At 70.5% G+C, this 57,671-nt stretch carries 45 protein-coding genes (1 of these 45 running past the window's edge); 22 read left to right on the top strand and 23 right to left on the bottom strand.

The window, feature by feature from the left end; all coding sequences use genetic code 11:
- From DEJ24_RS06910 to DEJ24_RS06895, 4 genes are all read left to right on the top strand, one after another.
- A protein-coding gene (locus tag DEJ24_RS06910) for a bifunctional [glutamine synthetase] adenylyltransferase/[glutamine synthetase]-adenylyl-L-tyrosine phosphorylase (RefSeq protein ID WP_111077878.1) crosses the window boundary here: on the top strand, positions 1–995 show its 3' portion. 2,008 nt of this gene lie to the left of the window's left edge; only the last 995 of its 3,003 coding nucleotides appear in the window; its start codon lies beyond the left edge, outside the window; its stop codon occupies positions 993–995.
- 525 nt (positions 996–1,520) lie between these two features.
- The gene (locus DEJ24_RS06905; RefSeq protein ID WP_111077877.1) at positions 1,521–3,110 is read left to right on the top strand and encodes a glycosyltransferase family 2 protein; all 1,590 of its coding nucleotides are present in this window, start codon (positions 1,521–1,523) and stop codon (positions 3,108–3,110) included.
- Positions 3,103–4,674, top strand: coding sequence for a glycoside hydrolase family 26 protein (locus DEJ24_RS06900; protein ID WP_111077876.1), 1,572 nt, complete (start codon positions 3,103–3,105; stop codon positions 4,672–4,674). Before DEJ24_RS06905 ends, DEJ24_RS06900 begins: the two co-directional genes overlap by 8 nt.
- The gene (locus DEJ24_RS06895) at positions 4,671–6,089 is read left to right on the top strand and encodes a UDP-glucose/GDP-mannose dehydrogenase family protein (RefSeq protein WP_111077875.1); all 1,419 of its coding nucleotides are present in this window, start codon (positions 4,671–4,673) and stop codon (positions 6,087–6,089) included. Before DEJ24_RS06900 ends, DEJ24_RS06895 begins: the two co-directional genes overlap by 4 nt.
- A 293-nt stretch (positions 6,090–6,382) precedes the next feature.
- Here the strand turns inward: DEJ24_RS06895 and glnA are convergent, their stop codons facing one another.
- Positions 6,383–7,807 carry a type I glutamate--ammonia ligase gene (gene glnA, locus DEJ24_RS06890; RefSeq protein ID WP_110902453.1) on the bottom strand — a complete coding sequence of 475 codons (1,425 nt, stop codon included), beginning with the start codon at positions 7,805–7,807 and terminating at the stop codon, positions 6,383–6,385.
- Positions 7,808–7,949: 142 nt separating this feature from the next.
- On the opposite strand from glnA, the gene DEJ24_RS06885 reads away from it, so the two are divergent.
- Positions 7,950–8,387 (top strand): RDD family protein, encoded by a 438-nt coding sequence (locus tag DEJ24_RS06885; protein WP_111077874.1) that lies wholly within the window; start codon positions 7,950–7,952, stop codon positions 8,385–8,387.
- Positions 8,388–8,685: 298 nt separating this feature from the next.
- Here DEJ24_RS06885 and DEJ24_RS06880 read toward each other — a convergent pair whose 3' ends face one another.
- Positions 8,686–9,399, bottom strand: a complete 714-nt coding sequence (locus DEJ24_RS06880; protein ID WP_111077873.1) for a DUF4191 domain-containing protein — start codon at positions 9,397–9,399, stop codon at positions 8,686–8,688.
- Between the two features lie 127 nt (positions 9,400–9,526).
- Here DEJ24_RS06880 and DEJ24_RS06875 point away from each other — a divergent pair, with 127 nt between their 5' ends.
- On the top strand, positions 9,527–10,315 hold the full coding sequence (locus tag DEJ24_RS06875; RefSeq protein ID WP_111077872.1) for a hypothetical protein: 789 nt from the start codon (positions 9,527–9,529) through the stop codon (positions 10,313–10,315).
- A 129-nt stretch (positions 10,316–10,444) separates the two neighbouring features.
- Here the strand turns inward: DEJ24_RS06875 and sucB are convergent, their stop codons facing one another.
- The 3 genes from sucB to DEJ24_RS06860 form a co-directional block, all read right to left on the bottom strand.
- Positions 10,445–11,980 (bottom strand): 2-oxoglutarate dehydrogenase, E2 component, dihydrolipoamide succinyltransferase, encoded by a 1,536-nt coding sequence (gene sucB, locus DEJ24_RS06870; protein ID WP_111077871.1) that lies wholly within the window; start codon positions 11,978–11,980, stop codon positions 10,445–10,447.
- A 67-nt stretch (positions 11,981–12,047) separates the two neighbouring features.
- Complete coding sequence (gene lpdA, locus DEJ24_RS06865) at positions 12,048–13,421, bottom strand: dihydrolipoyl dehydrogenase (RefSeq protein ID WP_111077870.1); 1,374 nt, start codon at positions 13,419–13,421, stop codon at positions 12,048–12,050.
- A gap of 171 nt (positions 13,422–13,592) precedes the next feature.
- Positions 13,593–15,098, bottom strand: a complete 1,506-nt coding sequence (locus DEJ24_RS06860) for a leucyl aminopeptidase (RefSeq protein WP_111077869.1) — start codon at positions 15,096–15,098, stop codon at positions 13,593–13,595.
- 151 nt (positions 15,099–15,249) lie between these two features.
- Between DEJ24_RS06860 and DEJ24_RS06855 the strand changes: the two genes are divergently transcribed.
- From DEJ24_RS06855 to DEJ24_RS06835, 5 genes are all read left to right on the top strand, one after another.
- Positions 15,250–16,167 carry a proteasome assembly chaperone family protein gene (locus DEJ24_RS06855; protein ID WP_111077868.1) on the top strand — a complete coding sequence of 306 codons (918 nt, stop codon included), beginning with the start codon at positions 15,250–15,252 and terminating at the stop codon, positions 16,165–16,167.
- 54 nt (positions 16,168–16,221) lie between these two features.
- On the top strand, positions 16,222–17,541 hold the full coding sequence (locus tag DEJ24_RS06850; protein ID WP_111077867.1) for a nitrate/nitrite transporter: 1,320 nt from the start codon (positions 16,222–16,224) through the stop codon (positions 17,539–17,541).
- Positions 17,542–17,712: 171 nt separating this feature from the next.
- Positions 17,713–19,026: an RNA polymerase sigma factor gene (locus DEJ24_RS06845; protein WP_111077866.1), complete on the top strand. Its 1,314-nt coding sequence runs from the start codon at positions 17,713–17,715 to the stop codon at positions 19,024–19,026.
- 8 nt (positions 19,027–19,034) lie between these two features.
- A complete protein-coding gene (locus DEJ24_RS06840) occupies positions 19,035–20,297 on the top strand; it encodes a MurT ligase domain-containing protein (RefSeq protein WP_111077865.1) in 1,263 nt (420 codons plus the stop codon).
- A complete protein-coding gene (locus tag DEJ24_RS06835) occupies positions 20,294–21,067 on the top strand; it encodes a type 1 glutamine amidotransferase (RefSeq protein WP_111077864.1) in 774 nt (257 codons plus the stop codon). The genes DEJ24_RS06840 and DEJ24_RS06835 overlap by 4 nt, the downstream gene beginning before the upstream one ends.
- Positions 21,068–21,220: 153 nt before the next feature.
- Here the strand turns inward: DEJ24_RS06835 and DEJ24_RS06830 are convergent, their stop codons facing one another.
- Both DEJ24_RS06830 and DEJ24_RS06825 read right to left on the bottom strand, forming a co-directional pair.
- A complete protein-coding gene (locus DEJ24_RS06830) occupies positions 21,221–21,445 on the bottom strand; it encodes a hypothetical protein (protein WP_110902441.1) in 225 nt (74 codons plus the stop codon).
- A 48-nt stretch (positions 21,446–21,493) separates the two neighbouring features.
- Positions 21,494–22,663, bottom strand: coding sequence for an acyltransferase (locus DEJ24_RS06825; RefSeq protein WP_111077863.1), 1,170 nt, complete (start codon positions 22,661–22,663; stop codon positions 21,494–21,496).
- A gap of 39 nt (positions 22,664–22,702) precedes the next feature.
- On the opposite strand from DEJ24_RS06825, the gene DEJ24_RS06820 reads away from it, so the two are divergent.
- Positions 22,703–24,910 carry a type IIA DNA topoisomerase subunit B gene (locus tag DEJ24_RS06820; protein WP_111077862.1) on the top strand — a complete coding sequence of 736 codons (2,208 nt, stop codon included), beginning with the start codon at positions 22,703–22,705 and terminating at the stop codon, positions 24,908–24,910.
- A gap of 118 nt (positions 24,911–25,028) precedes the next feature.
- On the opposite strand, the gene DEJ24_RS06815 is transcribed toward DEJ24_RS06820, so the two are convergent.
- Positions 25,029–27,515, bottom strand: a complete 2,487-nt coding sequence (locus tag DEJ24_RS06815) for a DNA topoisomerase (ATP-hydrolyzing) subunit A (RefSeq protein WP_111077861.1) — start codon at positions 27,513–27,515, stop codon at positions 25,029–25,031.
- A gap of 43 nt (positions 27,516–27,558) precedes the next feature.
- On the opposite strand from DEJ24_RS06815, the gene DEJ24_RS06810 reads away from it, so the two are divergent.
- Positions 27,559–28,710 carry an alkaline phosphatase family protein gene (locus DEJ24_RS06810; protein WP_220034440.1) on the top strand — a complete coding sequence of 384 codons (1,152 nt, stop codon included), beginning with the start codon at positions 27,559–27,561 and terminating at the stop codon, positions 28,708–28,710.
- A gap of 157 nt (positions 28,711–28,867) precedes the next feature.
- Here DEJ24_RS06810 and sepH read toward each other — a convergent pair whose 3' ends face one another.
- Positions 28,868–29,887, bottom strand: coding sequence for a septation protein SepH (sepH, locus tag DEJ24_RS06805; RefSeq protein WP_181432765.1), 1,020 nt, complete (start codon positions 29,885–29,887; stop codon positions 28,868–28,870).
- A gap of 262 nt (positions 29,888–30,149) precedes the next feature.
- Here sepH and DEJ24_RS06800 point away from each other — a divergent pair, with 262 nt between their 5' ends.
- Positions 30,150–30,449, top strand: a complete 300-nt coding sequence (locus tag DEJ24_RS06800; protein ID WP_110825450.1) for a DUF4193 domain-containing protein — start codon at positions 30,150–30,152, stop codon at positions 30,447–30,449.
- Positions 30,450–30,533: 84 nt separating this feature from the next.
- On the opposite strand, the gene DEJ24_RS06795 is transcribed toward DEJ24_RS06800, so the two are convergent.
- Positions 30,534–30,998: a DUF3093 domain-containing protein gene (locus tag DEJ24_RS06795; protein WP_111077858.1), complete on the bottom strand. Its 465-nt coding sequence runs from the start codon at positions 30,996–30,998 to the stop codon at positions 30,534–30,536.
- 76 nt (positions 30,999–31,074) lie between these two features.
- Here DEJ24_RS06795 and dut point away from each other — a divergent pair, with 76 nt between their 5' ends.
- The 5 genes from dut to dxs all read left to right on the top strand — a co-directional run bounded on the left by dut (position 31,075) and on the right by dxs (position 38,240).
- Positions 31,075–31,629 carry a dUTP diphosphatase gene (gene dut, locus DEJ24_RS17195; RefSeq protein ID WP_375334542.1) on the top strand — a complete coding sequence of 185 codons (555 nt, stop codon included), beginning with the start codon at positions 31,075–31,077 and terminating at the stop codon, positions 31,627–31,629.
- Positions 31,626–32,345, top strand: coding sequence for a DUF3710 domain-containing protein (locus DEJ24_RS06785; protein ID WP_110902434.1), 720 nt, complete (start codon positions 31,626–31,628; stop codon positions 32,343–32,345). The genes dut and DEJ24_RS06785 overlap by 4 nt, the downstream gene beginning before the upstream one ends.
- Before the next feature lie 41 nt (positions 32,346–32,386).
- Positions 32,387–33,172, top strand: coding sequence for a DUF3159 domain-containing protein (locus DEJ24_RS06780; protein WP_258374750.1), 786 nt, complete (start codon positions 32,387–32,389; stop codon positions 33,170–33,172).
- A gap of 129 nt (positions 33,173–33,301) precedes the next feature.
- On the top strand, positions 33,302–36,139 hold the full coding sequence (locus DEJ24_RS06775) for an aconitate hydratase (RefSeq protein ID WP_111077857.1): 2,838 nt from the start codon (positions 33,302–33,304) through the stop codon (positions 36,137–36,139).
- Positions 36,140–36,311: 172 nt separating this feature from the next.
- On the top strand, positions 36,312–38,240 hold the full coding sequence (gene dxs, locus DEJ24_RS06770) for a 1-deoxy-D-xylulose-5-phosphate synthase (RefSeq protein WP_111077856.1): 1,929 nt from the start codon (positions 36,312–36,314) through the stop codon (positions 38,238–38,240).
- Between the two features lie 146 nt (positions 38,241–38,386).
- Here dxs and DEJ24_RS06765 read toward each other — a convergent pair whose 3' ends face one another.
- The 4 genes from DEJ24_RS06765 to DEJ24_RS06750 form a co-directional block, all read right to left on the bottom strand.
- Positions 38,387–40,525 carry a 3-hydroxyacyl-CoA dehydrogenase NAD-binding domain-containing protein gene (locus tag DEJ24_RS06765; protein WP_111077855.1) on the bottom strand — a complete coding sequence of 713 codons (2,139 nt, stop codon included), beginning with the start codon at positions 40,523–40,525 and terminating at the stop codon, positions 38,387–38,389.
- A gap of 2 nt (positions 40,526–40,527) precedes the next feature.
- Positions 40,528–41,739, bottom strand: a complete 1,212-nt coding sequence (locus DEJ24_RS06760; RefSeq protein ID WP_111077854.1) for a thiolase family protein — start codon at positions 41,737–41,739, stop codon at positions 40,528–40,530.
- 126 nt (positions 41,740–41,865) lie between these two features.
- A complete protein-coding gene (locus DEJ24_RS06755) occupies positions 41,866–43,242 on the bottom strand; it encodes an HRDC domain-containing protein (RefSeq protein WP_111077853.1) in 1,377 nt (458 codons plus the stop codon).
- Positions 43,235–43,831, bottom strand: coding sequence for a DUF3000 domain-containing protein (locus DEJ24_RS06750; protein WP_110902428.1), 597 nt, complete (start codon positions 43,829–43,831; stop codon positions 43,235–43,237). Before DEJ24_RS06750 ends, DEJ24_RS06755 begins: the two co-directional genes overlap by 8 nt.
- 99 nt (positions 43,832–43,930) lie before the next feature.
- On the opposite strand from DEJ24_RS06750, the gene DEJ24_RS06745 reads away from it, so the two are divergent.
- Positions 43,931–45,124: a S9 family peptidase gene (locus DEJ24_RS06745; RefSeq protein ID WP_111077852.1), complete on the top strand. Its 1,194-nt coding sequence runs from the start codon at positions 43,931–43,933 to the stop codon at positions 45,122–45,124.
- Between the two features lie 87 nt (positions 45,125–45,211).
- Positions 45,212–45,553 carry a ribonuclease E inhibitor RraB gene (locus tag DEJ24_RS06740; protein ID WP_111077851.1) on the top strand — a complete coding sequence of 114 codons (342 nt, stop codon included), beginning with the start codon at positions 45,212–45,214 and terminating at the stop codon, positions 45,551–45,553.
- Here the strand turns inward: DEJ24_RS06740 and DEJ24_RS06735 are convergent.
- The 9 genes from DEJ24_RS06735 to DEJ24_RS06695 form a co-directional block, all read right to left on the bottom strand.
- Positions 45,550–46,041 (bottom strand): hypothetical protein, encoded by a 492-nt coding sequence (locus tag DEJ24_RS06735; protein ID WP_111077850.1) that lies wholly within the window; start codon positions 46,039–46,041, stop codon positions 45,550–45,552. The genes DEJ24_RS06740 and DEJ24_RS06735 overlap by 4 nt on opposite strands.
- A 134-nt stretch (positions 46,042–46,175) precedes the next feature.
- Positions 46,176–46,985, bottom strand: coding sequence for a hypothetical protein (locus tag DEJ24_RS06730; RefSeq protein ID WP_111077849.1), 810 nt, complete (start codon positions 46,983–46,985; stop codon positions 46,176–46,178).
- Between the two features lie 48 nt (positions 46,986–47,033).
- Positions 47,034–47,429 (bottom strand): DUF6188 family protein, encoded by a 396-nt coding sequence (locus DEJ24_RS06725; RefSeq protein ID WP_111077848.1) that lies wholly within the window; start codon positions 47,427–47,429, stop codon positions 47,034–47,036.
- Between the two features lie 38 nt (positions 47,430–47,467).
- A complete protein-coding gene (locus DEJ24_RS06720; protein WP_111077847.1) occupies positions 47,468–47,878 on the bottom strand; it encodes a DUF6188 family protein in 411 nt (136 codons plus the stop codon).
- Positions 47,875–48,711 (bottom strand): hypothetical protein, encoded by an 837-nt coding sequence (locus tag DEJ24_RS06715; RefSeq protein ID WP_111077846.1) that lies wholly within the window; start codon positions 48,709–48,711, stop codon positions 47,875–47,877. Before DEJ24_RS06715 ends, DEJ24_RS06720 begins: the two co-directional genes overlap by 4 nt.
- A gap of 177 nt (positions 48,712–48,888) precedes the next feature.
- Complete coding sequence (locus DEJ24_RS06710; RefSeq protein WP_111077845.1) at positions 48,889–49,260, bottom strand: hypothetical protein; 372 nt, start codon at positions 49,258–49,260, stop codon at positions 48,889–48,891.
- A 1-nt stretch (position 49,261) separates the two neighbouring features.
- On the bottom strand, positions 49,262–54,646 hold the full coding sequence (locus tag DEJ24_RS06705) for a DUF6531 domain-containing protein (protein WP_111077844.1): 5,385 nt from the start codon (positions 54,644–54,646) through the stop codon (positions 49,262–49,264).
- 269 nt (positions 54,647–54,915) lie between these two features.
- On the bottom strand, positions 54,916–55,365 hold the full coding sequence (locus DEJ24_RS06700) for a SufE family protein (protein ID WP_111077843.1): 450 nt from the start codon (positions 55,363–55,365) through the stop codon (positions 54,916–54,918).
- A complete protein-coding gene (locus DEJ24_RS06695) occupies positions 55,362–56,273 on the bottom strand; it encodes a sulfurtransferase (protein WP_111077842.1) in 912 nt (303 codons plus the stop codon). The genes DEJ24_RS06700 and DEJ24_RS06695 overlap by 4 nt, the downstream gene beginning before the upstream one ends.
- Positions 56,274–56,439: 166 nt before the next feature.
- On the opposite strand from DEJ24_RS06695, the gene zapE reads away from it, so the two are divergent.
- Positions 56,440–57,525, top strand: coding sequence for a cell division protein ZapE (gene zapE / locus DEJ24_RS06690; RefSeq protein WP_258374505.1), 1,086 nt, complete (start codon positions 56,440–56,442; stop codon positions 57,523–57,525).
- Positions 57,526–57,671 lie beyond the last annotated feature (146 nt).

The raw sequence follows: 57,671 nt of genomic DNA, 5'->3' as shown, positions 1-57,671 counted from the left end.
TCCGGCGGCGCGAGACGCTCCGGCTCGGCATGGCCGCAGTGCTCGGGCACCTGGACGTCGACGGCCTGGGTCCGGCACTCAGCGACGTCACCGAGGCCACGCTGAGCGGTGCGCTCGACCTGGCACGACGGGACGCCCCGCAGGGTCTCGAGTTCGGGGTGATCGCGATGGGACGCTACGGCGGCCGTGAACTCGGGTTCGGCTCGGACGCCGACGTCCTCTTCGTCTACCGCTCGTCGACGGTGCCGAACGAGGTCGCCTCGCGCGCGTCGCAGGTCATCGTGCGTGAGCTGAACCGCCTGACCGAGGACGCCCTGCACCCCTTCGACCTCGACATCGACCTGCGGCCCGAGGGGAAGAACGGCCCCGTGGTGCGCTCGTTCGACTCGTACGCGGCCTACTACGCCCGCTGGTCCCTGACGTGGGAGGCGCAGGCGCTCCTGCGGGCCCGTGGCGCTGTGGGGGACGCCCAGCTGCTCCGTGACTTCGAGCACCTGGCCGACCGGACCCGGTACCCCGCCGCGATCGAGGACCGGGAGGTCCGGGAGGTCCGGCGCATCAAGGCCCGGGTCGAGTCCGAACGACTGCCCCGCGGCGCCGATCCTGCGCGTCACCTGAAGCTCGGTCGCGGGTCGTTGAGCGACGTCGAGTGGTTCGTGCAGCTCCTCCAGCTGCAGCACGGGCACGAGCAGCCGTCACTCCGCACCACGTCGACGCTCGAGGCGCTGCAGGCGGCCACGGACGCCGGCTGGGTCGCGCCGGAGGACGCCGAGCGCCTGGCCGCCGCGTGGCGGTTCGCGTCCCGGACCCGGAGCGCGCTCGTGCTGTGGTCGGGACGGACGACGGACGTGCTGCCGGTCGAGCGGACGCAGCTGGAGGGCATCGCGCGCCTGTTGGAGTACCCGCCGGGGTCGGCGTCGCAACTCGAGGAGGACTACCTCGCCGTGACCCGGCGCTCCCGGCAGGTCTTCGAGCGCGAGTTCTACGGCGCCTGAGCGTCGTCTCGAACGGAGGCGCCGGCACCGCGACACGCCCGGGGTGTTGCGAATCGAAGCAAGATGACGAGTTGTCAAAGACAATTTTCGTCCCGACCCGTCCGTACCCCGTTGCACTGTGCACCGTACCCCGATCGGTACCGATGCTGAATCGCTGTCAGCGCGCGACCAGGGTTTCGGAACACCGGAGCAGCGGAGACAGCGCCAGCCGACGACGACCAGCTCAACTGCCTTCTGATCCGGGGTTCTCTGTGGACCGAGGATGAGCCTCCCGGCCGTGTCGGACTCTCTGCACACCGACGGCCGCCGTCGGACCGGTCCACGCAACTGCTGTCAGCACCAGTGGGGACAAGGGTCGGTCCGACGTGCTGCGGACCACTCTGTCCCCCGATCGACCCCGCGGTCACCCCCACCCGAGGGGCACGTTGCAGGGGCTGTCTGCGATCTGTCTGAATGAGGACACCCGAACCGACCCCGATTTCCCGATGACGCGGAATCTCCCTTCGAACGTTGCAGCAGGGATCGATGTTCACCTTCATCCTCCAGATCCGGCAGATGGTCGACGGCCACCCCGAGTTCTACCTGTTCACCGTGTACTCACTGGTGATCTGGTTGCTCTGGTTGCTCAAAGTCGTCCTCTCCGCCCGGTACCGCCCCTTCACCGGCACGTACACCGGGACGACGAGCGTCGTCGTCCCCGTGGTGGACGAGCCGCTCGACCTGTTCCGTGACGTGATCGGCCGCATGGTCGAACAGCGTCCCGGCGAGATCATCGTCGTCATCAACGGCGCTCGGAACGAGGCGCTCGAAGCGGTGTGCGACGAGTTCGCCCCCCTCGTGCGCTGGACCCACACGCCGATCCCCGGCAAGCGCAACGCGGTCAAGGTCGGCACCGAGATGTCGAACGGCGACATCACCGTGCTCGTCGACTCGGACACGGTGTGGACGCCCGGCACGCTCGTCGAGCTGCTCAAGCCGTTCGCGGACGAGTCCGTGGGTGGCGTGACCACCCGCCAGCGCATCCTCGAGCCGACGCGCTCCTGGATCACCCGCTGGGCGGACTGGCTCGAGAACTCCCGTGCGCTGTACTCGATGCCGGCGCAGAGCGTCCTCGGACAGATCGGCTGCCTGCCCGGCCGCACGATCGCGTTCCGCCGGAGCATCCTGGTCCGCGTCATGGACAGGTTCATGCACGAGGAGTTCATGGGGGTCTTCCTCGAGGTCTCCGACGACCGGACCCTGACGAACCTGACGCTCAAGGAGGGGTACCGGACCGTCTACCAGTACACGTCGCTCGTGTACACGGACGCTCCGCTGCAGGTGAAGAAGCTGTTCAAGCAGCAGCTCCGCTGGGCCCGTGGGTCGCAGTACAACACGCTGCGGATGCTGCCGTGGATGCTCGGCCACGCGCCGATCCTGGCCGTGTTCTTCCTGACCGACATCATCCTGCCGTTCATGCTCTTCGGCGTGATCGCCGGCTGGATCTACCGGGCGCTCACCGGGCAGGGGCAGAACCTCTACGAGGGCATCCTGCACCAGTACGGGTTCTCCACCGGCTTCGTCTACGTCGCCGGACTCATGGTGGTCTCGAGCGTGCTGAGCATGGCCATCCGGCAGATGCGGCACCTGGCCGAGAAGCCGTCGGACTTCTTCCGCCTGCCGATGTTCATCATCGTCTCGACGTTCTTCCTCATGCCGATCCGGCTCATCGGGTTCTTCCGCCTGGCGCACGCCAGCGGCTGGGGGACCCGGGCCGGTGCCTACGCCGGTGGGCCGATGGAGGAGGACCCGGCGCAGCCGCAGCTCTCGGGCACGACCGTGCCGATGAGCCCGGTGGACCGCGGACTGACCGACACGTCCGAGCGGCCGAGCGAGCAGGCCGCCGTTGACCACGCGTTCGACGAGCTCTTCGGACCCGACGCGACCACGGCCGCCACCGCGACCGTGCTCACCACCCGACGCGACGTCGCGACAGCGACAGCGACCACGACCTCGACCGCCCGTGCACCGCACCGCGCGGCGAAGCCCGCACGTCGCCGACTCAACCCGTACGCATCGATCCCGTACTGCATCGGGATCGCGGTCTTCGCTCTGGAGGCGTTCCTCATTGTCTGATCTCGACCGCACCGACGGCACCTGGTGGGCGCCTTCCACCAAGCACGCCAAGCGCACCGCCCTCGGCATGGCGGCGATCGTCGCCGTCCTCGCCCTGATCACCTGGTCCGTGTGGATCTCGCCCTCCGGGCCCGTCTCCACCGCCGTCAGCCGGGCGCTCGGCGTCCCGACCCAGCAGGAACCGGCAGCCGACGTCGACGCCCTGCAGGCGAAGCTCGCCGCCGCGCAGCAGCAGATCTGGAAGCTCGAGGGGAAGCTGCAGAGCACCTCGGCGCAGTCCGGCTCCCGCAGCGACCAGGTCACCCAGCTCAAGGCACAGATCGCAGACCTGCGGTCGCAGCTCGGGCACGCCCGGTCCGGTACGGCCTCCGGCCACGGACACGGCGCCGGTTCGGGAGGCTCGTCCTCCTCCGGTACGTCGATCACGGCGGGCAAGGGGGCCGGCTCGGGCGGGTCCTCGTCCGGCGGGTCGGGCCACGGCGGGTCGGGTCACGGCGGGTCGGGCCAGGGCGGCGGTCCGACCGTCGTCCCCGGCACCGACGGCCCCTCGACCGACCCGGACCCGGCGACCCCGGTCGACGTGCCGACGAAGACCGAGGTCCTCGCCCAGCAGTCCCGCTGGTACGGCCTGTACACGGCGCAGTCGCCCTTCAACTGGGCCGAGTACGACGAGGTGTCCCAGCAGGTCGGCAAGTCGACGAACATGGTCGGCTACTTCCAGGGCTTCGACCAGGACTTCAACGCGGGTGCCGTGCAGCGATCGTGGACCAACGGCCGCGTGCCGCTGCTCACCTGGGAGACCCGGCCGGCGACCACCGGCAACGACCAGAAGTACGTTGCCGGGTACGCGAACGCCGACATCACCGGGGGAGCGTTCGACGACTACCTGACGAAGTACGCCGACGCGCTCAAGGCGAACGGACAGCCCGTGGTGATCCGTCTCGACCACGAGATGAACGGCAGTTGGTACAACTGGTCCGACGGCGCCGCCCAGCAGAACGCGCCGGGCTCGTTCGTCGCGATGTGGAAGCACGTGCACGACGTGTTCGAGCGTGCGGGTGCGAACGACTACGTCATCTGGAACTGGGCTCCGACCCGCATCGACGCCCTGGGCAACCCGAAGTACCAGACCGTCGACTACATGCAGGCGTACTACCCGGGCGACGACTACGTGGACTGGGTCGGCATGAGCGGGTACTACCGCAAGGCCGCCGAGTCGCCGACCTTCGCCACCACCTTCGGTGCGACGCTCGACCAGATCCGGCAGATCGCGCCCGAGAAGCGCATCCTGCTCAGCGAGATCGGCGCGACCGAGACCGGCTCCGCCGTGTCGAACGGGCAGAAGTCGCAGTGGGTCGACTCGCTGTTCGACGCCCTCGCGGACCCTGCCAACTCGGACGTCATCGGCTTCGCGTACTTCAGCGAGACCGCCACCACGATCGTCGACGGTGCCCGCACCACCAACGACTGGCGACTCAACTCCCGTGCCGACAGCCTGGCGGCGTTCGTCGCCGGCATCGCCCGCACCGACATCGACTACGACCTGCAGGAGGTCAAGAAGTGACCGCATCGAAGAAGTCCGCCGACACCCGACCCGCACCGGTCATCAGCGTCATCGGCACCGGGTACCTCGGTGCCACGCATGCCGCCGCCATGGCCGAGATGGGCTTCGAGACCATCGGCGTGGACGTCGACCCCGCGAAGCTCGCCGCACTCTCCGCCGGCCAGGTGCCGTTCTACGAGCCCGGACTCCCCGAGCTCATCACGAAGCACGTCGCCAGTGGGAAGCTCCGGTTCACGGCCTCGATCGCCGAAGCGGTCGCTGCGGCGGACGTGCACTTCGTCTGTGTCGGGACCCCGCAGAAGGCCGGGTCGCACGCGGCGAACCTGTCCTTCGTGGAGAACGCCACCCGCGGTGTCGCCGAGAACCTGACCCACCCGGGACTCATCGTCGGCAAGTCGACCGTCCCGGTCGGCACCGCCGCACGGCTCCGCGGGATCGTCAGTGAGTTCACGCCCGCCGGCATCGACGCAGAGCTCATCTGGAACCCCGAGTTCCTCCGGGAGGGCAAGGCCGTCGAGGACACGCTGCACCCGGACCGCCTGGTGTGGGGCGGCGCGTCGGACGCTGCCGACGCCGTGATCCGCGAGGTCTACGCCGCCCCGATCAGCGAGGGCACCCCGGTCATCACCACCGACCTCGCCACCGCCGAGCTCGTCAAGGTCAGCGCGAACGCCTTCCTCGCCACGAAGATCTCGTTCATCAACGCGATCTCCGAGATGTGTGCGATCGCCGGGGCCGACGTGACGACCCTCGCCGATGCACTCGGCCACGACGCCCGTATCGGCCGGAAGTTCCTCAACGCCGGGCTCGGCTTCGGCGGCGGATGCCTGCCGAAGGACATCCGAGCCCTCATGCACCGGGCGAACGAGATCGGTGCGGGCCGGGTCGTCGGCCTCATGCAGCAGGTCGACGAGATCAACATGGGCCAGCGCCAGCGGGTCATCGACATGGCGATCGAGTCCACCGGGGGATCGGTCCTCAACCGTCGCATCGCCGTGGTCGGGGCAGCGTTCAAGCCACTGACCGACGACGTCCGTGACTCCCCGGCGCTCAACGTCGCCGCCGCGCTGCACCTCCGTGGCGCGCAGGTGACGCTCTGGGACCCGGAGGCGATGGAGACCGCACGCCGGTCGTTCCCGACGCTCACCTACGCCGCGTCGATGACCGAGGCGATCGAGGGCGCTGACCTCGTCCTCGTCCTCACGGAGTGGGACGAGGTCGTCGAGGCCGACCCGGTCGCCCTCGCGGCCGTCGTCGGACAGCGCGTCGTGATCGACGCGCGCAACTGTCTCCCGACCGGCCGCTGGGTCGGGGCGGGGTGGACCGTCCGCTCCCTAGGACGGCCCACCCCCGTCACGGGTGCTCCCGCGAGCGTCGCCGCGGGCACGGTCGACGCGCTGGCCACCAGCCGCTGATCGTCCCCGGAGCGGGGCCCCTGCCGTCGGCACGGGCCCCGCTCTCGTGCGTCGGCCGCCGCGCCGGGGCCGCGGTACAGTGCGCGAAAGCGACAGATCTGCACCGGATTCCGGCGGCGATCTGTCGCTTTCGCGTCCCGACCTGCGTGTCCAGCCTGGAGGCCCGGTGTCGGTCCGCCGGGCCGCCGCCGGGCCTCCAGGCCGTCGCCCAGGCGGATCGCCAGATGCACGGGCGGCACACGAAGGGCCCCGCACCTGACGGTGCGGGGCCCTCCGTGGTGGAGCGTGGAGCGTCAGACGCCGAAGTACAGCTCGTACTCGAACGGGTGCGGACGCTGTGCCATCGGGAGGATCTCCTTCTCGCGCTTGTAGTCGATCCAGGTCTGGATCAGGTCCTCGGTGAAGACGTTGCCCTTGAGGAGGAACTCGTGGTCCGCCTCGAGCGCGTCCAGCGCGGCGCCGAGCGATGCCGGCACCTGCGGGATGTTCTTCGCCTCCTCCGGGGGGAGCTCGTACAGGTCCTTGTCGACCGGCTCGTGCGGCTCGATGCGGTTCTGGATGCCGTCGAGGCCGGCCATCAGCTGCACCGCGAAGGCCAGGTACGGGTTGCCGGAGGCGTCGGGCGCGCGGAACTCGATGCGCTTGGCCTTCGGGTTCGTGCCGGTGATCGGAATGCGGATCGACGCCGACCGGTTGCCCGCCGAGTAGACGAGGTTCACCGGTGCCTCGAAGCCCGGGATCAGACGGTGGTACGAGTTGATCGTCGGGTTCGTGAACGCCAGGACGGCCGGGGCGTGCTTGAGCAGGCCACCGATGTACCAGCGGGCCAGGTCGGACAGGCCGCCGTAGCCGTTCTCGTCGTAGAACAGCGGGGTGCCGTCGGACCACAGCGACTGGTGCGTGTGCATGCCCGAGCCGTTGTCGCCGAAGAGCGGCTTCGGCATGAAGGTCGCGACCTTGCCCCACTGCTCGGCCGTGTTCTTCACGATGTACTTGAACTTCAGGATGTCGTCCGCCGCGTGGACCAGCGTGTCGAACTTGTAGTTGATCTCCTGCTGGCCGCCGGTACCCACCTCGTGGTGCGCACGCTCGAGCTCGAGGCCCGCGTCGATGAGCTTGAGGGAGATGTCGTCGCGGAGGTCCGCGGTCTTGTCGACCGGCGACACCGGGAAGTAGCCGCCCTTGTACGGGGTCTTGTTGGCGAGGTTGCCGCCCTCTTCTTCGCGACCGGTGTTCCAGGCGCCCTCTTCGGAGTCGACCGAGAAGAACGCCTCGTTCTGCGTCACGGAGTAGCGGACGTCGTCGAAGATGTAGAACTCGGCCTCAGGGGCGAAGAACGCGGTGTCCGCGATGCCCGTCGAGGCGAGGTACTTCTCGGCCTTCTTCGCGACCTGGCGCGGGTCACGGCCGTAGATCTCGCCGTTGCGCGGGTTGTAGATGTCGAACACCATGATCAGCGTGCGCTCCGCACGGAACGGGTCCACGTACGCCGTCGTCACGTCGGGGATGAGCTGCATGTCCGACTCGTGGATCGACGCGAAGCCGCGGATCGAGGAGCCGTCGAAGAGCTGACCGACGGCGAAGAAGTCCTCGTCGACCGTTGATGCGGGGATGTTGAAGTGCTGCTGGACCCCGGGGAGGTCCGTGAACCGGATGTCGAGGAACTTGACGTCCGTGTCCTTGATGAAGGCAAGCACCTCGGAGGAATCGCTGAACATACGAGTCGGTCTCCTGTGGGGTTGGGTGGTGTCGAGGGAACCAGGAGGCACCCTCCGACGAGGCTATTGACATGGAGTTTCCCGGACGTGACTGGGTTGTTTCCAGCGTGTTACGTGCCGGGGGAACGCCTACGCTGGGCACATGGCCCGCTCCACTCTGCCCTCCTCGCCCGCTCCCGGTCCAGAGCGCACCGAATGGCCGGGCAAGATCCTCGGACTGCCGGAGTCCGGACCACGCAGCATGGGGTCGTTCGGACGTCGGTTCCTGGGCCTCGTCATCGACTGGGCACTCGCGTCGCTGATCTCGCTGGTGATCGGGACCTACGGCGCGGCGGGCAACTTCGTGACGCTCGGCATCTTCGCGGCACTGCAGGTCGTCTTCATCGCGCTGCTGTCCGGGTCCTTCGGCCACGTCTGCGTCGGGCTGCGGGTCGTCCCGGTCCGCGGCGGCTACGTCGGCGTGTGGCGGCCGATCGTCCGGACGGTCCTGCTCTGCATCGTCGTCCCGGTCCTCATCCACGCGAAGGACGGGCGGGCGTTGCACGACGCGGTCGCCGGGACGGTGCTCGTCCGCCGCTGAGGCCTGGTCGACCCGGCCGGGTCCGGTCGGAACCCGTCGGACCGGGCCCGGTCGACCCGGTCGGGCCCCGCCGGACCCCGTCGTCTCGGAGCATGGTGTTCCGCTGCCGGGCAGCCTGCTGCCCGTCCGCCGAAGTCGCACGACCTGCCGCTGCTCGTCCCCCGAGGTCGCACGGCCTGCCGCCTCAGTGCCCGCAGATCGGCACCTCGTGCGACCTCGACGCGACCACCACGCCGCAACGACACGACGCCCCCGACCCGAAGGGTCGAAGGCGTCGCGGCACGCGGGGGGCGACGTGTCAGCGCGGCCGCCCGGCACGGACCCGCGTCGGGTCGATGCCCTTCGGGATCGCCGCGGCCGGACCGTGTGTGAGGGAGTCGAGACGGTTCGACACCGCCAGGACCTCGTTGCGGTTCAGCGCCTTCTTGTACTTGTTCATCGCACGCGGCAGCTTGTGGAGCGTGACCTGGCCGTCCGCGTCACCGACGTTGACGACGTGGATCGGGACGTTCGGCACGATACGAGCCACCTTGCGACGCTCTTCCTCGACCTGACGATTCAGGTTCGTGACCGGGCCCTCGGTGATGAGGACGACACCCGGCGTCCCGACGGCGCGGTAGACCGCCGCCTGAGACCGACCGTGGACGGCGACGGGCATCTCGCTCGAGCGCCACTGCCGTCGCAGGGAGTTCGACAGGACGGCGCCGACGGCACCGGGCTGGCCTTCGATCTGCGAGTAAGCGGCCCGTTCGGCAAGACGGCCGAGCACGATCAGGAACAGCAGCACACCGAGCAGGACGCCGGCGATGATCCAGAGCGTCATCGCGAGCCAGTTCTGACCCGGGATGAGCAGCGCCGCGAGGACGCCGACCACGACCGGTCCGAGGAACGCGAGGGCGAACCACCAGACGGAGCTGGGGTCGGCCCGACGGGTCATGGTGAAGACCTGGTACATCTGCTTGAGACGACCGGGCTCCTTCGCCGGGGAGCTTGAGGAACTGCTGCGTGCCATGCCGACAAGGATACGGCCTGGCACGTCGATCGTGGACCGTCCGTCGCCAGGCTGTGGGCGAACAGCGTTGTCCACAGGTCCCTGCTCCGGCCGGGAGGCCCGCCCCGCCCCCGCCATGATGGTCGCCATGGAACCGTGGGAACAGATCGACCTCTGTTGGCGAGCCCCGGAGCCCGCCGACGACTTCGCCGAGTGGCTCGCCGACCGGAGCACCGTGACGCACGACCACCTGGTTGGGGTGGCGGAGATCGGGCGCGACGAGACCGGGGCCCTGGTCGCGCGGGCATCGGCGCCGACGGGGCTCGCACTGCCCGCGGCACTGGACCGGATCGGGTCACCGACGGCTGGTGTCGCCGTGACGCTGACGCTCCCGCTGCTCGAGCTCGCCCTCCTGGCCGACGCCGGCGCGGTCCTGCTCGGTCGTGCCGGCGTCGACGACGTCCTGGTCGACGACGCCGGTGCCGTCGTGCTGGTCGACCGCCCTCCCGGTACCACCGATCGCTCCGGGCCCGGCGTCGTCTCGGGTGTCGAGGCGCTGGTCCTCGCCGTGCGTGCCGTCTGGGAACGCGTCGATCCGCGCGAGGTCTGCCACGACGAGGTCGACCAGGCATGCTCGGCTGCCCGCCGGGATGGCGGAGCGGCGCTCCACGCGCTCGACCGCGTGGTCCGTGCCGCGGCCCCGCCGAGGCCGGTGCGCTGGGATCCACCGCCGATGACCTTCGCGTTCGATGTGGATCCGAGAGCGCCAGGGCCTGCGGCACCACACTCGGCCGTCGGGCGACTCCTGGAGTCGGGGCGTGGACTCCTGCGGTCCGGGCTGCCCGTCGGATCGCACCGGTTCGGCGTGCGCGAACTGGCCACCGGACTGGTCGTCCTGGTCGGTGTCGTCGTGGTCGGGGCGTGGGGCGCGAGATGAACGTCGACTGGTGCGGGAACGACGGCGGCCCCGCCTCCCACCGGGGAGACGGGGCCGCCGTCGAACTCGCCAGCTACCGAACGACCGGTAGCTCGGGGCTCAGGAGCCCGAAACTCACTAGCCCAGGGCTCAGTAGCCCAAGTTGGGACCGAAGTTGCCCTCTTCCAGACGGTTCTTCACGGCCACCAGGTACCGAGACGCGTCGGCGCCGTCGATGATCCGGTGGTCGTAGGAGAGCGCCAGGTAGACGAACGAGCGGATGGCGATGGCTTCCTGCCCGTCGACCTTCACGACCGCCGGGCGCTTCGTCACGATGCCCGTGCCGAGGATCGCCGACTGCGGCAGGAAGACCACCGGGGTGTCGAACAGTGCGCCGCGCGAACCGGTGTTCGTCAGCGTGAACGTGCCACCGGCGAGCTCGTCGGGCTTGAGCTGGTTGTTGCGCGTGCGCTCCGCCAGGTCCGCGATCGACTTCGAGAACTGGGCGAGGTCGAGCGACGCCGCGTCCTTGATCACCGGGGTGAGCAGACCACGCTCGGTGTCCACCGCGATCGAGACGTTCTCGGTCTCCGGGTAGACGATCTCGTCGCCGTCGACCGTCGAGTTGATCTTCGGGTGGGCCTTGAGTGCCTCGGACGCCGCCAGGGCGAAGAAGGGCATGAAGGAGAGCTTCGCACCGGTCTTCTCGAGGAACTCCGCCTTGTGGGCGTCGCGGAACTGCGCGACCTTGGTCACGTCGACCTCGACGACGCTGGTGAGCTGTGCGGTCGAGGTCATCGACTGCACGGCACGCTCGGCGACGACCTTGCGCAGGCGGGTCATCTTCTCGCGCGTCCCGCGGAGCGGCGAGACCTCCGCGACGAACGGCCCGGACTGTGCCGGAGCCGCCGAGCCCGAGGCGGCCGGTGCCGGGGCGGCCGCAGCAGCGGAAGCCGCGGCGAGCACGTCCTCCTTGCGGATGCGCCCACCGACGCCGGTGCCGGTCACGGTGGAGAGATCGACACCCTGCTCGTTCGCGAGCTTGCGCACCAGCGGGGTGACGTACCCCGAGGCCGCGCCGTTGGCGCTGGGGTTCGGGACCTCCGCGGACGGGGTCGACGACGGCGCCGCGGCTGCGGGGGCCGCAGCCGGAGCGGGTGCTGCCTTGGCGGGGGCCGGGACGGCTGCGGGCGGGGCAGCTGCGGGCGGCGGGACCGGGGCAGCCTGCGGCACCGGCGAGGCGGCCGGCGGTGCCGACGGCGCCTGCGGAGCCGCGGGCTGGGTCTGGCCGGACGGGGTCGGCTCGGGCTCGGCGGGCTCCGGGGCCTTCGCCTCGGTGTCCTGCTCCGTGCTCGGTGCGGTCTCGGGCTCGGTGTCCTCGGCGACAGCCTCGGTCTGGCTGTCGGTGGACTCGGACCCACCCTGGTCGGAGGAGTCGCCGCCGCCGGCTCCGTCGCCGATCTTGACGAGGGCGGTGCCGACCTCGACGGTCTCGTCCTCCTGGACGAGGATCTCCTCGATGACGCCGGCGATCGGCGACGGGATCTCGGTGTCGACCTTGTCGGTGGAGACCTCGAGCAGCGGCTCGTCGACCTCGATCCGGTCACCGACGTTCTTCAGCCATCGGGTGACCGTACCCTCGGTGACGCTCTCCCCGAGCGCCGGGAGGTTGACGGATTCGCTCATCGGGTGGACTCCTTCTCGCAGGCGTGGTTCTGGGTTGTGGTGTTCGTGGTGCGCACGACGGTGCTGCTCACAGCGCGTGGAGCGGCTTGCCCGCGAGGTGCAGGAAGGCTTCGCCGAGGGCTTCGTTCTGCGTCGGGTGCGCGTGCACGAGCGGCGCGATGTCCTCCGGGTGTGCTTCCCAGTTGACGGCGAGCTGTGCTTCTCCGATGAGCTCGCCGACGCGGGCGCCGATCATGCTGACGCCGACGACGGGCCCGTCGATGACCCGCACGACCTTGACCGCGCCGGACGTCCCGATGATGTGGCTCCTGCCGTTGCCGGCGAGGTTGTACTCGTACGTGTCGACCTTGTCGGCGCCGAACCGTTCTTCGGCCTTCGACTGCGAGAGACCGACCGAGGCGACCTCGGGGTCCGAGTAGGTGACCTTCGGGATGTTGTCGTCCGAGATGACGACCGGGTTGAGACCGGCGATCTCCTCGGCGACGAAGATGCCCTGCTGGAAGCCGCGGTGGGCGAGCTGCAGACCGGGGACGATGTCTCCGACGGCGTACACGTTCGGCAGGTTGGTGGCGAGGCGCTCGTTCGTCGTGACGAACCCGCGGTCCATGGCGACTCCGACCTCGTCGTAGCCGACGTTCTGCGTGAGCGGGCCACGGCCGACGGCGACCAGGAGGACGTCGCCGTCGTAGGTCTTGCCGTTCTCGAGCGTCACGACGACGCCGTTCTCGTGCTGGTCGACGTGGTCGAACCGGACACCCAGGGAGAACTCGATGCCGCGCTTGCGGAACGCGCGCTCGAGCTGCTTGGACATCGACTCGTCCTCGGCCGGGATCAGGTGGGGCAGGCCCTCGACGATCGTGACCTCGGCCCCGAACGACTTCCACACGCTGGCGAACTCGACGCCGATGACGCCACCACCCAGGATGACGACCTTGTTCGGGACGTAGTCCATGCGGAGGGCGGTCTCGGAGGTGATGACCCGGCCGCCGATCTCGAGCCCGGGCAGCGACTTCGAGTACGAACCGGTGGCGAGCACGACGTTGCGACCGGTGACGGTCTGGTCGCCGACCTGCACCGTGTTCTGCGAGGTCAGACGGCCCCAGCCCTCGACGACGGTGATCCCGCGCGCCTTGACGAGGCCCTGGAGGCCCTTGTACTTCGAGTTGATGACGCCCTGCTGGTACTCGATGACCTTCGGCACGTCCACGCCGGCGAACTCGGCGACGACGCCGTACTTCTCGGCGTAGCGGGCGGCGTCGGCGACCTCGGCCGAGTGCAGCAGTGCCTTCGTCGGGATGCAGCCGCGGTGCAGGCACGTCCCTCCGAGCTTGTCGCCCTCGATGAGCGCGACGCTCATCCCGAGTTCAGCGGCTCGGAGCGCTGCGGCGTAGCCGCCGCTGCCGCCACCGAGGACCACGACGTCGTAAGTCTGTTCCGTCACCTGGTGCAACTCCCTCGTGCGTGTCGGGGGCGGCTTCGTGTCTCTTGGACGCCGTCCCGGTGGACACCGCGCGGCGGCGTCCGGCGGTCGGACCGTCTGTACCGGTCCCGTCCCGTCAGTTCCGGCGGGGGAGCGCGCGCGGACGCGGCGGCCCCGCCGGGGACCAACCTACTACTTGGACTGCAGGTCTTCTGCGAGTGCGACCAGGGTGCGGACCATCACACCGGTCGCGCCCTTGCCGAGCCAGCCGTACCCCGCACCGCGGTTCTCCGACGGTCCGGCGATGTCGAGGTGCGCCCACGGGATCGTGGTGCCCTCGGCGGTCTGCCCGACGAAGCGCTCGAGGAACTTCGCGGCGAGCAGCATCCCGCCCGCGGTCTGTCCGACGGTGGCGTTCACCATGTCGGCGACGTCGCTGCTGAGACGGCCGTCGAGTTCCTCCGGCATCGGCATCGGCCAGATCGGCTCCGCGACCGCGTCGGCGAGCGCACGGACCTGTGCGACCAGCTCGTCGCTGCCCATCAGGCCGGTCGTGCGGTCTCCGAGGGCGACCATCTGCGCTCCGGTGAGGGTGGCGATGTCGACGATCGCGTCGGGCTGCTCGAGCGACGCCGCGGCCATGCCGTCTCCGAGGACGAGTCGGCCCTCGGCATCGGTGTTGGTGACCTCGACGGTCTTGCCGTTCTTCAACGTCAGGACGTCACCCGGGCGGATGGCCGACCCGGACGGCATGTTCTCGGCGAGGCAGAGCCAGGCGGTGACCTTGGTGTCGAGGCCCAGACGAGCGGCCGCGACCGTCGCTGCGAGGACCGTCGCCGCACCGGTCATGTCGGTCTTCATGCCGAGCATGGACGCTGCCGGCTTGAGCGACAGCCCGCCGGAGTCGAACGTGATGCCCTTGCCGACGAGTGCGAGGTGCTTGGTCGCGCCGGCCGGCTCGTACCGGACGACGACGAGTCGCGGCGGACGGACCGACCCCTGTCCGACGCCCGCGATCCCGCCGAAGCCCTGTTCGGCGAGAGCGGTCTCGTCGAGGACCTCGACGGTGAGGGGCAGTCCCTCGGCGATCGATCCCGCGACGTCGGCGACGTCGGACGGACCGAGGTCCCCGGCGGCGGTGTTGACCAGGTCGCGGACCAGGGCCGCGGCGTCGGCGACGATCGCCGGGCGCACGGTGGCGTCGGCCGTGACCGAGGCCGGGGCGACGACCGTGATGCGCTGGTCGCCACGGGTCGGGCCCGTGGTGCCGGCACCCTTGTGTCGCGTGAACGAGTAGGCCCCGAGTGCGGCGCCTTCGAGTGCCGCGGCGACGGCGGCGTCGTCCTCCGTGGGCAGGGCCAGGGCGATGGCGGCGACGTGCGGCAGCTGGCGGACGGCGCTGCCGGCGGCGGTGCGGACGGCAGCCGGCCCGGTGGCACTCCCGAGACCGATGAGGGCGATGCCCGCGGCGGCGACGCCGACGGACGCCCCGCCCGGGATCCGGACGAGCTGGTCCTTCGCACCGGTCGCTCCGACCGCGGCGAGGTCGAGGTCGGCGAGTCCGTCGACGGGGCCTGTGGCGGACGGCACGAGGGTGGCCGGGGCGCCGTCGGTGCCCGGGCGCACGCCCAGCACGAGGACGTCGGCGTCGACGGAGGAGGGGGACGAGGAAGAGGTGGAGAGCGTCGGTCGGACCATGCGGTCAGCCTACTGACGGCCCACTGACGGCCCACCGACGGGCGATGGACGGGCCTCCCGTCGGGCGGGTGACGGGAGGCTCGGCACCTGTTCGCTGTCGGCGTCGCCGCCCGACCATGTGGCGTCGGCGGCCCCGCCTAGCATTGACCCGATGAACCACCCCGAGGACCTCTACACGCTCGACGTCTCCGCCCCGACGGTGCCTGCCGGGTTGCACCTCGTCGCTGCCCTGACGGGCTTCGCGGACGCGGGCTCGGCGGTGGCGCAGATCACGGCGTCGATCACCGGCTCGCTCGAGACCCAGCTCGTGGCCGAGTTCGACCCGGACGTCCTGCTCGACTGGCGCGCCCGTCGTCCGGTGATCACGTTCGAGCACGACCACATCACCGCCGTCGAGCCGCCGCGGCTGACGCTGCACCTCGTCCGTGACGAGCTCGGGCAGCCCTTCCTCTTCCTGTCCGGCTACGAGCCGGACTTCCAGTGGAACCGGTTCGTCCAGGCGGTCGTCGACCTGGCCGAGGACCTGCAGGTCGCCGACACGACGTGGGTCCAGGCGATCCCGATGCCGGTGCCGCACACGCGGTCGATCGGCGTCACGGTGTCCGGCACCCGTGCTGACCTCGTCGAGTCGATGAGCGTCTGGAAGCCCGAGACCCAGGCGCCGGCGAACGTCCTGCACCTGGTCGAGCACCGTCTGGCGGGGCTCGGACAGCAGGTCACCGGCCTGGTGCTGCTCGTCCCGCACTACCTCTCCGACACGGAGTTCCCGGACGCCGCGGTCGCGGCGCTGTCGGGCATCTCGGCCGCCACGGGTCTGATCTTCCCGACGGACGCGCTGCGTGAAGAGGGGCGCGAGTTCCTGGCCCGCGTGGACGAACAGGTCGCCGGCAACGCCGAGCTGCAGCGCCTGGTCGGCACGCTCGAGCAGCGGCACGACACGTACATGGAGGGCAACGCGGTCGCGTCGCCGCTCACCGGGGCGGACGGGCAGGTGCCGAGCGCGGACTCGATCGCCGCGGAGCTCGAGCGGTTCCTGGCGGACCGCCGCAGCGCAGCCGAGGACGACTGACCGCAGGATCTCCACCCGCACGGGTACCAGTCGTCCGCTCGCTAGCCTGGTCGGGTGAACTCGCGCCGTGCCTTCGTCGTCTGGGGCGTCGCCGTCCTGGCCTACGTCCTGGCGGTCATGCAGCGGTCGTCCCTGGGGGTCTCCGGGGTGGACGCGCAGGACCGCTTCGCCGTGTCCGCTGCCGTCCTGTCCACGCTCGCGGTCGTGCAGATCGCGGTGTACGCGGGGCTGCAGATCCCGGTGGGCATCGCCCTCGACCGGGTGGGACCACGTCGCCTGGTGCTCCTCGGTGCCCTGCTGCTGACGATCGGCCAAGCCGTCGTCGCGCTGTCGCCGACGATCGGGCCGGCGATCGTCGGGCGGGTGCTCGTCGGTGCCGGCGACGCCATGACGTTCATCTCGGTGATGCGTCTGCTGCCGATGTGGTTCAGCGGGTCCCTCCTGCCGCAGATCTCGCAGTGGACGGGCAACCTCGGGCAGGTCGGACAGATCGTCTCGGCATTCCCGTTCGCCCTGCTGCTGCACACCGTCGGGTGGGACGCGGCGTTCGGGGTCGCGGCGATCGCCAGTGCCGTGGGGCTCGTCCTGACGGTGGTGTTCGTGCGCGCGGGTCCGGTCGTGGTCCGCACCGACACGATCCCGATCCCGCACTCGTGGGGCGCCGCGTTCCACACCTTCGGCCACGCCCTCCGCCGGCCCGGCACACAGCTCGGCTTCTGGTCGCACTACGTGACGCAGTCCTCCGGCACGGTGTTCAGCCTGCTCTGGGGCGTCCCGATGCTCCGCGGCTTGGGCTACTCGGCGACCGAGGCAGCCACCTTCCTCACCGTGATCGTCGTCGTCGGGTTCGTCGCCGGCCCGGTCCTCGGCCTGCTCTGCGCGCGGTTCCCGATGCGGCGTTCCAACCTGGTGCTCGGGATCGTCGCCGCGCTCGGTGTGGTGTGGACGGCGGTGTTGCTCTGGCCGGGCCAGCCGCCGACGTGGCTCCTCGTCCTGCTGGTCGTGGCGATGGGGGTCGGCGGGCCGGGCTCTCTCATCGGGTTCGACTTCGCCCGGTCCTTCAACCCGGTCGGCTCACTCGGGTCCGCGAACGGCGTGGTGAACGTCGGCGGCTTCCTCGCGGCCTTCGTGATGATGTTCGCGATCGGGTCGCTGCTCGACGTGCTGGCGGCGGCGTCCGGCACCGACACGTTCGCCTGGCAGAACTTCCGCGTCGCGATGACCGTCCAGTACGTGGTCGTCGGGTTCGGTGTGGTGATGCTGCTCCTGGCCCGGCGTCGGACGCGGGCGCGACTGCACGCGGAGGACGGAATACGGGTGGCTCCACTGTGGGTTGCACTCGTTGCACGATTCCGGAAAGGACGCGTGCAATAATGATCACGGACCCTTTCGGGTTCCCTGCGTTCAGCGTCGGGGGACTTGACATGGGTCCTAGTGCTGCCCGGAACGGTAGGACCAGACGACGTGGGGGACCGCGGCGCTGGCCCTGGGCGGCGAGGGAAGGCCACGACCCCAGGAACGTGGCACGACGAGGAAGGTGATCGCATGGCTGCCCGGAGCACGACGGTCGATCCCACGAAGGACACCACGCCCGACGGCGTCGTGGCGGAAGACGCCACGGACACGACGGAGGGCACGGCCGCGCCGAAGAAGCGCGCCACCAGGACCACCACCGCCGCCAAGAAGGCCGCCCCGAAGAAGGCGGCTCCGAAGAAGGCGAGTGGCAAGAAGGCCGCCGCCTCGGAGGACGACGAAGAGGGCACCGAGGACGAGACGCCGGTCGAGGTGGCCGAGGACGCCACCGAGACGACCGACGACGCGACCGAGGACTCGGACGACGACTCGGCTGCGAAGCCCGCGACGGACACTGCCGCGGTCGCCGCCGGCGCGCTCGTCATCTCACAGACCGACGACGATGAAGCGCCGGTCTACTCGACGACCATCACGGGTGCCACCGCCGACCCGGTGAAGGACTACCTCAAGCAGATCGGCAAGGTCGCGCTGCTCAACGCCGAGCAGGAGGTCGAGCTCGCGATGCGCATCGAGGCCGGCCTGTTCGCCGAGGACAAGCTGCAGCACTCGACGGGGCTGTCCAAGCCGGCCGAGCGGGAGCTGCGCTGGGTCGCCCGCGACGGTCAGCGCGCGAAGTCGCACCTGCTCGGTGCGAACCTCCGACTGGTCGTCTCGCTCGCGAAGCGCTACACGGGCCGGGGGATGCAGTTCCTCGACCTCATCCAGGAGGGCAACCTGGGCCTGATCCGTGCCGTCGAGAAGTTCGACTACACCAAGGGCTTCAAGTTCTCGACCTACGCGACCTGGTGGATCCGTCAGGCCATCACCCGCGCGATGGCCGACCAGGCCCGCACCATCCGCATCCCGGTGCACATGGTCGAGGTCATCAACAAGCTGGCCCGTGTCCAGCGGCAGATGCTGCAAGACCTCGGTCGCGAGCCCACGCCGGAAGAACTCGCCCGCGAACTCGACATGACGCCTGAGAAGGTCGTCGAGGTCCAGAAGTACGGTCGCGAACCGATCTCCCTGCACACCCCGCTCGGTGAAGACGGCGACTCCGAGTTCGGTGACCTCATCGAGGACACCGAAGCGGTCGTCCCGGCCGACGCGGTGGGCTTCACGATGCTGCAGAAGCAGCTCGAGAGCCTGCTCGACTCCCTCTCCGAGCGCGAGGCCGGCGTGATCCGGATGCGTTTCGGCCTGGGCGACGGCCAGCCGAAGACCCTCGACCAGATCGGCGACACGTTCGGCGTCACGCGCGAGCGCATCCGCCAGATCGAGTCGAAGACGATGGCGAAGCTCCGCCACCCGTCCCGGTCGCAGTCGCTCCGCGACTACCTCGAGTAGGTCGACCGGTGCGTTTCGTGGTCCCGATCCTGGTCGGGCGGATCCTCCGTGCCCTCGCGCGAGCGCGGGGCGGCGGGTCCGCATACCCGGGCTACATCGTCCTCAAGCTGGTGCCGGACTTCCTGCAGCACGTGACGCGGCAGTTCCCCAACGGTGTGGTCTTCGTGCTGGGGTCGAACGGAAAGTCGACGACGACCCACATGATCTCGGAGATCGTGCGGGCGCACGGTCTGCGGGTCTTCACGAATCCGTCCGGTGCGAACCTGCCGCAGGGCATCGCGTCGGCACTGCTGTCCCAGGTCTCGCTGGGCGGCAAGCTCAAGGCGGACATCGGGATCCTCGAGGTCGACGAGGCCTTCGCCGTCGAACTCGCCGGCATCCTGTCGCCGTCCACGGTGACGATGCTCAACGTCCAGGTCGACCAGCTCTACCGGTTCTTCGAGACCGAGCGGGTCGCGACGATGATGCTCGACACGGCCGCGCTGTCGACCGCGAACGTCATCACGAACCACGACGACCAGTTCCTCGACGCCTACGTGGCCGTCGACGGGCAACGGGTCCTGCGGTTCGGCGCGAGCACCGAGGTGGTCGCAGCCGCCCCGAACGGACTGCAGAACGCCGACGACTTCGTCGCCGCTGCTGACCGGGCACAGACGACCGCCGATGCCGAGATCGTGGCCTTCTCCGGGGACGGCGCCACCATCGCGTTCGCGGGTTCCGAGATCCCGGTCCGCCTGCCGGCCCGCGGCCTCCACTACGCGGTGGACGCCGCCGCTGCCGCCGCGACGGCCAGTGCCGCACTGGGCGACCAGTTCCGTCCAGCCGCCGTCACCAAGGCGTTCGAGCGGATGAAGCCGGCCTACGGTCGCGGCGAGCGTCTGCCGATCGCCGGTGAGTCCGCCGAGTTCACGATGTTCAAGAACGCCGCGAGCCTGCAGCTCAACCTCGACGCCCTGCCGGCGCACCCGGAGCAGGTCCTCATGGCGATCGACGAGGGCACGCCCGACATCTCCTGGATCTACGACATCGACTTCTCGAAGCTCGACCACGTCGACGTCGTCTCGGGCGACAAGGCCTGGCAGATCGCGATCGCCCTCGAGCACGCCGGTGTCCGCATCGGTCGTGTCGAGCCTGACGTCGAGTCGGCGATCCGGCACATGCAGGGCCTTGGTGCCACGACGACGGGCACGAAGAACTTCATCGTCAACTACGAGATCATGATGATCGCCCGGAAGGCCCTCGGCCACCCGGACATGGAGAAGACCGCATGACGGCCGATCGCCTGACCATCCTGCACGTCTACCCGCGGCAGATGGGCGTGTCGGGGGACCGCGGCAACGTCGCAGCCCTCGTCCGTCGTGCCGCCACCGCCGACATCGTCACCGAGGTCGTCGAGTACGCCCCGGGCGACGAGTTGCCCTCGGCGGCCGATGTGGTGGTGGTGGGCAACGGACCGCTCAGCGCGATGCGCTCGCTCGGTACGGACGTCACCCGGGTAGGTTCGGTCCTGCGCGACTTCGCGACCGCCGGAGTGCCGGTGGTGGCGGTCGGCGGCGGGTTCGACCTCGCCACGAACCAGGTCGTCCCGACCGACGGCGCCCCGATCGACGGCTTCGGCGTGTTCGACGCCCGAGCCGTTCGTGGGGCAGAGCGCCGTGTGAACTACCTCGTCCTCGAGTCGCGGTACCCGCTGCTGCCGGGAGCGTCGACCCGGCTGGCCGGCTTCGAGGACCACGCTGCACGCATCGAGCTCGCCGACGGCGTCTCGCCGTTCGCGGACGTCGTCTCCGGTGGGGGCAACCAGGCCGGTTCGCCGGTCGAGGGTGCCGTCACCGGCAACTCGTTCGGCACGCACACGCAGGGGCCGATCCTGCCGCTCAACCCGCAGCTGACCGACGCCGTGCTCGCCGCGGCGACGGCCCGACTCGGCCGCGACTACACGCCGGACCCGGGTCGGACGGCGACGATCGACGAGTACGCACGTGAAGCCCGCGCCACGATCGACCGGTACGTCGACAAGGCGTTCAAGCGCATCGCGTAGCCGGTGGTCGACGGCGGCCGCCTGGAGGCCCGGCATCGGTGCGGGAGACCGGTGCCGGGCCTCCAGGCGGTTTCGTCCGTCACATGACGGATGCCAGGACGACGACGGGCCCGGATCCATGTGGATCCGGGCCCGTCGTGTGGTGCGTCGCGCTTACTTCGACTCGTGGAGTCGGCTGCTCTCGTCGTGCCACTCGATCGCGGTGGCGGCGAGCTTGTCCTTGAACTCAGCTCCGTGGTGGGCGCAGAAGAACAGTTCGCCGCTCGCCATGGTGGCTCGGATGTACGCCTGCGCTCCGCAGCTGTCACACCGGTCGGCAGCGGTGAGCTGGTGGTTGCTGACTTCGTCGATGGAGAGGTCCTGCACGGTCTGGGTCATTGCTGTGCTCCTCACGGATTGCAGGTGGTGCTTCTTGGTTGCACCATCTCAACACGTCCTGCCTGGATGTGCGGCATCCGGGGCGCCCATTTCGCTCAGCGCGGACCGATCATCCCCAGTACGAGTGTCGGGACGGCTGCGGAGCTGTTCGTGCTGCACCGCACGGCGCAGGCGGCGCGCCCGCGCCCGACGTTGCGCCGGTCGCTCGACGAGCAGACTGGACAGGTGCCCCAAGCTGAGAGTCGACAGGATCTGCAGGATCAACAGGAGTGGGAACGGCAGCACCGGACCGAGTGCGAGGCAGGTGAGTTGTTGCACGGGCCAGGCGTAGACGTAGAAGCCGTACGAGGCGTCGAACCGTGATCCAACTCGATGCAGGGGTACTGCCGTGCTGAGCGGGAGCAGCAGGATGATGAACGGGAGCGGAGCGATGTCCGCACTCGTCCCGGTCACGATCGACGCCGCGATCACCGTGAGCAGCGCCACGACCGTGACTGCCGAGACACGGATCGCGCCGGCCCAGAAGTAGGCGACAGCGCCCGCTGCGAACGCGACACAGACGTCGATGGCAGAACCGAGGCCTGGGTACTCGATGATCCCGAGGGTGTTCGGGAGCGCCGCGATCATCGCGACGGCGAGGGCGACGACCGAGGTCACGCGTCGGACCCGTACCGGGACCAGCGAGAAGGCGACAGCGACCACGACGTAGCAGGCGGCCTCCCAGAAGAGCGTCCACAGTGAGCCGTTCCAGATGCCTTCGTACGGCACGCCGACCAGGGTGTCGTCGATGCCCTCCTGCAGGAACCTCGGCGGGTAGAGCGGCGCGTTGTGGAGGACGTACCGGACGGCACTCGACGGGTCCCACCTCGCGTCGGGTTCGTAGCCGACCGAGATCGGGGCGAAGACGAAGGCGGTGACGAGGAGGGTGGCGAACAGTCCGGGGAGGATGCGAGCCGCGCGGGCCTCGGCGAAGTCGAGCATCGACCGCGTGTTGTCGCGACTCCGGCAGATGAGGTACCCCGTGACGGTGAAGAAACCCATCACCCCCCAACGTCCCACGGTCATCCCGCCGAGCTCGGGCTCGGCGGACACCCCGGTCATCCCCACCGCATGCGACACGAGCACCAGTCCGGCGAACAGCAGTCGGGCGGCGTTCAAGGAGTTCGCGGCTGGGTCGAAGGTCGAGGCAAGCGTCCGCGGCGCCCGTGGCGGTTCCATACTGAAGTACTACATGATCTCCGCTTCTGCTGGTGAGCCATGTGTATTTCGCCCGCGCCTCCGTGCCGTGTCGGACATGCTCGGTACGCTCGTCAGGTGAGCTCCGACTACTCCGCACGGCATCTCTCCGTCCTCGAAGGACTCGAGGCGGTCCGGAAGCGTCCCGGCATGTACATCGGCTCGACGGACTCCCGCGGCCTGATGCACTGCCTGTGGGAGGTCATCGACAACTCGGTTGACGAAGCCCTCGCGGGGCACGGTGACGAGATCGGTGTCACGTTGCACGCGGACGGGTCGGTCGAGGTCTCCGACGTCGCTCGTGGCATCCCCGTCGACGTCGAACCGAAGACCGGCCTGACCGGGGTGGAGGTCGTGTTCACGAAGCTGCACGCCGGCGGCAAGTTCGGCTCGGGGTCGTACGCGGCCTCCGGCGGGTTGCACGGGGTCGGTGCCTCCGTCGTGAACGCGCTGTCGGAGCGCCTCGACGTCGAGGTCGACCGGGGCGGCAAGACCTACGCCATGTCGTTCCACCGTGGGGAGCCCGGCATCTTCGACGACGCGCAGGGCATCGGGCCCGACGCGCCGTTCGCACCGTTCACCTCGGGCAGCGAACTCCGGGTCATCGGCAAGGTGAAGAAGGGCGTCACAGGCACCCGGGTGCGGTACTGGGCGGACCGGCAGATCTTCACGAAGGACGCCGCGTTCAGCACCGGTGACCTGGTGAACCGGGCGCGTCAGACGGCGTTCCTGGTCCCCGGACTCGGGTTGACCATCACCGATGCCCGCCCCGCCTCGATGTCGGCTGCCGCGGAACGAGCCGCGCTGGCGGCGCCGCCCCTCGACGGCGAGCCGAGCGTACGCGTGGAGCGGGGCCCGGTCGTCGAGCGCTTCCGCTACGAGGGCGGCATCGGCGAGTTCGTCGAGCACCTGGCGGTGGACGGCGCGAAGACCGACGTCTGGCGCATCCAGGGTTCGGGCACCTTCAAGGAGACCGTGCCGATGCTCGACGACAAGGGCCACATGGTGTCCACCGAGGTCGAGCGCACCTGTGAGGTCGACGTCGCACTGCGGTGGGGCGACGGCTACGAGACGATGTTCCGCAGCTTCGTCAACATCATCGCCACGCCGAAGGGCGGGACGCACCAGACGGGTTTCGAAGCAGGTCTGGTCAAGGCGGTCCGCACCCAGGTCGAGGCGAACGCCCGCAAGCTCAAGGTCGGTCAGGACAAGCTCGAGAAGGACGATGTGCTCGCCGGTCTCACCGCCGTGCTGACCGTCCGGCTGCCCGAGCCGCAGTTCGAGGGACAGACGAAGGAGATCCTCGGCACGCCCGCGGTCCGACGCATCGTCGACTCGGTCGTGTCGAAGCGGATGACCGAGATCCTCACCTCGACGCAGCGCACCGAGAAGGCACAGGCAGCCGGGCTCCTCGAGAAGGTCGTCGCCGAGATGAAGACGCGCATCTCGGCCCGTGCGCACAAGGAGACGCAACGCCGCAAGAACGCGCTCGAGAACTCCTCGCTGCCGACGAAGCTCGCGGACTGCCGGTCGAACGACGTCGAGGGCACCGAGCTGTTCATCGTCGAGGGCGACTCGGCCCTGGGTACCGCGAAGCTCGCCCGGAACAGCGAGTACCAGGCGCTCCTGCCGATCCGCGGCAAGATCCTCAACGTGCAGAAGGCGTCCGTGTCGGACATGCTCTCGAACGTCGAGTGCGCGTCGATCATCCAGGTCATCGGCGCCGGTTCCGGCCGCACGTTCGACATCGACCAGGCCCGCTACGGCAAGATCATCATCATGTCGGACGCCGACGTCGACGGTGCCCACATCCGCACGCTGCTGCTGACGCTGTTCTTCCGGTACATGCGGCCGATGATCGAACAGGGCCGGGTCTTCGCCGCCGTGCCACCGCTGCACCGGGTCGTCGTGGTGAACCGCGGCAAGCCGAACGACACGCTGTACACGTACTCCGAGCAGGAGCTCACGACGCTGCTGAAGAAGCTCGAGCGGTCGAACAAGAAGTACCTCGAGCCGATCCAGCGGTACAAGGGGTTGGGCGAGATGGACGCCGACCAGCTGGCCGAGACGACGATGGACCGTGCGCACCGGACGCTCCGGCGGGTGAACGTGTCGGACGCGGAGTCGGCGGCGAAGGTGTTCGAGCTGCTCATGGGCAACGACGTCGCGCCGCGCAAGGAGTTCATCCTGGCGGGCGAGGGCCTGGACCGCGAGCGCATCGACGCCTGACCGGCGGCGTGCCGGACCGTCTCCCGGACGACGTCGAGACGCCGCCACGACGCCGAGACGCCGCCGAACCCGGCGCAGTCTCGCGGACACGGCGGCGTCTCGCTGAGACGAAGGCGTGTCAGACCTCGCCCGGGGTCCCGTCGACGGCGGCGGCACTGCCACCGATGGTGACGACCTCGGCATCGAGCGGACTGCCCGACCCGTCGCGCTTCGACAGCCAGTCCGGCAGGGTCCGGGCAGCACCGTCCGAGCCGACCGCATGCGGCGGCGCGACGCCGGCCCAGGCGACGCTGAGGCCGTCCTCGCCCTTGAGGAACGCGTGTGCCCGGACGCCCTGCGTGCCACGGCCCTTCGCCGGGAACTCGGTGAGGGCGGAGACCTTGGCGCGACCCGCGTCGGTGCCCGGTAGGGTGCTCGAGGTGGTGGAGACGGTGGCGACGACGGTGTCCTCGGTGAGGGCGACGGAGCCGAACCAGAGCACGGTGGCACCACCGGCGAGCGACACGCCCGCGACGCCGCCGGCCGGGAGGCCCTGCGGTCGGACGGCGGCGGCCGGGAACCGGAGCAGCTGGGCGTTCGAGGTGATGAACACCAGGTCGTCCGACTCGGGTGCCTGGGTGGCGCCGACGACGTGGTCGCCCGGCTTCAGCCCGATGGCGGGGAAGTCCGGCTTGTCGGGCCAGGCCGCCGGCACGACGCGCTTGACGATGCCCTGCGCGGTGCCGATGGCGACCGAGTCCGCGACGGACGCGTCGAGCGACACGAGGGCGACCACGGTCTCGCTCTTCGGGACACCGAGGTACTCGCTCACTCGGACTCCGGCGTCGAGCCGCACCGACGCGGGCGGGACGGCAGGGACGTCCACGGGGGAGAACCGCACGACACGCCCGGTCGAGGTGAGCGCGCCGACCTGCCCGCGGACGGTGCTGACGACGGCGGAGCGTACGGCGTCGTGCTTCGAGCGCTTCGGCACGTGCACGATGCCGGACTCCGCCGCGGGGATGTCGACACGGACGAGTCGTCCGGTCGTCGAGAGCAGCACTCGGCAGGGGGCGTCGGCGACCTGGAGCGACTCCGGGTCCACCGTGGCCTTCCGACCGCCACGGACGGGCGCGTCGGCTTCGGTGAGCAGGGTGCGGCGGGGCGTGGCGAACTCCTCGGACACCGCGGTCAGCTCGGTCGCGACCTGCGCGCGCAGCCGTTCGTCGGACGCGAGCAGTTCCTCGAGCGCGCCGATGTCGGCGAGCAGCTGGTCGCGTTCGCCCTCGAGCTCCATGCGCGAGAACTTCGTCAGACGGCGCAGACGGAGCTCGAGGATGTACTCGGCCTGCACCTCCGACAGGTCGAAGACGTCGCGGAGCCGGTTCCGTGCGGCTTCGGAGTCGTCGGAGGTGCGGATGACCTGGATGACTTCGTCGATGTCGAGGATCGCGATGAGCAGCCCCTCGACCAGGTGCAGGCGCTCACGACGTCGCGCCAGCCGGTACTGGGAACGCCGGGTGACCACGGACAGGCGGTGCTTGACGTAGACGTCGAGCAGGTCGCGGAGCCCGAGCGTGCGGGGCGATCCGTCGACCAGGGCGACGTTGTTGATCCCGAAGTTCTCTTCGAGCGGCGTGTGCTTGTAGAGCTGCTCGAGGACGGCCGTCGGGTTGAAGCCGGACTTGATGCCGATGACGAGCCGGAGGCCGTGGTTGCGGTCGGTGAGGTCGTTGACGTCCGAGATGCCGACGAGCTTCTTCGACTGCACCCCGTCCTTGATTTTCTCGATGACCCGCTCGGGCCCGACCAGGTAGGGCAGCTCGGTGACGACCAGCCCGGACTTGCGCGGGGTGAGGTTCTCGACCGAGACCTTCGCCCGGGTCCGGAAGGTTCCGCGACCGGTCGCGTAGGCGTCACGGACCCCGGAGAGCCCGACGATGGTCCCGCCGGAGGGCAGGTCCGGACCCGGGACGAACTCCATGAGCTCCTCGAGCGTGGCCCGCGGGTGCATGAGCAGGTGCTTCGCGGCCTCGACGACCTCGCCGAGGTTGTGCGGCGCCATGTTCGTCGCCATGCCGACCGCGATGCCGGACGCGCCGTTGACGAGCAGGTTCGGGAAGGCCGCCGGCAGCACGCTCGGCTGCATGATCTGGTTGTCGTAGTTGGGCACGAAGTCGACGACGTCCTCGCCGAGCCCCTCCGTCATCGCCATCGACGGTTCCGCCAGGCGCGCCTCGGTGTACCGGGCAGCAGCCGGGCCGTCGTCGAGGGAGCCGAAGTTGCCGTGCCCGTCGATCAGCGGCACGCGCATGGTGAACGGCTGCGCGAGCCGGACGAGCGCGTCGTAGATCGCGCCGTCGCCGTGCGGGTGCAGCTTCCCCATCACCTCACCGGTGACGCGGGCGCTCTTCACGTGGCCGCGGTCCGGCCGCAGGCCCATCTCCGCCATCTGGTAGAGGATGCGGCGCTGCACGGGCTTCAGGCCGTCGCGGGCGTCGGGCAACGCGCGTGAGTAGATGACCGAGTACGCGTACTCCAGGAAGGAGCCCTGCATCTCCTCCGAGACGTCGACGTCCTCGATGCGCTCACCGTCGGGCAGTCCGACGACGTCCGTGCGTGCCATGGCACCTTCCTGCCGACCCAGCTCGATCTGGAAGACTCTGGGGGTGGGAACAAGCGTACCGACGGCCCCCGACGCCGCCGTGAACCTCGCCGACGTGCTGCCGAGTTGCCTCGTCGCGCTGGGCGTCGCCGACGACGCCTGGTTGCGGGACACCGGCCGGGAGGCCCGGATCACCCTCCGTCCCGCCCGTTCCGCGATCGTCGTGCTGGTCGACGGCCTCGGCGCGAACGCCCTCGCTGCACGGGCGGGTCACGCGCGCTTCCTCACCGCGACGAAGAAGCGCCTGCGCAGCGGCTTCCCGACGACGACCGCCGCGGCGCTGACGACGCTCACGACCGGCCGGCCACCCGGTGCGCACGGTGTCGTCGGGTACAGCGGGTGGAACCCGGACGAGTCGCGGGTGATGAACCTGCTCAGTGGGTGGGACACCGAGGTCCCCGCCGGGTGGCTGCGCTCCGAGACGGTGTTCACCGCGGCGTCGGACCTCGGTGTGGACCCGGTCGTCGTCGCCCCGAGCCGCTACCGGTCCTCGGGCATGACGGCGAACGTGCTCGGTGGCGCGCGCTTCGTGGCCGGCGACACGATCCCGGCCCGCATCGACGCCGCGCTCGACGCGACCGCGACCGGGCAGCAGCTCGTCTACCTCTACATCCCGGAGCTCGACTCGATCGGGCACAAGCACGGCTGGCAGTCCGACCGGTGGACCGCGGCGCTCGAGTCGGTGGACGCCGAGCTGTCCCGCCTCGCCGACCGCATCGCGCCCGACGTCGGGGTGCTCGTGACCGCGGACCACGGCGTGCTCGACGTGCCGCCGCACGCGAACGTCCCGATGGACCCGGAACTCCTGGTGGACGTCGTCGGCGTGGCGGGCGATCCACGCTGCCGTCAGCTGACCGTTGCGCCGGGAACGGACGTACCAGCGCTCGTCGAGGCGTTCCGCGCGTCGCTGGGCAAGCGTGCGGTGGTCGCCAGCCGCGACGAAGCCGTGGCCGCCGGGTGGTTCGGACCGGTCGACCCGGAGGTCATGCCGCGGATCGGCGACGTGCTGCTCGTCGCGAAGGGGTCGTGGGCGTTCAACGACGACCGCGGGGTCCCGGAGGGCACGGAGCCCGGCCGGATGATCGGCCAGCACGGGGCGATGAGCGACGACGAACTGCTCGTCCCGCTGCGCCTGGCCGGCGCGTTCGCCCAGTAGCCCGCGCGCTGACGGACCGGAGCGCCGGCGGACCGGAGACCGCAACGGACGGGGGCCGGGACGGACCGGTACCGGGACGGACCGAGACCGGGACGGACAGGAGGCCCGCCCCACGGACGCGGGACGGGCCTCCTGACCGGACGGTCGGCAGGACGGGTCAGACGGTGTCGTCGTCCGGGCGGGTGCCGAAGACGATCTCGTCCCAGCTGGGCATCGCCCGACGGTTGCGCTTGCGGCGGTCGGGACGGCCGTCGGCGTCCGGGACGGCCGTGGGACGGGCCTCCGGCTGCGGGGCCGTGTCCGAGTCGTCGACGGGCGAGACGGGCAGGTCGACGACGCCGACCGAGGTGCCGCGCGGGGCGTCCTGCTGGTCCGGGAAGGTCGCGGCCTCACGCTCACCGCGGCGGCGACGGAGGGCCTCGAGCAGGTCGGCGGTCTCGTTGCCGGGCGCGCGCTCCTCGACGTACGAGGTGCCGATGCGGGGGAGCGGCGGGCGCAGTGCGGTGCGCTCGACGGCCTCGGGAGCTGCGGGCTCCTCGGCGGCTGCGGCCTCCTCGACGTGGAAGGCGCCGGAGTCGAAGCGGGTGCCGTCCTCGTCCTGGCGCTCGTACTCGACGGCGCGGAGGCGCGGGGCGATGCCCTCGTCCTCGGTGTGCGACAGGCGGTGCGCGTCGCCGTTGTCGGGCACGAGCGTTGCGGTCTTCGGGTCGAAGCGCCACTGGGCGTCGTGCTCGACCTCGGCAGCGGTGTACCGGACCTGGACCTGCCAGCCGTTCTCGACGTGCTTCCAGCTCGACCAGGCGACGTCGGTGGCGTCCCCGGCCTCCAGGCGCGCCGTGATGGCCTCGCCGAAGGTGTCCGGCGACGCGTCGTCGACCGGGGTCACGCTGACCCGGCGGGCGGCGTCGAGCACGAACGCGCGCTCGGCGAGGACCGGACCCTCGAACCGGCGGACGTAGTCGACCTCGACGCCGAGGGAGGCGGCGACGTCGGCGGCGTCGGAACCGCTGCGGATGCGCGCCTGCACGTCCTTCGGCGACACGCGCTTCTGCGGCCCGGAGTCGGGGTTCGCCTGCCGGACCTGGCCCGGGAGCGACGCGGTGACGGGCAGCCGGAACTCGGTCCCGCCGTCGGTCGCCAGGAGGAGTGACCCGGATTCGACTCCGATGACTCTCACGTCTTGCATGGTTCCGCCTTCCGCTGCCTGCGTACGGTCGTGCGTCGTACCCGAGGAGTATGCAGGCCGCTGCAGCACTTTCCGCGCAGGCGCACGGCGTGCCGTGCGTCTCGTCCCCGGCTTCGGGAATGGTCGGGATGCGCGCCGGGTTGCACGGCCAGAACGCACCGCTCGAGTACTCGGTTTGCACTCGGACGGGCCGTGGTGCAAACTGTCGCCGCCGAATCCGGCGACGACCTCTCGATACGAGAAATGGATGGGCATGGCCACCGATTACGACGCCCCCCGGAAGACCGACGACAACTCCGACTCGGAGTCGATCGAGGCCCTCAAGGAGCGCGTCCCCGACAAGATGTCGGGAGTCGTCGACGACGATTCTGACAACCCGGGCAGCTTCGAGCTCGCGGGCCAGGACCTCAGCGACGTCGACCTCGACGTCGTCGTCCTGCCCCCGCAGGTCGACGAGTTCACCTGTGTCGAGTGCTTCCTGGTGAAGCACCGCTCGCAGCTCGACCACGAGACGAAGCTCGGCCCCGTGTGCATGGAGTGCGCAGCACTCTGAAGCACCGACCGAGCGCAGAACGGCCCGCATCCTGCTGGATGCGGGCCGTTCTGCGTGCTGGCACTCCTGCTCGCGAGGCCGGGCTCAGACCGGATCGGTCCGGTTCGCCCGCTCGGCGCCGCTCGTCAGGGCACGGGTGACGGCCTCCGGGTCCCGGACGCTCACCAGCCAGTACGGGGTGGGGTCGGCGGCGTCCCGGACCTCCACCTTGACGACGCCGTGCACGTAGCCGCGGAACAGGGTCCAGGCGCGGGCGTCGAGCTCCGGTCCACGCTGGCTCGTCGCGGCCGCACCGGTGAAGCCGGCGACCTCGCCGACGACCGAGCGGGGCAGGTGCGCCCGACCGGCGTGGAACTCGGTGTCCGTCACCTCGATGACGGGTGCGAGAGCCCACAGCAGCACGAGCACAGCGAGCTCCATGCCGATGGCCACGGCGACCCCGGCCGTCGCGCTGATGGGGAGGAAGACGAGCAGGCTCGCGGGGATGACGAGCGCCGTCGCCAGGTACAGGGCGGGCGGAGCCCACAGTCGTTCGCGGTACACGGTCACCCCTCCATTCGACCACGAGCCGCTGCGTGCTCCGAGCAGGTCACGGATCGGTCACGGTCTGCACTACCCTCGACTCGTGACCGAAGCAGTCGACGTCCTCTGGACCGGCAACGCCGCTCCCGCCTTCGCCAAGCCCGGCGACGCCGGAGCGGACCTCGTGTCGGCCGAGTCCTTCGTGCTCGCGCCCGGGGAACGCCGCCTGGTCGGCACCGGGCTGGCGATCGCCCTGCCGGACCAGCACGTCGGCTTCGTCGTGCCCCGCAGTGGTCTGGCCGCGAAGCACGGCATCACCATCGTGAACGCGCCCGGCACGATCGACTCGGGGTACCGCGGCGAAGTGAAGGTCGCGTTGCTCAACACGGACGCCACGGAGCCGTACGAGGTCCGGGTCGGCGACCGGATCGCACAGCTGATCGTCATGCCGGTGCCCCGCGTGACGTTCACGCAGGTCGCCGAGCTGCCGCAGAGCGCTCGCGGCCAGGGCGGGTTCGGGTCGTCGGGCTACGGTGACCGGACCGGTCACGAGGTGTCCTCCGGCGTCGTCGGCGCCGGACAGGACGCCGATCGGAACGACGGAGCGGTGACGCCCGTCGACATGCACGAGCAGGGTCTGGAAGGGACGCGGTCATGAGGATCGGACGACGCAAGCGCGACGAGGTCGAGGTCGCCGAGGCCGTGGTGGACGACGTCGAGGTCGCTGGGCCCTCGCCCGAGATCGAGCTCGCGGACGACGCCGACGCCGGCTTCGACGAGGTCCTGGCCACCGAGTCGACCGACAAGTCGGCTCCGCTGGACCGTGGCGACAACGGTCCCCTCGACGAGACCGAGGCGAACCTGGTCCGTCCGTACGTCGACCTCGGCGGCGTGAAGATCCTGCCGCGCGAGGGTCTGCACCTCCGCCTCGAGGTCGAAGAGGACTCGCAGCGGGTCGTCGCCGTCGGCCTGGACTACGACGAGTCGACCCTGCAGGTGCAGCCGTTCGCCGCGCCGCGCTCGACCGGCCTCTGGCACGAGATCCGTGCGCAGATCGCCGAGCAGATCCAGCAGCAGGGCGGTGTCGTCACGGAGGTCGACGGCCCGTTCGGTCCGGAACTCCGCGCGCAGGTGCCCGTCGTGGGCGGCGCGGGTGTCACCGACGGGGTCCGCGCGGCCCGCTTCGTCGGGGTCGACGGCCCGCGCTGGTTCCTCCGTGGGGTCATCGCCGGCAAGGCCGCCGAGCAGCCCGAGGACGCCGCCGACATCGAGGAGCTCTTCCGCAGCGTCGTCGTCGTTCGTGGAACGACCCCGATGCCGCCGCGCGACCTCATCCCGCTGCACATGCCGAAGTCGACCCAGTCGACCATCTGACGCGGCTGCAGCCGACCCCGACGAACCAGCCTGGAGGCCCGGTGACGGACCACGACGACCGCTCCCGTCCCGACGGGGCCACCCCGACCACCGGCTCCGCCGCGTCGGATCCCTTCGTCGAGGAGCGCGCTGAGCCGCTGTCACTGCAGGCCCAGCTGCGGGACGCGGTGCGCAACGCCGGCATCGGTCAGGTCGCCCCGGGCGAGGCGCCCTCCGGCAAGGCCCTGCTGACCGCGGTCGGAGGTGTCCGAGGGCTCGCCGAGTCGGTGCTGCCGGGCTTCGCCTTCCTGATCGTCTACGCGATCACGAAGGAGGTCGTGCCGAGCGTCGTCGTCCCGGTCGCGATCGGGCTCGTCTTCGTGGTGCTCCGGCTGCTCCAGCGGCAGTCGATCATGATGTCCTTCGCGGGCATCTTCGGCGTCGCGATCTCGGCGGGCCTCGCCCTGCTGACGGGTCGCGCCGAGAGCAACTTCATCCCCGGCATCGTCATCAACGCCGTCTTCCTGGCGGTCATCCTCGTCACGCTGGCGATCCGCCGACCACTGATCGGCCTGGTCGTCGGCCTGCTCGTGCCGGGTGACGACGACGGTCACGACTGGCGGGACGACCCGGCGAAGCGTCGCGTCCTGACCGTCGCGACCTGGATGTGGGCCGGGCTCTTCGCCTTCCGGCTCGCGTTCGAGATCCCGCTCTGGCTGGCGGCGCAGGTCGAGCTGCTCGCCGGCATCAAGCTGATCACCGGCGTCCCGCTCTACGCAGCCCTGCTCTGGGTGACGTGGCTGCTCGTCCGGACCGTCTTCGTCCGGGACGAACCCGCCGCGGTGTAGAGTTGTCTCGACGTCAAGACACTTTCCTCCGGGCACGACGGAGTCCCCGGGTTTAGGTTCACCTTGCTGGTGGGACGTCCCGCGGCCCGCGAGGATGAGGGCACACCGATCAACTCAGGAGGCGGCACAGTGGCTGCAGTCAACAGCTTCGGATCGAAGGACACGCTCTCGGTCGGGGGTGTCGACTACGCAATCCACCGGATCGACGCCGTGCCCGGGCACGAGAAGCTCCCGTACAGCCTCAAGGTGCTGCTCGAGAACCTCCTGCGCACCGAGGACGGCGCGAACGTCACCGAAGGCCAGATCCGCGCCCTCGGCTCGTGGAAGCCGGAGGCAGACCCGGACACCGAGATCCAGTTCTCCCCGGCCCGCGTGGTCATGCAGGACTTCACCGGTGTCCCGTGCATCGTCGACCTCGCCACCATGCGCGAGGCGATGGCCGAGATCGGCGGCGACCCGAACAAGATCAACCCGCTGTCCCCGGCCGAGATGGTCATCGACCACTCGGTGATCGCGGACCTCTTCGGCAGCTCCGACGCCCTCCAGCGCAACACCGACCTGGAGTACGAGCGGAACGGGGAGCGCTACCAGTTCCTCCGCTGGGGCCAGACGGCGTTCGAGGACTTCAAGGTCGTCCCGCCGGGCACCGGCATCGTCCACCAGGTCAACATCGAGTACCTGGCGAAGGTCACCTACACGCGTGACTTCGACGGCGAGACCTACGCCTACCCGGACACCCTCGTCGGCACCGACTCGCACACCACGATGGTCAACGGCCTCGGCGTGCTGGGCTGGGGCGTCGGCGGCATCGAGGCCGAGGCGGCGATGCTCGGCCAGCCGGTCTCCATGCTCATCCCGAAGGTCGTCGGCTTCAAGCTCTCGGGTGCGATCCCCGCCGGTGTGACCGCGACCGACGTGGTGCTCACGATCACGGAGCAGCTCCGCAAGCACGGTGTGGTCGGCAAGTTCGTCGAGTTCTACGGCGAGGGTGTCGGCGCGGTGCCGCTCGCGAACCGCGCGACCATCGGCAACATGAGCCCCGAGTTCGGCTCGACGGCCGCGATCTTCCCGGTCGACGACGTCACGCTCGACTACCTGCGCCTGACCGGTCGCGACGAGGCGCAGATCGCCCTGGTCGAGGCCTACTCGAAGACGCAGGGTCTGTGGCACGACCCCTCGGTCGAGCCGGCGTACTCGGAGTACCTCGAGCTCGACCTCTCGACGGTGGTCCCCTCGATCTCCGGCCCGAAGCGCCCGCAGGACCGCATCGTCCTGTCCGAGGCGAAGGACCAGTTCGAGGTCGACCTCGCAAACTACGCGAGCATCGAGCACACCGAAGAGGACAAGGCCGTCGCGGACACGTTCCCGGCGTCCGACCCGGTGGCCGCTGCCCCCGGTGACGAGCACGCCGTCGACGACCTGCAGGACGCTCCGGCGTCCGAGGTCCCGGTCCACGCCTCCAGCGCGCCCGGTACGGTCTCGAAGCCGACCTCGGTCGCGATCGCGGAAGGCGACCCCTTCACGATCGACCACGGTGCCGTCGCGATCGCCGCGATCACGTCGTGCACCAACACGTCGAACCCGTCGGTGATGATGGCCGCGGGCATCCTCGCGCGCAACGCGTCGAAGAAGGGCCTGAAGGCCAAGCCGTGGGTCAAGACCACCCTCGCGCCGGGTTCCAAGGTCGTCACGGACTACTACGAGAAGGCCGGTCTGACGACCTACCTCGAGGACCTCGGCTTCTACACGGTCGGCTACGGCTGCACCACCTGCATCGGCAACTCGGGCCCACTGCCCGAGGAGATCTCGCAGGCCGTGCAGGACAACGACCTGGCCGTGACCGCGGTGCTCTCGGGCAACCGCAACTTCGAGGGACGCATCAACCCCGACGTGAAGATGAACTACCTGGCGTCCCCGCCGCTGGTCATCGCGTACGCCCTCGCCGGCTCGATGCACTTCGACTTCGACACCGACGCGCTCGGCACCGACACCGACGGCAACGACGTCTTCCTCAAGGACATCTGGCCCGACACGGCCGAGGTCCAGCAGGTCATCGACTCGTCGATCGACACCGAGATGTTCACCCACGAGTACGGCTCCGTGTTCGAGGGCGACGATCGGTGGAAGAACCTGCCGACCCCGACCGGTGACACGTTCGAATGGGACGCGCAGTCGACCTACGTGCGGAAGCCCCCGTACTTCGACGGCATGACGATGCAGCCGGACGCCGTGTCGGACATCTCCGGTGCCCGCGTGCTCGCGAAGCTCGGCGATTCGGTCACGACCGACCACATCTCCCCGGCCGGATCGATCAAGGCCGACAGCCCGGCGGGCAAGTACCTCGGCGAGCACGGCGTCGACCGCAAGGACTTCAACTCCTACGGCTCACGTCGCGGCAACCACGAGGTGATGATCCGCGGCACGTTCGCGAACATCCGGCTCCGCAACCAGCTCCTGGACGGCGTCGAGGGTGGCTACACCCGCGACTTCACGACGCCCGACGGTGCGCAGTCGTTCATCTACGACGCGTCCGAGCACTACCAGGCGCAGGGCACCCCGCTCGTCGTCCTGGGCGGCAAGGAGTACGGCTCCGGTTCCTCCCGTGACTGGGCGGCGAAGGGCACGAGCCTCCTGGGCGTCAAGGCGGTCATCACCGAGAGCTTCGAGCGGATCCACCGCTCGAACCTCATCGGCATGGGCGTCGTCCCGCTGCAGTTCCCGGCGGGGGAGTCGATCGAGTCCCTCGGGCTCGACGGCACCGAGTCCATCTCGATCTCCGGTCTGACCGCGCTCAACGAGGGCACCACGCCGAAGACCGTGCAGGTCACGGCTGAGCCGACCGAGCACTCGCCCGCCGGCAAGCAGCCGGTCGAGTTCGACGCGGTCGTCCGCATCGACACCCCGGGTGAGGCCGACTACTACCGCAACGGCGGCATCCTGCAGTACGTCCTCCGTTCGCTCGTCTGACCCCGGAAAACGCAACCTGGGCGGCTCCCCGCAGCGGTACTCCGTTGCGGGGAGCCGCTCTCGTTGCGTTCCGCGGAGGACGGGAGGCGCGTGGCGGGCTGCCACCGCGCCTCCAGTCCGTCCGCTGGTCGCGCGCATAGAGTGGGCCGACCGCCGTACGAAAGGAGCGCCCGTGAGCCTGCTCGCCAGCATCACGTCGCCGCGCGACCTGAAGCGTCTCTCCGACGCGCAGATGACCGACCTCGCCGCGGAGATCCGCACCTTCCTGGTCGCCGAGGTCGCCAAGACCGGCGGGCACCTCGGGCCGAACTTGGGCGTCGTCGAGCTGACCCTCGCCATGCACCGGGTCTTCGACTCGCCGCACGACCCGTTCGTCTTCGACACCGGTCACCAGTCGTACGTGCACAAGCTCGTCACCGGCCGGCAGGACTTCTCGCGTCTGCGGGAGCGTGGGGGCATCGCCGGCTACCCGCAGCGGAGCGAGTCGGAGCACGACATCGTCGAGTCGTCGCACGCGTCCTCGTCGCTGTCCTGGGCGGACGGCATCTCCCGTGCCTTCCAGCAGACCGGGCAGTCCGACCGCACGGTCGTCGCCGTGGTCGGGGACGGCGCCCTCACGGGTGGCATGACGTGGGAGGCGCTCAACAACATCTCGGACCAGAACGACCGCCGACTGGTGATCGTGGTCAACGACAACGGCCGCTCGTACGCGCCGACGATCGGCGGGATGGCCCGCTTCCTGAGTTCCGTCCGGACCCGACGCGAGTACCGCACCCTGTACGAGAAGAGCCGGGCCGCTGCCGACCACTTCGGTGCACCCGGACGTGCGGTGTACCGGGGGCTGCGTGGCGGCCTGCACGGTTTCCTGTCGCGCTTCACCAACAACGAGGCGCTGTACTCGAACCTCGACATCAAGTACGTCGGACCCGTCGACGGGCACGACCAGCAGGCGATGGAGGCGGCGCTCCGACAGGCGAAGGGCTACGGCTCGCCCGTCATCGTGCACGCGATCACCGAGAAGGGTCACGGCTTCGAGCCCGCCCTCCGCGACCAGGCGGACCAGTTCCACGCCGTCGGGCACATCGACCCGGAGACGGGCGAGTCGCTCGACAAGGCCTCGGGTCCGTCGTGGACCTCCGTCTTCGCCGCGACGCTCGCCGAGGTCGGCCACGAGGACCCGCGGATCATGGCCATCACCGCCGCGATGCTCCGTCCGACCGGACTGCACCTGTTCCAGCAGGCGCACCCGGACCGGGTCATCGACGTCGGCATCGCCGAGCAGCACGCCGTCACGACGGCCGCGGGTTTGGCGTACGGGGGACTCCACCCCGTCGTGGCGCTGTACGCGACGTTCCTCAACCGGGCGTTCGACCAGGTGCTCATGGACGTCGCCCTGCACCGGGCCGGCGTCACCTTCGTCCTCGACCGTGCCGGCATCACCGGTCCGGACGGTCCCTCGCACCACGGCATGTGGGACCTGGCGCTGCTGCAGGTCGTCCCCGGCATCCGGATCGCCGCCCCACGCGACGCCGTCACCGTGCGAGAGGAGTTCCGGGAGGCCGTGGCGGTCGATGACGCGCCGACGGTCCTCCGGTGGTCCAAGGGTCAGGTCGGACCGGACATCCCCGCGCTCCGACGGCTCGACGACGGGGTCGACGTGCTGCACCAGGCCACATCGGCCGAGGACGTCCTGATCGTGGCCGTCGGCTCGATGGTGCCGACGGCGCTCGAGGCCGCCGCGCTGCTCGAGGCGCAGGGCATCGGTGTGACCGTCGTCGACCCGCGCTGGGTGGTGCCGATCCCGGCGTCGCTCATCGACCTGTCCCGCGACCACCGGTTGGTCATCACGATCGAGGACGGCGTCCGTGTCGGCGGTGTCGGGACCCGGCTGCGGCAGGACCTCCGCGCTGCCGGGGTCGACACCGGCGTCAACGAGCTCGGTCTGCCGGACGCGTTCATCGACCACGCCAGCCGGAGTCAGATCCTCAGCGATGCGGGGCTGACCGCGCAGGCGATCGCCCGCGACGTCATCGACCAGGTCGTCGGCACGAAGCTGCCCCAGGCGAAGCCGGCGCGGTCGCGGGAGTCCGCCGAGCGCTGACGCCCGTCGCGCGGCGCCCGTCGCGCCCGGTGCACTTCGGCGGCGCACAACAGAAACCGCCCCGGACCACGGGATCCCCTGGTTCGGGGCGGTTTCTGTTGTGCGGAGCCAGTCAGCGCCGTGCGCCGGCCAGCGCCGGCGCCGCGCTAGCGGGAGGCGGGGCCGACGATCGGCGGCTCGTGGAACGTGCCGCCGAAGACGCGCTCGGACGCACCGGAGCGGTCGAGGTACGGGCTGATGCCACCGGCCTGGAACGGGTAGCCCGCGCCGAGGATCAGGCCGAGGTCGATCTCCTCGACGTGCTGCACGACCCCGTCCTCGAGCATGCGGTGCACCTCGTCGGCCAGGGCGTCCTCGAAGCGACGCTGCATCTCGGCAGCGTCGACCGGTGCGGCGTCCTTCTTCGACGGTGCGACGAGCTTCACGGCAGCGGGGTCGTACCCGGTCGCGTTGCCCTTCTTGTCGCGGGTCAGGATCGTCCCGTGCTCCGCGATCCGCTTCAACCCGTCGCCCGGGTAGAAGCGCTCCGGCCACGCCGCGTGGTGCGAGTCGAGCACGTGCGCACCGACCGGCAGGCCGACGAGCTCGAGCAGCTCGAACGGCGACATCGGCAGGCCGAGCGGAGCGGCACCGTCGGCGACGGTCTCGAACGAGGTGCCCTCCTCGACGCCACGCATGGCCTCACCGAGGACGCGTGCGAGGACCCGGTTGACGACGAAGCCCGGCTGGTCGGCCGTGACGATCGCGGTCTTCTTCAGCGTCTTCGCGACGGCGAGGGCGGTGGCGAGGGCCTCGTCGGAGGTCTTCGAGGCTCGGACCACCTCGAGCAACGGCATCACCGCGACCGGGTTGAAGAAGTGGAAGCCGACGAGGCGTTCCGGGTTCGTCAGCACCGAGGCCATCTCGTCGACGGAGAGCGACGAGGTGTTCGTGGCGAGGATGGCGTCCGGAGCGATGACCTGCTCGATCTTCCGGAACACGTCCTGCTTGACGCTCATCTCCTCGAACACGGCCTCGATCACCCAGTCGGCGTCGGCGAACGAGTCGTAGGACACCGAGCCGCTGACGAGTGCGGTGATGCGGTTGGCGTCGTCCTGCGAGACCCGGCCCTTGGCGAGCATCTCGTCGACGGACTGGCGGATCCGGGCGACACCGGCGTCGACGCGCTCCTGCGAGACGTCGGTGATGACGACGGGCACGCCGAGACGACGGGCGAAGAGCAGCGCGAATTGCGACGCCATGAGTCCGGCGCCGAGGACGCCCACCTTGGTGATCTTCTTTGCGTCGACGCCCTCGGGAGCGCCGACCGGACGCTTCGCCCGCTTCTGCACGAGGTCGAACGCGTACATCGACGCGGCGAACTGGTCCCCGGCGAGCAGGTCGGCCAGGGCGTCGTCCTCCCCGGCGAAGCGCTCGTCCAACGAACCGCTGCGGGCGGCGGCGACGAGGTCGAGTGCGCGGAACGGCGACTTCGGGACCGTGCCGATCTTCGACGCGACCTGCCCACGGGCGACCTTGACGACGGTGCCCCAGGCGGCCTTCTCGATCAGTCCGGGCTCGTTCTTGCGCACGACCTTGGTGCGGCCGGACACGACGCCGTCAGCCCAGGCGACCGCGGACGGCAGGAACGTCACCGAGGGGATCAGCACATCGCCGATGCCGAGGTCGACCGCGGCCGGGCCGTCCATCAGGCGGTTGTTCTTCAGCGGGTTCTCGACGATGACCCGCAGGGCCTTCTCCGGGCCGATGAGGCGGGGGAGCAGGGTCGCACCGCCCCATCCCGGGATGATCCCGAGGAAGACCTCGGGCAGCCCGATGCCCTGGGCAGCGGACGAGAACACGCGGTAGGTGCAGTGCAGCGCGACCTCGAGCCCGCCGCCGAGCGCGATGCCGTTGACGAACGCGAACGACGGCACACCGAGCTCGCTGAACTTCCGGAGCGTCGCGTGGCCGAGCACACCGAGCTCGTGTGCGACCTCGCGAGAGGGGAGCGCCGCCGCCTGGGAGAGATCGGCACCGGCGGCGAAGCAGTACTCCTTGCCGGTGATCGCGACGGCCTGGATCGTGCCCGCCGACGCGGCGTCACGCAGCGTGTCGAGCACGTCCGACAGCTCGCGCATCGTGCCCGGGCCGAGCGTCGAGGGGCGCTTGTAGTCCTTGCCGTTGTCGAGCGTGATCAGCGCGAGTGTGCCGCCGGAGGGCAGCGCGACGTGCTTGACGTACGAGTGCGTGACGACCTCGTCCTCGCTCAGGGCGGTCAGCTGGTCGATCGGGGTGGTGGTCATGGTCAGGCCGCCTTCCGTGCCGCGGACTTGCTGAAGTTCGGGTTCTCCCAGATGACGGTGCCGCCCTGGCCGAGCCCGATGCACATCGTGGTGATGCCGTACTTGACGTCGGGGCGCTCGGCGAACTGGGCCGCGAGCTGGTTCATCAGGCGGACACCGCTCGACGCGAGCGGGTGGCCGACGGCGATCGCGCCACCCCAGGCGTTCACGTTCGGGGAGTCCTGCGCGATGCCGTAGTTGTCCAGGAACGCCAGGACCTGCACGGCGAAGGCCTCGTTGATCTCGAACAGTCCGATGTCGTCGATGGACAGCCCGGCCTTCCGCAGTGCCTTGTCGGTGGCGGGGATGGGGCCGACGCCCATGACCTCTGGGTCGACGCCCATGAAGGCGAAGGAGACCATGCGCATCTTCGTCGCCAGACCGTGCTGCTTCGCGCCGTCCTCGGACGCGAGGAGGCTCATCGTCGCGCCGTCGTTCAGCCCGGCGGCGTTGCCGGCGGTGACCCGTCCGTGGGGCCGGAACGGCGTCTTCAACGCGGCCAGGGCCTCCAGGGTGGTGCCGGGTCGTGGCGGCTCGTCGGCCGAGACGATGTCCCAGCCTGCTCCGGTGTTGACCTCGACCGGGATGACGTCCGGCTGCAGCTTGCCGGCACCCCAGGCGGCGGCGTAGCGCTGCTGGGACTGCACGGCGAAGGCGTCGGTGCGGTCCTTCGTGATGGCGGGGAAGCGGTCGTGCAGGCGCTCGGCGGTGGCGCCCATGACGAGGGCGTCGCTGGAGACCATGCGCTCCGCGACGAAGCGGGGGTTCGGGTCGGCGTTGAAGCCCATCGGGTGCCGGCCCATGTGCTCGACACCGCCGGCGATGGCGATGTCGGCGGCACCGAAGGCGATGGCACCGGCGAGCGTCGTGACGCTCGTCATGGCGCCGGCGCACATGCGGTCGATGGCGTACCCGGGGACGGTCTTCGGCAGGCCGGCGAGCATGCCGACCGTGCGGCCGAGGGTCAGGCCCTGGTCGCCCTGCTGGGTGGTCGCGGCGACGGCGACGTCGTCCACGGCGGCACCGTCGAGCGAGCTGTTCCGGTCGAGCAGGCCACGCATCGCGTGGACGGCGAGGTCGTCGGCGCGGGTCCGCCAGAACACCCCCTTCTCACCGGCGCGGCCGAACGGGGTACGGACACCGTCCACGAACACGACGTCTGATGTCTTCGGCAATGCGAGCCTCCAGATCCACAACGATCGGGCCGGAGCGACGTGTCACCCCGACCGGCCGGGCCTCGCCCGGCGACGCTCCGACGCTAGTACCCCCGGCTGGGCGGGGGCACGTCGGTTGGGCGGTTCCTACGAGCCGGTCGTCCCGGTCGTGGCGTCGGTCTGTCCGTCTGCGACAAGACCGACCGCACCGACCGCACCGGGCGCGCCAGCGTCGGGCGTCGCGTGGTCGGCGTCCGCCGTCGTCTCGTCCGGACGGGAGGCCGTGGTCGCCGTGACCGCGGCCGCCGGGTCCTCGACGGACCGGTCCGCGGCGACCTCGAACGCGTGCGCGATGACCGACGCGGTCTCCTCGACCTGCCACGGCCGGGCGTCGTGCGATGCGAGCGTCGCACCGACGGTCTCGGTCGCGACGGTCTTCGGCGGGTTCCACGACACCAGGCGGAGCGTCTCCGGCGTCAGCAGGTTCTCCACGGGGAGGTCGAGCTCCGCCGCACGCGCGGTGACGGCCACGCGGGCCGCACGGTACCGGCGGTCGGCGGCCGGGTTGCGTTCGGCCCAGGCGCGGGGCGGTGGGAGGCTCGGCTCGCCCCCGCCTCGCAGGCGCGGCAGGTCCTCGGTGGTCTGGCCCGCTTCCACGGCGGCCCACCAGCGGTCGAGCTCGGAGCGGCTGGCGCGGCCGGTGAAGGCCTTCAGCGCACCGAGTTCGGCACGCGAAGCCGGGGCAGCAGCGGCGGCGGCGACGATCGCCGAGTCCGGGATGGTGCGGCCCGGGGCGATGTCGGTCTCCTGCGCGTAGGCGTCCCGCGCCTGCCAGAGCGACCGGGCGATCGCGAGGGCCCGGGCGCCGCGGAGCACGTTCATGCCGGACAGTCGACGCCACGGTTCGGCACGCGGGGGCTTCGGGCCGCGAGCGAGGACGGCTGCGAACTCCTCTTCCGCGATCCGCGTCTTGCCGGCGGCGTCCAGGACCTCGGCGAGCGAGTCGCGGAGGTCGGGCAGCAACTCGACGTCCAGTGCGGCGTAGACGAGCCACGCCTGCGGGAGCGGGCGGGTCGACCAGTCGGCGGCGGAGTGCGCCTTCGCGAGCGTGATGCCGAGCAGTTGCTCGACGACCGCGCCGAGGCCGACACGGGGGAACCCGGCGATGCGGGCACCGAGCTCGGTGTCGAAGATCTTGGTCGGGACCAGGCCGACCTCGCGGAGGCAGGGCAGGTCCTGGGACGCGGCGTGGAACACCCACTCCTCGTCGACGAGTGCGGCCTGCAGGTCGCTGAAGTCACCGATCGCGATCGGGTCGAACAGGAACGAGCCGGACCCGCGGCGGAACATCTGGATCAGGTAGGCGCGCTGCGAGTAGCGGTAGCCGCTGGCGCGCTCGGCGTCGACGGCGACCGGGCCGGTACCGGCGGCGAGCCGTGCGACGGCGTCGAGGTACTCGTCGCGTTCCTCGATGACGTGGACAGCGGCGTGCGCGTCCTCGTATGCGGGATCGGCGTCAGTCACGGGCGAGCCTCCGGGGGGCCAGGAGCGAGACACCGTCCGAGGCCGGGGGGAGTCCGGCGAGCATCGCCACGATCTCTTCCCAGGCCTGCACGTGCGGCGTCAGGTCGTCGTCGAGGGGCGTCCACGAGGCCCGCAGTTCCAGTTGGGCGCCGTCGCCCTGAGCCGCGAGCTCGCCGTAGCCGCGGGAGATGATCTTCGTCGCGGTGCCGGACGCGTTGCCGTACCGGGCACCGTGCGCCTCGAGGGCGTCGACGAGCCAGCTCCAGGTGACGTCGGCGACGAACTCGTCGACGCCGATCTCCGGCTCGAGCGGGGCCTGCGCGAAGGTGACGATGCGGTACGCGCCGCCCCACCCCTCCGGCTCTGCGGGGTCGTGCAGGGCGATGAAGCGTCCGGTGCCGAGGTCCGAGTCCACACCGTGCACGACGCCCGATACGTCCGCCGCCAGGGCGAGCGAGAAGGGTGCGATGCGGCTCGGCGACGGGATCTCGGTGACCGTGGTCTCGGTGCGGGTCCTGCCACTCGACACGAACGCGCGGAGACGCGCGAACGCCTCCGGTTCGGCGTCGGGGTCTCGGGATTCGGGCACGGATGCAGACTAGGCTCCGGACCGAGCACCGGCGCGGGCGGCACGCCGTTCCGCGCGCAGTCGTGCTGCCCGCAGTCGTCCTCGTCCTGGAAGGCCCGCATGGCCCGCCGTCCCGATGCCGTCCGGTCCGTCGGCCTCCTCGCGCTGGGTGCCGGCATCACCACCGCCGCGGTCGGCGTCGCCGTCGTCGCCGGGTCGGTCGCCGCCGTCGCCCGGGCCGTGGTCACCCCGGACCGCAAGCGCGCCGAGCGGGTGCCGATCACCGCCGTCGACCTGGAGGCACGCACCGTCTCCCTGGGACGCAGTCCCGACACCGAGTCCCCGGGTCGGTACAGCCTGTGGTTCGGCGGCGCGACCGGGCACATGCGCGTCGGCGAGGTGCTCGACATGACGGACACGACCGTCACCCGGCGGGTCATCGCCGTGGACGCCGGCGACCCCACCGTGGCCCGTCGCGGCCGGTGGGGTGGCTGGTTCTACCTGACCCCGGGGGAGCTCGGGGTGCCGGTCGAGGACGTCGACGTGCAGACCCCGAACGGCCCCGCGCCCGCCTGGGTCGTCCGCGCCGACGACCCGGCCGCGCCCTGGGCCGTCCTGGTGCACGGACGGGGCGTGACCCGGGCCGAGACGATCCGCGCGGTGCCGGTGTTCCGCGCCGCCGGCTACTCGGTGCTGCTGGTGTCGTGGCGGAACGACGGGGTCGCACCACCGAGTGCCGACGGTCGTTACGGTCTGGGCTCGACCGAGTGGGAGGACGTCGACGCCGCCCTGGACTGGGTCGCCCAGCAGGGTGCCACGAGCGTCGTCCTGATGGGCTGGTCGATGGGCGGTGCCGTGGTCCTGCAGACCCTCGTGCGCTCGGGCCTCGCAGGACTCGTCACCGGCGTCGTGCTGGAGTCGGCGGTCGTCGACTGGCACGCGGTCCTCAAGTCGCAGAGCCGTGCGCTCCGGCTGCCCCGGCCGGTCCGGAAGGTGGCGCAGTGGGTCCTCCGCACGCCGGTCGTCCACCGGGTCGCCGGACTGGACCAGCCGATCGACCTGCGGGAACTCGACATGGTCGCCCGCGCCGACGAACTGCAGGTGCCGATCCTGCTGCTGCACAGCGACGACGACGGGTTCGTGCCCGCATCGGCGTCGTACGCCCTCGCCGCCGCCCGACCGGACCTGGTGCGGCTCGAGGTCGCGCACGTCGCCCGGCACACCAAGCTCTGGAACCACGACGCGGAGTGGTTCGACGCGCGGATCCGGGCGTGGCTGAACGACGTGGTGCGGCCGACAGCCGACGCGCGGTAGACGGGACCGGCGGTCGGACGGGAGGCGCGGTGCCAGCTGGCACCGCGCCTCCCGTCCGCCGTTGGTACCGTCTGCGACACTCGACCCATGTGGCCGTTCCGCAAGCGCCCCGAGACGGTGCCCTCGTTGCCGACGAACCCCGTGCTGCAGCAGATCGTGCAGCGGGGCGGCGACCTGTCCCAGCCGCGCGACTGGGTCCACTTCGTCTACTTCCCGGACGAAGGGTCCGCCAAGGCAGCCTCCGCGCGGATCGCCGCCGCCGGGTGGAACGTCGCAGTCAAGCCGTCGGGTGCGGAGTGGTACGTCGCCGCCGATCAGCAGAACGTGCTCGTGGACGACGCCCGACTCGGCGAGGCGGTGCGGTTCTTCGAAGGGATCACCGCGGAGACCTCCGGCGCACAGTGGGACGGCTACGAAGCGAGCATCTAGGTCGCCGTCTGCCGGCCTGGCCCGAACTCCTCGAGACGGGTCGCCGGTCGACCGGGCCGCGCTGGGCCGTACGTCCGGTCGAAGGCATCGCTCATCGTCGTGAGCGGTGGTCGGACCGTCACGGTCCATTCGCCGCTGTCGAACGCGTCGATGCGGACGACCAGGTTGGTCTCGTCGGTCAGGTCGGCGCCGCGGAGGTACCCGAGGAACTCGCCGTCGATGAGCTGCCAGATGCTGTCGGCGATGTCCCTCGCCTCGGCGTGGCTGAGGATGAGCCCTGGTTCCGCCGCGGCGTCGACTCGGCGTTCGAGTGGGAGTGCTTCGACCCACTGGTCAGGGGACGTGACGGCGTAGATGGTCGTGAGGACCCAGACGAGCTCGGGTGCCTCGAGTTCTGAGAAGAACTGCACGAGGTCGGGCAGCGCGATTCGATCAGCGGCGATCGTGTACGTGACCATCTCGAGGTCCTGCGGCACTGTCGAGGTCATCCGGCCTCCTCCTTCCTGATGCTGAGCGGGAGCAGCTCGTCGGTGGGCATCTCGACACTTCGTGGTTCGGAGTGCGACGACGACCGCGGCGGGACACCCTCGGCGGGGGACGGAAACTTGAACGGCTACCAGCTTCAGCTGTCGGGGAAGAGGTCGACGGACCGCGGGCTGGAGCGGTAGCGGAGGTGCTCGAAGTCGGGGTGCCAGTCGACGAGGCCGACCACGGCGCGCACGGCGATGTCGATGAAGTACGGCGACACGACGACGCGGCGGGGGATCGTCGTCGCCTCGATCTCGGTCGCCGGTCGGGAGCGCGACCCGGAGAAGTCGGTGACGTGCACGCCGTCGAGGTCGGTGCCCCAGGTGTACGCGGGCAACAGACGGTCGGTGTCCGGGGCGACGTTGCCGACGACCTCCCACATGCCCGGTTGGAACCGCGCCGGCAGGGTGAGCCCGGCCACCACCGGCTGCGTGGCGAGCACGACGAGCGGGTCGGCGGGTCGCGGCAGGTCCTCGGGGCGCTGGAAGACCGCGACGTAGACGGCGTCGTGCAGCGTCGCGAGGACGTGCCCGAGCAGCACGCTGCCGCCGCCGTCCGGGATGAAGAAGACGTCACCGGTCTCGACGGTGAAGGGTTCGCGGCTGAGCGGCAGCAGCTCGTCGGCGGGAGTCTCGGCGGTCCCGGACTCGGAGTGCGACGACGACCGTGGCGGGACACCCTCGGCCGGGGACGGCCGCGTCATCGTCACGCCCGCGTGGCGGAGTCGCTTCAGACGATCGTCGAGGTCGCGGCCAGGGTTGCCACGATCGATCATCTCGATCGTGAACAGCTTCTCCGGGTCGGCCCGGGTCTCGGCCAACAACTGCGCGAAGAGCTGCTGCTCACTGTTGGTCTGGTGGAACTCGGAGCCCGATGGCTGGTCCTTCTTGCGCTTGCCGAACACGTCGTCCGTTCCCCTCGTCCGATGACACCCTCATCGTGGCACGACTGGTCAGTCGGACGTCGCTGGTGGGTCGACGACTGCCAGGCCACCGCCGGGCATGGCGATGATCACCCGAGGCTCCGGCCCGGCGCCGTGGTGGTTCCACGACTCGTACGACTCGTCGGGCCAGGCCTCCAGGACCGTCCCGGATGCGAAGTCGAGCCGGAGGTCGGCGCCGTCGAGTGTCGCGTTCGTGACCCTGTCGCCGTGCAGGGCCAGGACGGGTGCGAGCGACGTCGGGTCCGTCGGGTCCACGATCCGGCGTTCCCCGTCCGGACCGGTGATCGCGAACTCGGCCTCGAACTGCATCGTCGTGCCGTTCGAGAACTCGATGGAGGTCTGGAGGGTGACGGTCAGGACGTCCACCCGGGCGTTGGTGAGATCGAGCCTGTGGTCGTCGGTCACGGAGCCTCCTCCGGGGCCGTCGCGACCCACTCCTGCGCTCATGACGGCGTCCCTCCGGGCAGCGTGCGGGCGTCGACCTCGCCGCCGGTCAGGACGTCGATGTCCAGGCGCGCTCGTCCTGGTTCGGACCAGTGCCACGACGGCCGGTCGCGGTGGGACCACCCCTCCAGCAGCTCACCCGATGCGAAGCGGACGGCGATGCGGGCGCCGGTGACGGTGCCGCGTTCCACCACCTTCGTGTGCAGGGCGAGGAGCGGCAGGAGCGAGGGCGGATCGCCGGGCTCCATGAAGGTGTGCGTGCCGTCGTTCTCGGTCAGCGCGAAGCCGGTCTCGAACCGGAGGGTCGCTCCGCTCGAGAAGCGGACGGTGACGGCGGTGTCGATCGCGATGGCGTCGACCGTGTCGCCGGCGACGTGCAGTTGGATGGGGGCCGACGTGGTGTTGGTCACGGTGTCCTCTCGCCGTCTCCGGCGTCTCGCTCTGCCGGGAAGACGAGCTGATCGAGACGCGGCAGTTCGGTCGGCATCTCGTCGGTGAACCACGGGAGCTCGACCATCTGGATCCTGCCGTCGTGCGCCCAGATGAGCAACTCGCCCCCGACTGCCTCGGCGTCGGTTCGGTAACTGGCGGCTTCCGGCAGTGGTCCGTCGGGGAGGTCGACGCGTGGCAGGTCGTCGCGTTCGAGTTCGAGCGACCAGGCGCGCGGCCCTGAGGGCGTGACGTCGACCACTGCGTCGAGCTGGGTGAGGAGCGCCGGTGCCTCGTCGATCCGAGCGTTCTGGAGGCACGCGCGGACGAGTGCGCGGATCTGCTGACCGTCACGTTCCTCCTGTGCGCGGCGCTGCTCGTCCTGTGCGCGGCGCTGCTCGGAGGCGATCTCCTCGTCGCGGCTCCCGATGCCGGAAGCGGGAACGCCGGGTCCGAGGAACAGTTCGAACTCCCAGGAGGTCCCGATCACCGAACGATCCAGGGTGACGGTGACCGTCGTGCTGTCGAAGAAGTCGATGCGGATCACTGCCTGCGAGGCGTCCGTCGTGGTGCTGCCGATCGGTGAGCCGAAGAACTCGCCGTCGATCATCTGGTGGTTCTCCCGGACGAAGCGCCGCATGTCGTCGTCGGTGATCCACAGCCCGGCGCCGCTGCTGTCGTGAACCTTCTGCTCCCACTCGACGACATTGAGGTCCGAGTGGGGCAGCGCGACCATGTCCAGGTCGGTGACGAGCCAGCGCAGGGGAGGGATGGTCATCCCGTTGACGACGTTGCGGAACGTCAGGACGCCCATCGGCTGTGAGCCGATAAAGCGGTGGTACGTCACGAAGTCGGGCTGGGGTCTCCTGGTTGCCGGGTGGCCTGATCTCCTGCGGAACGACATGGTCCTCATTCGCTCGCTCTCACCGATCGCTTCTTGCTGCCTCGGAGTGCGGTTCGCGAGTCTGCGGGAGCTTGCCGACCAACTCGATCACGTCGTCGAGGAGCGCGTGCGAGCGCTCATCTCGTGGGCGTACGCGTCGGCCTCGGTCTTGTAGATCTCGCCCCATGCGATGCTCGAAGGCATGGCATGGGCAGGCAGATCGACGTCAGGGAGGCAGATCTGCACGAAGTGCGGGAAGGCAGGGAAGGTCCAGAGGTCTTCGTCCTCGAACCGGCTCCAGAGCAACAGCTCCCCGATGCCGAGTGGATGGCCGAGCTCCTGACCGTTCAGCGGCGGATCGCAGCTGACCATCAGTGCATGATGACCGTTCGGGAGCTCGATCGGTCGTTCCACTTCGCACCGGAAGACAGACGAGAACCGCTTGCTGTCCATGGACGAGAGGAAGAAGACTTCTTGCATGTCAGAACTCCGGATTGATGCCGCTGACGCGATCGAGCTGGATCGCGCCCTTGTCGATGCCGTTCGGGATGATGTACTCGTCTAGTCCGCCTCGGTTGCCGTCCAGGGGAAGCGCTGCCCTCGTCTTCACCACCGCGCTGGGGTCGCGCAACGTCCCTTCGAGCAGGAACCGCCCCGAGTTCACGCTGTAATCGGGCCCGGTCTTCCCTGACGGTAGTCCTGCGACGTCGCGGTAGTTGGCAACAGACCCAGGGTGGGACGGCGACCATGAGGCACCGGTCGGCTGAGCATCTCCGCCGTAGACACGGTAGATCTTCTGACCTTCGAAGGGCGTCGGGAGCTCGTCGCCGAGCTTGTTCACCGCTGTCGGCAGATGCACCTTGTTGAGCACCCCGCCGGTGGCTGCCGACGTCGCCGCCCCCTCCGCGGCGTTTCGCAGCAGGCTGCCTGGCGTGACCGGCTGCCCACTGACGACGGTGTTCGCGACGTTCTCGACTGCGCCCTCGACCGCGTTCCCGACGAAGTGCTTCCCGATCGCCGCACCGAAGCCGCCGCCGACCGCGCCGAACGCTCCGCTGACGGCGACCTGCCCCCAGTTGACCTCGCCGGTGGTGGCCTTCTGGATGATGGTGTCCGCGCCGGCGCTGATGAGCATCATGCCGACCGGGCCGCCGACGCCGGTGGCCATGAGGAGTCCACCGCCGACGACCATCGCGCCACCGGCGACGTACTCCCAGTTGTCCTTGAACCATTCGCCCGTGGCCGCTGCAGCCCGGGCCAGGGGACCCTGCTCACTGGCGGCGTAGGCCTCGAGCTCGGCGTCGGTGATCGGCGCGAGCCCGAGCGGGTCGAGCGCGTGCAGCGGGTCGTTCCCGGCGAACGAGTACGGGTTGCCACCCCACGCGGCTCCGGCGGGCGGAGCGAGCGGGTCGACGGAGAGGAACCCGCGCGTGGTCGGGTCGTAGGCGCGGGCGCCCATCCACTCCAGGCCGGCGACCTGCAGCGTGCCGTCGGCACCCAGACCGAGGGCTGCGGGCAGGGACGCGCCTCCGACGTCGGCGAGGACCTGCCACGGGTCCGCTTCCGATGCGGCACGAGCGCTGCGCCAACCGGCGGTCGTCCAGGCGTCACCGACTCCGGTGATGCCACCGGGAGCACGGAGGACCGGAGCGTCGCCGACAGCGAGGAGCGTCGGCGTGGCCGCCGCGGTGTCCCAGGCGATCGGGACACCGTCGACATCGGCGAGTTCGCCGAGGGCATCGACCGTCAGGTTGGTCGACGCTGAGCCATCCGGACCCTGTGTCCGGGTGCCCGTGAGCCACCCGCGGGCGTCCCAGAGTGAGTCGGTGGTGCTGCCGTCGCTCCGGAGTTCGCGCGTGCGCTGGCCGCGCCCGTCGTACTCGTAGGTGACGGACTCGTCACCGTCCTCGACCCGGAGGAGTTGACCTGCCGCGTCGTGGTGGAACCGGCGGACTCGATCATCGGTGCGTTCCTCGACGAGCCGTCCGGCTGCGTCGTAGACCCAGTCGGACCGGTGGTCAGAACCCATAGCTGACACGAGTTCGGCGGAGACCAGCTGTGCCCCGTCGTCGTGGCCGTACCTGGTCCGTCCGGCGGGGCCGTCCACCGACAGGATCCGCCCGTCGGGGTCCCGCTCGATGCGGGTCACGTCGGACCCGTCGGCGTCGGTCGTCGTGTGCTCGACGAGCTGGCCGTCCGCGTAGCGCCAGGACTGCAGCTGGTCACCGGCCCGGAGGCCCGTCAGGCGTCCGGCAGGGTCGTGGTCGTACCGGACCTCGCCGAAGGCGGTGTGCTCGACACGGCTGACACGACCCACGGCATCGCGGTCGTACCGGGTGACCGTGCCGTCGGGGGAGTACACGGCGGTGCGGAGGCCGTCGGCGTCGTGGCTCCACCGGGTCTCACGGGAGCCGGTGCTGCGACGGACGAGCTGTCCGAGCCGGCTGTAATCCAGCGTGTGGTCCACCGGATCCCCGCCACGGGTGTGGTCGGTGATCGTGACGGTCCGGGAGCGCGGGTCGCGGTCGATGCGGGCGAGCAGTGCGTCGTCGGCGTACTGGGCGACCTCGAGCCCGGCGGCGTCGTGCTCCCATCGCAGGGTCCTGCCGTCGGGGTCGGTCTGGGTCAGCTGGCGGCCGGCCGCGTCGTAGGTCGCGGTGGTCGTTCGTCCCAGTGGGTCGGTCGACGTCGCCACCTTGTCGAGCTGCGTGTACGTCCGGACCGTCACACCGCCGAGTGGGTCGGTGGTGCGGACGAGGCGCCCGCGTTCGTCGTACTCGTAGCGGGTCACCCCACCGAGTCCGTTCACCGCGGCGGTCAACTGGCCGGCGGCGTCGTACCGGAACGACCGCTGCCCGAACCGGGAGTCACGTGCCGAGACGACCCGACCGACCCGGTCGTACCGGTACTCCGCGGTGCCGACGCCCGGCACCTGGGAGCGCACGACACGGCCGACGGCGTCGTACTCGGTCCGCGCGACCGTCCCGTCGGGCATCGTCCGCGCCGTGATCCGCGAATCGGCGTCGTACGTCAGCGTGGTGCGGGCGCCGGCCGGGTCGACGGCGGCGACGGGACGACCACAGCGGTCGTACTCGTAGCGGCTCGTCCGCCCGGCGGGCGTGGTCACCGTGACGACCCGACCGGCCCGGTCGCGCTCGATGACCGTGAGACCACCGTCGGCGTCGACGAGCTCCACCGGGCGTCCTGCGGCGTCGTAGGTGGTCAGCTCCGCGGAGGAGTCCGCGTGTTCGACCGACAGCGGCCGACCGAGTTCGTCCGTGCGGACGGTGACGTCCTCGAACGCGTTCCGCACGACCGCGATGCCGTCGACACGTGCGCGCTCGGTCTCGGTCCGGACGCCGGTCGGGTCGACGGTCGCGCTGACCTGCCCGGTTGCGTCGTACTCGCGGGCCCAGCTGCCGCCGGCCGGGTCGACCACGGTGCCGAGACGCGAGAGCGCGTCGTGGACGAAGCGCCACTCGGCCCCGTCCGGCAGGGTCGCCGTCGTCACGTTGCCGAGCGCGTCGAAGTCCTTCGTGACGACCCGACCGAGCGGGTCCGTCGTCGCGACGACCTGGCCGTGCGGTCCGTAGCTCAGCTCGGTCCGTGCACCGGTGGGGTCGACCGTCGCGGTGACCCGGCCGCCCGGACCGTGTTCGTACCGCCACACGCCGCCGTCGGGCTCCTCACGCGAGGTCAACAGTCCGGAGGCGTCGTACCGGTAGCGCGTGCGGTGGCCGAGGGGCGTCCGGGCTTCGACGACACGACCGGCGTCGTCGCGCTCGAGTCGTGCGACCGCGCCGTCGGCGTTCTCGATGCCGACGACGTCGCCGAACCGGTCGTGGTGGAAGGTGACGGTCACCCCGGTCGGGTCGGTGCACCGGACGAGCACACCGCCGCGCCACTCGAGCTCGGTCCGACCGCCGACGGGGTCGACGACGACCGACGGGTTGCGGTCCGCTGCGTCGGCGTACTCGTACTCGACGACGCCACCGGCCGCCGTGACGATCGTCGTGACGCGGTCCTGCTCGTCGTGGCCGTACGTCAGGTCGGCGCCCTCCGGCGTCACGGTGCGGACGCGTCGGCCACGGTCGTCGTACCCGTGGACGGTCGTCTGGCCGTCGCGCTCCGTGACCGAGACCAGGTTGCCGTGCGGGTCGTACGACATCGACTGACGGCGGCCGTCGGCGTCGACGATCCCGACGACGCGGCCCTTCCGGTCCGAGATCCAGGTGTTCGTGGCGGTTCCGTCAGTGTCCGACACCGAGGTCACCCGGCCCTGCAGGTACGCGAACCGGACGGTGCGTCCGAACGGGGTGCGCTGCTCGACCACGCGGCCCTGCGCGTCGTACACGTTGACGCACTCGACGACGCCGGAGGCCGCGGTCACCTGGTCGACCAGGCCCGCGTCGTCCCACCGGTAGCGTCGCGTGCCGACCGCGTCCTGCGCGGCGACGAGGCGTCGGGCGTGGTCGTACCGGTACTCGACGCGGCGGCCGTCCGACGCCGAGACGGAGGCGACGCGGTCGTCCTGGTACTCGACGTGGAGCGCGCGGCCGAGCTCGTGCTCGAGCCGGGTGATCCGGTCGTCGCCGTTCCGGACGACCGAGACGCCGGTGCCCGGCCCCCGGTCGGTGCCGAGCCAGAGCCCGGCGGGCGTGAACGTCCATCGGCCGCCGGCGTTGTCGGCGACGACGAGCACGGCGTCCTCGCAGCGGAGCCAGAGGTCCTCGCCGACCCCGCGTCCCCAGCCGCCGCCGTCCCGGGGGAAGTCGACCTGGCGTCCATCCTCGAGCACGATCGACGCGATTTCGTCCCCGAGCTCCAACCGGACGTCGAGCACCGACGACCACCCGATGCCGAACCAGCCCACCCGAGTGTCGAGCGAGTTGTACATCCGCGAGAAGTGCAGCGCTGCCGCGGCCCCACCGAAGCGCAGATCGGTCTCCGGCTCGAGGAAGTTCCCCGTCGCGGTGTTCACCGGGTCGTCGGCGAAGCCGTTCGTCGGCGGGGTGCCCATCGCCGAGAACGGGCCGATGGTCAGGTCGTCGCGGGTGGCGTCGATGCCGGCCGCCGCCAGGGCCGCCGAGATCGAGGCGTCCGACAGCGTGGCGGGTCCGGTGCCACCGCCTGCGGCCTCGAACTGCGCCGCGACGGTGCCCGCCCAGGCCGCGTCCTGCCCGTTCGCGGTCAGCCAGTCGTTCACGGCGGTCACGAGCGACTGCGCGTTCAGCGTGCCCCAGCACGGGTTGCAACCGGACTCGTAATCGGTAAGGGCGTTGCGGAAGGTCGAGACCGCACCAGCGAGTGACTCGTCGCACGACCGGACACCGGACTGGAACGACCGGAGGTCTGCGGGCACCGCCGACGACGTGCCGCCACCTCCGCCGCCCCCACCGGCCGGGATGGTCCGGCCGCTCACCGTCACGGCGTCGGCCTGGCGGTGCGGCTCTGGCTCCGGCTCCGGTGGCTTCGGGTCGTCGTCGGCGCCGAACCACGTCCCGACCTCGTGGGTCGCCGCGACGAAGAGGTTGTCCTCGCGCTCCTTCTTGCGCGCCGCCCAGGCCTTCGCCTTCGCCCGCCGGTCGTCCTCCTGCTTCGCAGCCTCACGCAGCTGCTCGACGAAGCCGGACAGGCTCTGCAGCGCGTCGACGAGCTCGGACGCCCCTCGTGAGGCGACGTCGGCGTTGTCCGCGAAGACCTGGGAGAAGTACCCCCGGAACTCCCGGCTCGCGGTCGTGACGTACGACGCCCGTGACCCCTTCTGGCCGCTGATCGCGCTCGCGAGCCCAGTCGCAGCGGACTTCAGCGCGTCGGCGTCTCCGTAGGAGTACCCCGTCGGGTCGTTGCCGTGGATCTTCCCCATGTCGTCCCGTTCCCCTCGTCGGTTGACGGGCCCATCCTGCCACCTGTACCGCTCGTTCCGCCGGGACGTTCTGCGGGCAGATGGGGGGACGACGGACGGGAGGCCCCCGTCGGGCACGGCCGTCCCGCCGCTGGCGCGTCGGCCCGGAACCGGCCGACTGGGCCCAGGCACCAGCTGGCACCGTCCTCCCTCGCAGGCTCGGTCGGCGCGGCCTGCGTGACGCTGGCGCGTCACCACTGAGCGGGCCGCGCCCGTCCGGAACGAGGCGGCTACGCGACCGCCGCCGTGACCTGCCGCTGCACCCGGCCGAGCATGCCGACCATGCCGCGGATCCGCAGCGGGCTGACCGCCTCGGACAGCCCGATCGTGAGCGGGTAGTCGGCCGGCACGGCGAGCACCTGCTGGGCGGTGAGGCCGGAGAGCCCCTGCGCCAGGATCGAGGCGAACCCGCGGGTGGTGGGGGACTCGCGCGGCGCCGTGGCGTGCATCCGGACGACGTCGGGTGCGTCGCCGTCCGCGCCGACCGTGACGGTGATGAAGACCGGGGACTGGCACTCCTCGACACGTTCGAGTTCGTCCTCGTGTCCCTGCAGGCGCGGCGGGAGGGCCGGCAGCTCGTCGGAGAACTCGAGCAGGAGCTGCAGGCGGTCGTTCAACGAGAGCGCGAGGAAGTCGTCGCGGATCTCGGCGAGGGGCTGGGGGAGTGCTGCGTCCGTCATCGAGCAGGCAGCGTACCCGGCTCGGATCCCACCGCGATCGGGACGCGGACGGCGCTGCCCCACTCGGTCCAGGATCCGTCGTAGTTCCGCACGTTGTCGTAGCCGAGCAGGTGCTGCAGGACGAACCAGGTGTGGCTGGATCGCTCACCGATGCGGCAGTAGGCGATGACCTCGTCGGCGTCGCCGATGCCGGCGCCGTCGCGGTAGACGGCGTCGAGCTCGTCCCGCGACTTGAACGTGCCGTCCGCGGCGGCGGCGGTCGCCCACGGGATGTTCACGGCGGTGGGGATGTGGCCGCCGCGGAGGGCGCCCTCCTCCGGGTAGTCGGGCGCGGTGGTCCGGTCACCGGAGTACTCCGGGGCACTGCGGACGTCGATGAGGGGCTTGCCGAGGTGGGCGAGGACGTCGTCCTTGAAGGCGCGGACCGGCTCGTCGTGGCGCTCCACGACGGGGTACTCGACCGGCTCGACGGTCGTCCGGTCGGTGGTCATCGCGCGGCCCTCGGCGATCCACTTCGCCCGGCCGCCGTCGAGCAGGCGGACGTCCTCGTGCCCGAAGAGCGTGAAGACCCAGAGGGCGTAGGCCGCCCACCAGTTGTTCTTGTCGCCGTGGATGACGACGGTGGTGTCACGGCCGATGCCCTTGCCGCCGACGAGTCGGGCGAAGGCCTCGCCGTCGATGTAGTCGCGCTGCACCGGGTCGTTGAGGTCGGTGTGCCAGTCGATCTTCACCGAGCCCGGGATGTGCCCGGTCTCGTAGAGCAGGACGTCCTCGTCGGACTCCACCACGACGAGCTCCGGCGATCCGGCTCCGGCGTCGAGTTGCTCCTGCAGCCACTCGGTGGACACCAGACGCTCGGGGTGCGCGTAGGAGCGGAACTTCTCGGACGGGTCGACCGGTGCGGTCATCGGGGGTACCTCCTGGGGATCGGTGGCGCGCGGACTACGATCGGTCCTTGCGCGTCGACGGCAACGGTACGCGGACGGGCCGAGTCCCCGCCGCACCGTGACACTCCACGACGGAGACGACACGCACGACGTACACGACACGCACGCTCCGCACCGGAAGGCCGTCTTGCCCGAACTCGCTCCCGTCGCCCACCTCGTGGACCGCGACCCGCAGGTGACCCCGCAGCAGATGGCCGACTCCCTGGTGCCGCCGCCGCAGTTCACCACCGCGTCGTTCGCCTCGTACCGCCCCGACCCGGAGTACGCGTCGCAGGCCGAGGTCCGCGACGCGGTCGAAGCGTTCGTCGCCACACGGCCGGAGCCCGCCAAGCGCGGCCTGTTCGGCCGGAAGCGCAAGGAGCCCGAGACCCCGGCGCGATCGGGCGTGTACCTGGACGGCGGGTTCGGCGTCGGCAAGACCCACCTGCTCGCCGCCGCCTACCACGCCGCGTCCGGCCGGAAGACGTTCGGCACCTTCATCGAGTACACCGCCCTCGTCGGCGCACTCGGCTTCCAGGGCACCGTCGACCTGCTCCGCGGCACCTCGCTGGTCTGCATCGACGAGTTCGAGCTCGACGACCCGGGCGACACGATGGTGATGACGCGGCTCATCAAGGAGCTGTCCGAGACCGGTACCCGCTTCGCCGCGACGTCGAACACCCCGCCGGGAGCGCTCGGCGAGGGCCGGTTCGCGGCGCAGGACTTCCTGCGGGAGATCCAGGCGATGTCGGACCGGTTCGACACGATGCGGATCGACGGCCTCGACTTCCGTCGCCGTGCCGTCGACGAGTCCGCCTCGGTGGTCGACGACGTCCCGTCCGTCCTGGCGACCCTGTCCTCGGTGACGACGTCCCGGTCGGGAGGCCCGGCCCGCGTCACGCAGGACGACTTCCGCTCCGTCGTGGCCCACCTGGCGTCGGTGCACCCGTCGAAGTACGTCGCGCTGGTCGACGGCCTCGACGCCGTCGGACTGACCGACGTGCAGGCGTTCACCGACCAGACCGACGCGCTCCGCTGGGTGGCGCTCGTCGACCGGCTCTACGACGCGCAGGTACGGATCGTCGCCTCCGGCATCCCGCTCGACACCGTCTACCCCGAGGTGATGCTCGAGGGCGGGTACCGCAAGAAGTACCTCCGCGCGGCCAGCCGTGTCGTGGCGCTGACGCGCGCGGAGACCGACGCCAGCGCGGAGACCGAGCCCCGGGCCTCCTGACCGTCCTCGCACGTCGCTCGGGGCACCTGCACACCGCGCTGACCGGTCCACGAAACACAGCGTTCACAGAACGCGCCGTGACGTTACCTCCGCGAAACAGACCGAGCGCTCCGGTGAAACACGTCGTCGCCAGACTCGGTCGCACC

Source organism: Curtobacterium sp. MCPF17_001, assembly GCF_003234615.1.
Taxonomy (GTDB): domain Bacteria; phylum Actinomycetota; class Actinomycetes; order Actinomycetales; family Microbacteriaceae; genus Curtobacterium.
Note: the sequence above shows the minus strand (reverse complement) of the source record. Positions and strands in the feature narration are given on the sequence as shown.

Excerpts from the sequence above, each read along its gene's own strand:
- DEJ24_RS06905 (WP_111077877.1), top strand. The coding sequence starts at position 1,521 with ATGTTCACCTTCATCCTCCAGATCCGGCAGATGGTCGACGGCCACCCC.
- glnA (WP_110902453.1), bottom strand. The coding sequence starts at position 7,807 with ATGTTCAGCGATTCCTCCGAGGTGCTTGCCTTCATCAAGGACACGGAC.
- DEJ24_RS06885 (WP_111077874.1), top strand. The coding sequence starts at position 7,950 with ATGGCCCGCTCCACTCTGCCCTCCTCGCCCGCTCCCGGTCCAGAGCGC.
- DEJ24_RS06880 (WP_111077873.1), bottom strand. The coding sequence starts at position 9,399 with ATGGCACGCAGCAGTTCCTCAAGCTCCCCGGCGAAGGAGCCCGGTCGT.
- DEJ24_RS06875 (WP_111077872.1), top strand. The coding sequence starts at position 9,527 with ATGGAACCGTGGGAACAGATCGACCTCTGTTGGCGAGCCCCGGAGCCC.
- sucB (WP_111077871.1), bottom strand. The coding sequence starts at position 11,980 with ATGAGCGAATCCGTCAACCTCCCGGCGCTCGGGGAGAGCGTCACCGAG.
- DEJ24_RS06860 (WP_111077869.1), bottom strand. The coding sequence starts at position 15,098 with ATGGTCCGACCGACGCTCTCCACCTCTTCCTCGTCCCCCTCCTCCGTC.
- DEJ24_RS06855 (WP_111077868.1), top strand. The coding sequence starts at position 15,250 with ATGAACCACCCCGAGGACCTCTACACGCTCGACGTCTCCGCCCCGACG.
- DEJ24_RS06845 (WP_111077866.1), top strand. The coding sequence starts at position 17,713 with ATGGCTGCCCGGAGCACGACGGTCGATCCCACGAAGGACACCACGCCC.
- DEJ24_RS06835 (WP_111077864.1), top strand. The coding sequence starts at position 20,294 with ATGACGGCCGATCGCCTGACCATCCTGCACGTCTACCCGCGGCAGATG.
- DEJ24_RS06830 (WP_110902441.1), bottom strand. The coding sequence starts at position 21,445 with ATGACCCAGACCGTGCAGGACCTCTCCATCGACGAAGTCAGCAACCAC.
- DEJ24_RS06825 (WP_111077863.1), bottom strand. The coding sequence starts at position 22,663 with ATGGAACCGCCACGGGCGCCGCGGACGCTTGCCTCGACCTTCGACCCA.
- DEJ24_RS06820 (WP_111077862.1), top strand. The coding sequence starts at position 22,703 with ATGTGTATTTCGCCCGCGCCTCCGTGCCGTGTCGGACATGCTCGGTAC.
- DEJ24_RS06815 (WP_111077861.1), bottom strand. The coding sequence starts at position 27,515 with ATGGCACGCACGGACGTCGTCGGACTGCCCGACGGTGAGCGCATCGAG.
- DEJ24_RS06800 (WP_110825450.1), top strand. The coding sequence starts at position 30,150 with ATGGCCACCGATTACGACGCCCCCCGGAAGACCGACGACAACTCCGAC.
- DEJ24_RS06785 (WP_110902434.1), top strand. The coding sequence starts at position 31,626 with ATGAGGATCGGACGACGCAAGCGCGACGAGGTCGAGGTCGCCGAGGCC.
- DEJ24_RS06765 (WP_111077855.1), bottom strand. The coding sequence starts at position 40,525 with ATGACCACCACCCCGATCGACCAGCTGACCGCCCTGAGCGAGGACGAG.
- DEJ24_RS06745 (WP_111077852.1), top strand. The coding sequence starts at position 43,931 with ATGGCCCGCCGTCCCGATGCCGTCCGGTCCGTCGGCCTCCTCGCGCTG.
- DEJ24_RS06740 (WP_111077851.1), top strand. The coding sequence starts at position 45,212 with ATGTGGCCGTTCCGCAAGCGCCCCGAGACGGTGCCCTCGTTGCCGACG.
- DEJ24_RS06735 (WP_111077850.1), bottom strand. The coding sequence starts at position 46,041 with ATGACCTCGACAGTGCCGCAGGACCTCGAGATGGTCACGTACACGATC.
- DEJ24_RS06715 (WP_111077846.1), bottom strand. The coding sequence starts at position 48,711 with ATGGGCGTCCTGACGTTCCGCAACGTCGTCAACGGGATGACCATCCCT.
- DEJ24_RS06710 (WP_111077845.1), bottom strand. The coding sequence starts at position 49,260 with ATGCAAGAAGTCTTCTTCCTCTCGTCCATGGACAGCAAGCGGTTCTCG.
- DEJ24_RS06705 (WP_111077844.1), bottom strand. The coding sequence starts at position 54,646 with ATGGGGAAGATCCACGGCAACGACCCGACGGGGTACTCCTACGGAGAC.
- DEJ24_RS06700 (WP_111077843.1), bottom strand. The coding sequence starts at position 55,365 with ATGACGGACGCAGCACTCCCCCAGCCCCTCGCCGAGATCCGCGACGAC.
- DEJ24_RS06695 (WP_111077842.1), bottom strand. The coding sequence starts at position 56,273 with ATGACCGCACCGGTCGACCCGTCCGAGAAGTTCCGCTCCTACGCGCAC.